This window comes from Caballeronia sp. ATUFL_F1_KS4A (assembly GCF_023630905.1).
GTDB lineage: Bacteria > Pseudomonadota > Gammaproteobacteria > Burkholderiales > Burkholderiaceae > Caballeronia > Caballeronia zhejiangensis.
Window position 1 is genome coordinate 1 of record NZ_JALQEB010000004.1, and the last position, 54,751, is coordinate 54,751.

Here is a 54,751-nt window from a genome sequence, read left to right on the forward strand (position 1 = left end):
AACACGGCGACCGACGCGCTCACAAGCGCCAAAGCGAGCGCAAGTTCGCTCTCGACGAGCGCCGGCGGGTTGCTTTCCGAATGACAATTTTCGGAGCGCCCCTCGGAAGAGTGATCCTTAACTCGTCAACTGCATGCTCAGGCAGACGAATTCGGCTGGCCCGCTGTAGCCCGCTACGCGCGAGCATTGCAACTTCATGAAGTGAGCGATGCCGGCGCTGATTTTGAGCGATGTCGAGCCGCTGTCGAAACGTGAGCCTGATCGCATTACCGTATAACCTGATTTCGTTGCCTTGCCTGGTGAGTTTGGGCCAACCGAAACTGAGAAATGGCTTCCAACCGAGATATGGAAGTCATGAAGAAGAGCCGATTCACGGAAGAACTGATGGTCACGATGCTGCGCGAGACAAACAAGGCGTCGGTCGTAGGTGGCTGAGAAACCCGCTGTGTCCGCAATGCTCGCAGACGACACATTCGCTGTAGCGCAGGCAGCGTCCGTCGCGTTCGGTTTCTGGGGTCGCAATCAGCCTGGTCAGTCAGGCTTTTCGCATCAACGTCGTCCTCGACTTCCAAATCCCAAGTCGCATTTCCACTCCTTCACGACCAACGCAGACATCGCGCCTTCCCCCAAGCGTGCGAAAATCTCCTCCACACCCACCATCTTCGCTTCAAGCACGCCAAAGGACCCGTCCATGGACATTCCCCACGTTCTGCAAGCCATCGCGCATCAGGAGCACACGCTCGTGTTCCCGCAATTTCACTCGGAACACGCGTGGCAAATCGGTTCGCAATTGCGCGAGATGGCGCTGGCGCGCGATGCGGCCATCGTCATCGATGTGCGTACCTTCGGGCGCCAGCTTTTCTACGCAGCGCTCGACAACACCACACCCGACAACGCGCGCTGGGTCGAGCGCAAGTCGCACACCGTCGAGCATTTCCGCCGCAGTTCGTATGCGATCGGCCTCACGCTGCAACAGGCCGGCACGACGCTCGCGGACAAGTACACGCTCGATCCCAAAGCGTTCGCGACGCACGGCGGCGCATTCCCGCTGCGCGTGCAGGGCGCGGGCGTGATCGGTTCCGTCGCGGTGTCGGGACTTCCGCAGCGCGATGACCATCAGCTTGTGGTCGAAGCACTATGCGCCGTGCTCGGCCAGAACTTCGGCGACCTGTCTCTCGGACGCGACTAAAAGAGAGCCCCGACGCCGATGCGCTCAACCGCTTATGTGCTTCTCGCCATCGCGATCGTCGCCGAAGTCATCGCGACTTCCGCGCTGCGCGCCTCCGATGGCTTCACGCGCGCGCTGCCCGCCGCGATCGTCGTGGCCGGATACGGGTTGTCATTCTATCTGCTGTCGCTGACGCTGCGCGCGTTGCCGGTCGGCATCGTGTATGCGGTGTGGTCGGGCGCGGGCATCGTGCTCATCACGCTCGTCGCGGCGCTGCTCTTCAAACAGACGCCCGATCTGCCCGCGATGCTCGGCATGGGTCTCATCGTCGCCGGCGTGGTCGTGCTCAACGCCTTCTCGAAGATGAGCGCGCATTGATGCGCTCTACTTGCAACGCACGATCATCGAACGGTTCTTGACGTTCGCGGAGACCACGTTGCTGATGCCGCCGCCGGTCGGGCCGCCTTCCTCGTTGTCCTTCGACACGATGTCGTAACCGGTCGCGCCGCATTTCTTGCCGGCGAGCACGTAGCAGCTCGCCCAGCTCGATCCGGCGTCGGCGCCGCTGCAGTTGACCGCGTAGCCGGTCTGTCCATCGGGCAAGTTGATGAGCGATGCCTCGTTCGACGACGCGCAGGCGCCGAGACCCGAGATCGCGACGACAGCCGCGCCGAGCGTCGCGACGCGTGCGGAGATACGGCGCAAGCGCCGACCGGATTCCTTCATCTTTACCTCGTGAGTGCGAATTTCGATGCGCGCCGCAGTGCCTCGAGCTTCGCGGCGAGGGCGCTTTTTTTTGAGAGACGCATTGTCCCATACGCGCCTTACGCGACACGTAAGCGGTTGTTAGCGCAACCCGCGCGGGCGCGATGCTTGCGATCAAACCGTGAGAGCGCCCGTATGCGCGTCAAGCCGCCCGATGAACTATTTTCCGGATCGCGCGCCTTATTCATCTGGCGTTTCGGTTGAAATTGCCGCCGATATCGGCGAAAACCGGCGCATGCGCGGCCAATTGAACGGAGGCAAAACCATGGCAGAACGAGTCACGGGGCCATATCGTGGGTATTACATCAGCGCTTCGGCGCGGCTCGTGCAGTCGCACGGCGAAAACGACGGTGAAGCGCCGATCTATGTCGGCTCGGTGAGCCTCGCGCGCGGCGGCCCGGACGATGTCCATCGTTTCGAAGCGCTCGTCGATCTCGGTCCCGAGCGGCGCTTCGCAACCGAAGACGAGGCGCTCGCACACGTCGAGCAGGCCGCGCGCAAATACATCGACCGCTTGCTGCAATCGACGTAATGCGCCCCGTTCATCTTCGACATACCGTGCTGTACGACGTCGCGAACAGCCTGATCGATCTGTTTCCGAGCGGCGCGGACGTCGCGGAAATCGGCGCGGAGCCGACGCCGGCGCTTTTCGTGAGCTGGCGCACGGGCGGCGTGGCGAATCATCCGGGCAATGTCGCGTGGGGCGTGCATTACCGATTCGACGCGCAAGTGTTGCGCGACTATCCGCATCTGTCGCTGGATGCGCGTCAACGCGTGTGCGACCGCGTGCGCGAAATGAGCCGGCTGCTCGACTTCAACTATGCCGATCCGCTTGCAAGCTCGCTGCTCGTCGTCGATGTCGACGAATCCGTGCTCGCGGCATGAGCGGCGCGGCGCTGGACCGCCCGGCGCGAGCGCGAGTACCATAGTCGCCGAATCGATTCGTGCGATCGTTCGCGGCGCCGCGAGCGGACCCGCATCGAACGCAGCGATAGAAGTGATTCCAGCGCTTGAACGTCTTCAGCAACGAGACAATCATGAATATCCGATTCCTTCCGGACGCGCCCGATTACCGCGATTCCAACCTGACCGTCGAGTTCGCCGCAATCGTAGATGGCCGGCGCGTGCCGTGCGCCATTTCGGTCGAAGCGCTCGAAGATCACTTCGGCGCGCAGACCTATGACAGCGCCGGCTGGATCGACGCATTCGATGCGGGCCGCACGCGCATCGAAGCGGTCGCGCGGGAGCATCTGCGCGTGACCAACGGCATGCCCGTGCTCCTGAAAAGCGGACACTTTCCGCCGGGGCGCGTCACCGTCTGACGCACCTTCGTTCATCTCTTACACGGCGCGATGTAAGACCTGCATCGCGCCGCCTCTTTATTCGCGCGGGACACGCCGCGCCTCCTTCCGCGTGATCGCGCAACGGAGTACCATCCATCTATTCGCCGCACGCGATGCGATTCGCTCGGCACATTACTTGCTCAACGCCATGCGCTTGGGCGGTCAAATATAAAAATCGCGCGGGGTCGTCATGCTTCAATCCTTTCTTCACTCACTTGTCGAGTCCAATGCGCTATGGCTCATCTGGGCAGCCGTTGGTGTGCTGATTCTTGCGCTGTGCATCGTGTTCGCGTCGGTCGTGCTGCGCGACTCGGACGAGCCGCTTTATCGCGCGGCTTCGCGACGGGACGACGACGGCAAGATGACCGTCTGAGCGCGCGCCCGCGCGTCGCAATTTGACTTCGAAAGAGGCGGTGCCGACAATGCCTCGCATGGGTTCGCAAGAGCGCCGCACGGAGCAAAGACGCGAGCAGCGCGAGGCGCTGCGCGAGCGCATACTCGAGGTCTCGCGCGAGATCGTGAAGCGCGAGGGCTTTGCATCGCTATCGATGAGAAAGCTGGCCGAGGCGATCGATTATTCGCCCGCCGCGCTCTATCTTCACTTCAAGAGCCGTGGCGATATCGCGCGGGCGTTGCGCGTGGAAGGGCACGCGAGTCTGCGCGACGCGTTCCTCGCCCATACATCGATTGCAGATCCGGCCGCGCGCCTGAACGCGATGGGCCGCGCGTATGTCGAATTCGGGCTGGCCGAGCCCGAGACGTATCGGCTGATGTTCATGGAGCACACGGATTCCGCGCAGGCAGTCGCCGAGGCCCAGCGTAAAGGCGACGATCACGCGGCGGAGCAAGGCGCGGCGACGCTTTCGCTGATCGCGGACGCGTTCGCCGAATTGCGTGCCGCCGACCGGCTGCCCGCGCACGCCGCGCCGCTCGCGTGCGCGGAAGGCCTGTGGGCGAATCTGCATGGCATCGTCGCGCTGAAGCTGACCGGCGCGGCGCTGCCCGAGACGCCGGCCACGACGCTCGTCGAGTTGTCGCTCGACGCGTGGTTCGCGCCGGCCAACCGAACCGAACCTCGATTCATCTCAGCGAATCGACCCGACACTTCAACACGATGACCACCGAAGACATCCGTATCGACACCGCCAACGGCATCGGCTTCATTGCGCTCGATCGTCCGAAGGCACTCAACGCGTTGACCCCGCCGATGCTGCGCGCGATCAGCGAGGCTTTGCGCGCGTGGCGCCACGATCAGGCGATCCGCGCCGTCATCGTCTATAGCCCGCACGTGCGCGCGTTTTGCGCGGGCGGCGATATCCGCTTTCTGTACGAGTCCGCGCAGGCGGGCGACCGGGCGGCGATCGACGCGTTCTTCACCGACGAATACAAGCTCAATCACGCGATCTTCACGTTCCCGAAGCCGTATGTCGCGGTCGTGAACGGCGTCGTGATGGGCGGCGGCATGGGCATCTCGCAGGGCGCGCATCACACGGGCGGCCTGCGCGTCGTCACGCAATCGACGAAGATGGCGATGCCCGAGACGCGCATCGGTCTCTTTCCCGATGTCGGCGTGAGCTGGTTCCTCGCGCGCACGCCCGGGGCGATCGGCCGTTATCTCGCGGCGACGGGCGCGAGCCTTTCCGCCGCGGACGCGCTGTACGCCCGCATGGCGGACGCTTACCTCGACGACGGCGCGCTGCCGGGCCTCATCGAATCGCTCAGGCATCAGCGCTTTCTCGATGGCGTCGAGATCGTGCGCTTCGTGCAGAACGAAACGACGAAGTACAAGGTCGCGCCGATTCCCGAAAAGGGCGAGCTGGCCGCCGCGCGCACGATGATCGACAAGCACTTCGCGGCGGGCAACGGCGCGTCGATCCTCGCGTCGCTCGAACGCGAGGCGGACATCGGCAACGACTGGGCGAAACGCACGGCCGCCGAGCTGCGCGAGCGCTCGCCGCTGTCCGTCGATGTAGCGTTGCAGCAGGTCGATCGCGCGAAATTCTCGACGATGGCCGAGACGCTGCGCCGCGATCTCGATCTGACGCGCACGATGTTCGAGCGCGGCGATGTGCTGGAAGGCATCCGCGCGCGCATCGTGGACAAGGACAACGAGCCGCGCTGGAAGATCGCGCGCGCCGAGGATGTGAACGCCGCCGATGTCGATCGCATGTTCGAAAGCGCGTGGACGCCCGCGGCGCATCCGCTGCGGCTGTTGAAGGACTGACGCTGTGAAAAGCGGCCCGCGCGGGCCGCTTTCGTTTCCGGCGGCGCGTCAGTGCGGCTCGTGACCCGCCATGAACGCGCGCATGAAGACGAGCGCGCCCCAGCCCCAGATCGCATTGGCGATGAAGTTCGGCGCGAGACGCGGCAGCATGTTGCCGCTCGGCCAGATGCCGCGGGCCGGATCGATGACGAATACGCCGACGGCCGTCAGCACGATGCCGCCGAACACGAGTGCGCCGATCCAGGGCGCGCTGCGCTCGGGCGCGACGCGCAGCAGCCACGCCATCAGCACGCCGAAGATCGAACTCCACAGCGCATTCGCGATGAATTCGGGGATGCCGAGCGGAACAAACGGTGCGGTGGAAAAGCCGGCCGGATCGACGAGACCGGCTGCGTGCAACAGCGCCAGGGTCGATTCGCGAAAAAAGAGTGCGGCGAGAAAACCGGAAACGAACGGCAGGATGACTTTTTGCATTGGCTAGACCGCTTGGAGCATGAGCACGCGGTAGGCTCCGATTATCGTGACGAGCGCCATTATAGTGGCGTCGCGCGTGCTTCCAGCGCGGGTTCGGGGCCGTTGCGGGTTATTTCGCGATCGCGTCGCTCGCGGGGCTGTGATGCAGCATGCGATCGCTGTTCTGCGGTGGATTCGGGCGCTTCACCGGCATGTTGTCGGGATTGTCGGGGCGGGTGGCGCTCGCGGACGGCGCGCCGGGTGCGCCCGGCGGCTTGACCATTGAGGCACTCTCGTCGGGGCGCGCGGTCTGGGCTTGGGTCGCGAAGGTCGTGGCGAGGAGAAGAGCGGCTGTTGCGAGGTGATGTCGGGACATGATGAGTCTCCGCCAAGGGGAGACTTTCGATGTGCACGGCGCGTGCCCGAGGGGCGTCCGAATCAGAAGCCGCAAAGCAAAAAGCCCAGTCATTCGACTGGGCTTTTTGCATGAATTCTCGGTGGGGTGGCTGATGGGACTCGAACCCACGACGACAGGAATCACAATCCTGGACTCTACCAACTGAGCTACAGCCACCACTGTTACCGCGATCTCGACTGCTTCAAAACCGCTGCAGCAATCAAGAAGCGAGATTATACGAACAATGATTGCGCTTGCCTAGTCCCTTTTAGCATCTTTTTCCGACGGCCACGCATCATGTATCGAGCGCTTCCACCGCCTCGCGTAGGTGAGCCCGCGCTTCATCGAAAATCGTCAGATCGCCCTTCGCGAGACGGCGATTGTCGGACAGTACGCGACGCCATCCGCGCGCGCCGGCCACGCCGCGATACAGCCCGAGCGCATGCCGCGTCACCGCGCCGAGATACGTGCCGCGCGTCAGTTCGCCGCGTGCATAGTCGATGAGTCCCGCCTCGATTTCTTCGCGCGACGGAACCGGCGTATTCGCACCGTAAAAGCGCGTGTCGACGCCGGCGAGCACGTACGGATTGTGATAAGCCTCGCGCCCGAGCATCACGCCGTCGACGTGCTTGAGATGCTCCTCGACTTCATCGAGCGTCTTGATGCCGCCGTTGATCGAAATCTCAAGTTGCGGAAAGTCGCGCTTCAACCGATACGCATATTCGTACTTGAGCGGCGGAATCTCGCGATTCTCCTTCGGGCTCAAGCCTTTGAGGATCGCGTTGCGCGCGTGCACGATGAACACTTCGCAGCCGGCATCGGCGATCGTGCCGACGAAATCGCGCACGAACTCATATTCCTCGACGGTGTCGACGCCGATGCGATGCTTGACCGTTACCGGAATCGACACCGCGTCGCGCATCGCTTTCACGCAATCCGCGACGAGCTGCGGCTCCTTCATCAGACAAGCGCCGAACGCGCCGCGCTGCACGCGCTCGGAAGGGCAGCCGCAATTCAGGTTGATCTCGTCGTAGCCCCATTGCTCGCCGAGCTTCGCGCTTTTCGCGAGATCGGCCGGCTCGCTGCCGCCGAGCTGCAGCGCAACGGGCGCTTCGGCGGGTGTGAACGCGAGATGCCGCGCGACATCGCCGTAGAGCAGCGCGCCCGTCGTCACCATCTCCGTGTAGAGCCACGTATGACGCGATACCAGCCGATGCAGGGACCGGCAATGGCGGTCGGTCCAATCCATCATAGGAGCGACGGAGACGCGGCGGGGACTGATCTTCGATACGGCTGACATGGGCGACGGCGGCCGCACCTTCATGCGAACCGCTTGAATTTCAAGGGGAATCCGCGATTTTACCGCAGCGCGGCAGTTTGTTCGCGCCGGCTGACCGTTTCGCCCGCGCAAACGTCAGCCGCCTTCGTCCAACAATGCTAGGATTTCGAGATCACCCCAACGACGGCATCGGAGGCAGACATGGCTACTTTGGCGATCGACGGTGTGCGCTGGGTCAACGACCGCGTGACCAGCGTGCGCTGGGGCAGTTTCGATCCGGCCACGAACGACTGGGCCGCGCCCACCACCATCGTGGATGTCCAGCAGGTCGTGGACGCCATCAAGAGCGGCAAGGAAGTCCGCACGCTCTTCAAGCTCGGCGGCCGCGCCTTCCTCGGCCCGAAAGTCAGCGCGCTGCCTTACACGAACGGACACATCGGCATCGAAGCGCGCGTGCAGGACGGTCAGATCGAGAAATCGCTCGAAGACTTGCCCGCCGTCTGACGATGCCGTTGATGCAGTCGAGCGCTCGCGGAGAAGCCCGTTGAACCGGCAACAGGCGCTCCGGTTCGAAACCGAATTCATGCCGCGCATCGTGGAACGTGTGACGCGCGTCGTCGATCACGGCGTGCGCGTCGACATCCTCGGCTACGAAAGCCCGGCCGTGCCGACACGTCTGCATGTCAGCGCCGAACGTGCACCGCGACAGGGCGATGAACATCGGCGCGTTTATCCGTATCCGCTGAACGTATTTCTGACCTGGGACGACGACGAGATCGAACGGCTGATGGGCGCGGGCGGCGAGGCTCGATTCCTGCGTTATCTCGACGCCATCGGCGCGAAGCTCGACGCGTGGCAGGGCGCGCGCGAGGTCGATCTCGCGACGCGCTCGCAGGCGGAACCGTCGGTGCTCTTCGGCGGTCTCGATTTCGAAGCCTGAAGGCGGCCGGCTGCCGCCCGTTAGCGCCCGTTCAGCCGACGCATCGCATCGCCGGTCGATACGCGTCTCGCGCGGCCGGCAGGGCGCATCAACTTGAACGAGGAGGTCGGTATGGCATCGTCGAATGAAGGCGATCTGCGCGCATTCGTGCAGACCGCGGAGCAGGCGGGCGGTTTCGTCTGGGTCATCACGCTCGTCGATTTCGCGGCGCGCGAGGTCAAGCGCGCGCTGGTTTCCGAAGAGAATTTCTCCACCGCCGACGCCGCCCGCGACGCCGGCAACGATCGCCTGAAAGGCATGTCGAACGACCGCTGACGAAGCGTTCAGGCGCGCGGCCCGCTCACTTCGTCGCGATCACCATCGACTCCGCGCCGACGAGCGGTTCGACGCGCGCCGTCGCGAATCCCGCTTGCCGCATCCACGCGCAGCATTGCGCGCCGGTGTAGTCGAAGCCGCCGGGCGTTTCGATCAGCATGTTGAGGCTCATCAGAAGCCCGAAGGCATTCTGACGGCGCTCATCGTCGATGATCGCGTCGTACACGATCAACGCGCCGCCCGCCGGCAGCGCCGCATGACACTTCTCGAGCAGTTCGAGCTTCTGCGGCAGATCCCAGTCGTGCAGGATGTGCCCCATCACGAGCACATCCGCCGACGGGCACGGCTCCTTGAAGAAATCGCCGGGATAAAAGCGCAGCCGGTCTTGGAGTCCGTGCGCGGCGACGTACGCGTCGAAGACCGGACCCACCACCGGCAGATCGAAGCCGCCGCCCGTCAGATGCGGATGCGCAAGCGCCACCTGCACCGGCAACGCGCCCTGCGCCGCGCCGATATCGATGAACGTGCGGTACTCGCTCCACGGGAACTGTCGCGCGATCGCGTGCGCCGCGCCCATGCTGACGCCGCTCATCGCCTGGAGAAAGCCGCGCAGACGTGCCGGGTCGCTATAGAGCGTCTCGAAGACGTTGCCGCCGTGCTTCGATTCGTTCTGCGGCAGGCCGGTGCGCAGCGCCTCCGTGAGCGAACCCCAGAACGGATAGAGGCGCGCGTTCGCCATTTCCAGCAATCCGCCGACATATGAAGGCTTGTTGCGATCGAGGAAGAAATCGGCGTCGTCGGCGTTCGCGTAGAAGCCGCCCTCGCGCGAGAGCAGGTTGAGCGCGACGAGCGTATCGAGGAAATCCAGCGCGCCCCGCGGATGCAGTGCCAGCGCCTGCACGAGATCGTCGGCCGTTCGCGGGCCGGTCGCCAGTTGCGTGAACACGCCGAGTTCGACCGCCGAAAGCAGCGTCTTCGACGCCCAGAACGCCATCCCCATTTGCAGCAGCCGCTCGGGATTGGGCTGTGCGCCGCGTTGCGCGTCTTGCATGATGCGCCTCCTGTCGGGAACGAACTGCGTAACTCTAGGAGGCAATCGCGTTCGCTTCAAGGCGCATCTGTGGGGCGCCTCACTCAGACAAAAAACTCGTTCGACGATATCGAACGAGTGCGCCGGCCGCGTCGTACGGAAAAGGGCGCACGCCCGACCATAATGCCTTCACACCCTGCAACGTTCACAAGGAGAACGTCATGAAACGCTTCGAAGGCAAGACAGTTCTGATCACTGGCGGCAACAGCGGCATCGGTCTCGCGGCAGCGCAGGCATTTGCTGCGGAAGGCGCGCGCGTCGTCGTCACCGGCCGCGATGAAAGCGCGCTCGCGACGGCACGCGAGTCGCTCGGCGCGAACGCCATCGCGATCCGCAACGTGGCGGGCACGGTAAGCGCTGCGCGCGAACTGGCGCAAGCATTGACCGATGCGAACATCCGGCTCGATGCGATCTTCGTGAACGCGGGCGTCGCCACCTTCGGGCCGTTCACGGGCATCGACGAAAAAGCGTGGGACGAAACCTTCGCGATCAACGTGAAAGGACCGTACTTCCAGATCCAGTCGCTCGTGCCCTTGCTGAACGAAGGCGCGTCGATCGTGCTGAACGGTTCGATCAACGCGCATATCGGCATGCCGATGTCATCGGTCTATGCGTCGAGCAAGGCGGCGCTCGTGTCGCTCGCAAAGACGCTGTCGGCGGAATTGCTGCCGCGCGGCGCGCGCGTGAACGTCGTGAGTCCCGGTCCGGTCTCGACGCCGCTCCACGACAAGCTCGGCCTCATCGATGAAGCCGCCGCGCAGCTTCAAAGCCAGATTCCGCTCGGCCGCTTCGGCAAGTCGAGCGAAGTGGCGGCGACGGTGCTGCATTTGGCGTCGCCGGAATCGGGTTTCATCGTCGGCACGGAGATCATCATCGACGGCGGCATGAGCCAGCTTTGAGCCGATGGCCGAGTTGCACCCTCAACGCATCTGGGGCTGCAACTCGCCCCAGTTGACGAGAATCTGCTGGATGCTGCGCGCGTAGGCGTCGCGATGTTTCGGCGATTCGGAGTGATACGCGCCGATCGCGCGCCATGTGTTGCCGTGCTTCACCATCTTCTGCTTGAGCAGCCAGGCGGCGACGAACACGTTGACGCACGGATCGGCGAGCGCGCGATGCGGAATGCCCTGACGCGCGAGATCGGGAAAATGGATCGAGTTGATCTGCAGTTGGCCGATATCGATCGAGCCGTTGGCGTTGCGGTTGAGCGCGGCGGCGTCGCCTTTCGATTCGCGCCAGGCGACCGCGCGCAGCACAAGCGGATTGACGCCCTGATAGGCGCCGGCCTGTTCGAAGCAATCGTCGGCGTGAGCGGCGCGCGGCGCGAGCGACGCGGCGAGCAGCGCGCAGGCGGCCAGCGCCGCGCAAAACGGACGGAACATGGAACGTGGCTCCTTCGATTACGGCGCGAGCGCGATGTCGATGCGGCGCTCGACGTCTTTCATATACGTGCGCGACTCGTCCGACACCACGAGACGCGGCTCGGGTCCGTTGCATTTGCAATCGGCGACGCGGCGCGTTTTCTTCGCTTTCTTGCTCGCGGATTTGGCAGGCGCATCGTCTTCTTCGCCGCTGGAAGGCGGAAGCATTGCGAGCGTCGGCAGCGGCGGATAGACCTTCTGCGCGGCAGGTCCGAGCGCCGCGAGCGTTTGCACGGACGCGGGCGCGCTCACGTCGAACGGACCGGCGGCGGCGTGCATCGAAAACAGCGCAGTCGCGAGGATGAGAAATGGGCGCATCGCGTCAGCCTCCCTGCGTCGGCTTGATGGACACGCTGTACGGCTGGCGCGCGCCGGCGGTCAGGTTTTCGAGACTGAGCTTGACCGCATGTCGCGCGGGAATGCCTTTCCAGATCGCCTGATTGAGATAGGGAAAGTCCTGCGCGAGCGCGGTGACGAGGATGGTCGTCGGCTGCTTTTGGGCGGCTGCGAGCGCGCCCGCTTTGGCGAGGATCGCGGTGAGTTGCGGGTCGCGGGCGCCGAGCGCGTCAGCGGGAATCTCGAAGCGGATGATCTCGGCGGAAGCCGCCGGTTTTTCGATCTGAGCCGTATTGGCGGCCGGCATCGGCGCGCAGCCGGTCACGACGAGCGCGACGGCGATGGCAAAAAGTGACGCTGCCCACTTCACTGGCATCTCCTGATTGGGTCATGGCGATATGCGAGTTGTCGGCGCGCACGGGCGCGACTTGATAGCCGCGCGCAAACGTTTCGCCAAATAGGAAGACTTGACTCAGAATTTGCCGATTCGGGGAATCGGATCGCGCGGACGTCGGTAATAGATGCCGCGACCTTGCCGTGGTGACGCTTCGATCAGATGCGCCACCACGCGCCGATGCTCGGCTCGGCATCGAGGGCGCGGAGAAAATCTTCGGCGAAGGCGTCGGCGGTGAGTTGCCGCTCGGGCGTGCCGTCGGGGAAATCGTGCGGATTCTTCAGGCCGCGCGCGTGGCGGAGGACGGCAACCGTTTCGGTCAGGGCGGAGAGGGCGTCGAGCGTGTGCGAGTTCATACCGCGGATTACGGCAGGCGCGGCGAAGGCTTGAGCCTTTCCGTCATAAAACCTTCACGCCTTCGGCTTGCGATGCCCGGAAACGAGCGCGCCGGCGTCCTTCGCGAGCCCGAACAGATCGACGACGCCGACGAGCCCCACGAACCCGACGATCAGAAACGCGACGCTGAAATCCTCCGGTCCGATGGAATGGGCATCGTGGCCGTGGATCCATTCGCCGATGCGCAGCGCGATTGCGCCGGCCGCCACGCCGATGCCCATCGTCATCTGGAAGAGCGTGCTCGATAGCGCCGACGCGCCGCTCATCTGCGCTTTCGGCACGTCGGCGAAGGAAAGCGTGTTGAGCGCCGTGAACTGCAGCGAACGCGACAGGCCGCTCGCGAACAGCACGGCGACGATCACGAACGTGGGCGTCGAGGGCGTCAGCAGGCTCATCGCGGCAAGCGAGAGCGCGGCGAGCACGCCGTTTACGATCAGCACCGGCCGGAAGCCGAACCGACGCATCACGGGCGTCGTGACGAGCTTCATCGACAGATTGCCCGCGAACACCGCGAGCGTGAGCAGGCCCGAATCGAACGCGTTCATGCCGAAGCCGACCTGGAACATCAGCGGCAGCAGGAACGGCGCGGCGCTGATCGCGATCCGAAAGAGCGAGCCGCCGCCCATCGCCACGGCGAAGGTCTTCACCTTCAGCGCCGACAGATCCACGACCGGATGCGCCGCGCGCCGCAGATGCCGCCACGACGCGATGCCCGCGACGACGCCTACCGCCACCAGCGCGCCGACGAAGCGCCAGTCCACGTCGCTGCGTCCGATCAGTTCCATCGCGTAGAGCAGCGTCGTGCACGCGATGCCGCACAGCGCGAAGCCCGGCAAGTCGAAGCGCCGCGTCGCATCCTCGCGTTCGTTGCCGATGTAGCGCAGCGTCAGCAGCAAGCCGATCAGCCCGAGGGGCACGTTGAGATAGAAGATCCAGCGCCACGAAGAATACGTCGTGATGAAGCCGCCGAGCGGCGGGCCGATCACCGGCGCGACGAGACCCGGCCACGTGATGATCGCGATGGCGCGCATCAGGCCCTCCTTGGGCGTCGCGCGCAAGACGGCCAGGCGCCCGACGGGCACCATCATCGCGCCGCCGATGCCCTGCAGCACGCGCGCGGCGGCGAACGCGGGCAACGTCGAGGTCGTCGCGCACAGCACGGACGCGGCCGTGAACACCGCGATCGCGCTCGCGAACACGGTGCGCAGGCCGAAGCGGTCGGCGGCCCAGCCGGAAATCGGGATGAACACGGCGAGCGTCAGCAGATACGCCGTGATGCCGAGGCTCATGTCGGCGGGATGCACGTTGAACGAGCGCGCCATCTGCGGCAAGGCGGTGGCGATGATCGTGCCGTCGAGGTTCTCCATGAAGAAGGTCGCCGCGACGAGCATGACGATGAGCGACGAGCCTTTTGTCTCGCGATCGCGTGCTAACGGCATCGGTTGCGTGCTCCTGCCTGACGGGTTGGAAGCTTGCCATTCTAGCCGCGAGAGCAGAGCTTTCGCGCCTATGGTAGGTTTTGCGATTGCCGGAAAATCAGCCAGGCAGCCTGTCCGACAAAGCGCCTACGGTCTCCCCACAGCGCGCAAACAACTCGTCAACAAGAGGAATGAGCAATGAAGTTTCGGAAACTCGGCGATTCGGGTATCGACGTCAGCCTGATCGGGCTCGGCACCATGACCTGGGGCGAGCAGAACACCGAAAGCGAAGCGCACGAGCAGATCGATTACGCGCTCGCCCAAGGCGTGAATCTCATCGACGCCGCCGAGATGTATCCGGTGCCGCCGCGCCCCGAGACGCAGGGCCGCACGGAGGAATACATCGGTACGTGGCTCGCGAAGCATCCGGCGAAGCGCGCCGATATCGTCCTCGCGACGAAAATCGCCGGGCCCGCGCGCCAGCCGCACAATCCGCGGCATATCCGCGGCGCGGGCAACCAGTTCGATCGCAAGAATCTGAACGAAGCCATCGACGGCAGCCTGAAGCGCCTGCAAACGGATTACGTCGATCTGTATCAGCTGCATTGGCCCGACCGCAGCACGATGACGTTCGGCCGATCCAGCTATCCCTATATCGACGATGAATACACGGTGCCGATCGAGGAAACGCTCGCGGCGCTCGCCGATCTCGTGAAGGCGGGCAAGATCCGTCATGTGGGCGTGTCGAACGAAACGCCGTGGGGTGTCGCGCAATTCCTGCGCGCGGCCGAAAAGGCGGGGCTGCCGAAAATCGTCAGCATTCAGAATCCGTACAGCCTCGTGAATCGCACTTACGAGCTCGGGCTGTCGGAGTTCACGCACAAGGAAGGCGTCGGGCTGCTCGCGTATTCGCCGCTCGCGTTCGGCTGGCTGTCGGGCAAGTACGAGGGCGGGGCGCGTCCGGCGGGCGCACGAATCACGCTATTCGAGCGTTTCCAGCGCTACAGCAAGCCGCAGGCGATCGCCGCGATCACGTCGTACGTCGAACTGGCGAAACGCCACGGACTCACGCCGACGCAACTCGCGCTCGCGTTCGTCAACACGCGCCCGTTCACGACGAGCACGCTGATCGGCGCGACGTCGATGCCGCAGTTGAAGGAGAACATCGGTAGCGTGAACATCGAACTGTCGGACGAAATCCTGGCCGAAATCGACGCGCTGCACGAGCGTCAGCCGAATCCGGCGCCCTGATTTCCTTCGCCGGCTCAAGCATTTGGCGAAGAATTGCATGCCTTTGCCGCGAATGTGTCAGCATTGACGTTCGCGTGCCCGTCGTTTATCGCTCTGTAATACCGGCCTAATTTTTGGCCCGTACTCTGCCGCAACGCCGCCCGAATCCCGCACCCGAGGATTCGCGGCGCGCTCCCGTGTCATTCGCGGTGCGGTGCTTTTCGTAAGGCACTGCACTTGCTCGATGGTCCTGGTTGCCCGCTGCGGCGCCCCTCGCCACAGCGCGCTCTTCGCAAAGGAGTCGTCGCTCATGTCTCAAGCAACACCTCAGGCCAAAGATCTCGATCGCCTCACGATCGACACCATCCGCACGCTCTCGATGGACGCCGTGCAGAAGGCCAATTCCGGCCACCCCGGCACGCCGATGGCGCTCGCGCCGGTCGCATTCCATCTGTGGCAGAACCATCTTCGTTACGATCCCGACGCGCCGCTATGGCCGAATCGCGACCGCTTCGTGCTGTCGGTCGGGCATGCGTCGATGCTGCTGTACTCGCTGTTGCATCTTGCCGGCGTGAAGGAGTTCGACGGCGACGGCAAGCCGACCGGCAAGCCCGCCGTCTCGATCGACGATATCAAGCAGTTCCGCCAGCTCGACAGCAAGACGCCGGGCCATCCGGAATACCGCATGACGACGGGCGTCGAGACGACGACCGGACCGCTCGGGCAGGGCCTCGGCAACAGCGTGGGCATGGCGATGGCCGCGCGCTGGAAGGAGAGCCGCTTCAACAAGGGCGACGACAAGCTCTTCGATTACCGCGTCTACGCGCTGTGCGGCGACGGCGACATGATGGAAGGCGTGTCGCACGAAGCGGCGTCGCTCGCGGGGCATCTGCGGCTGTCGAATCTCATCTGGATCTACGACAGCAACACCATCACCATCGAAGGCCATACGGAGCTCGCCTACAGCGACGACGTGGAAGCGCGCTTTCACGGCTACAACTGGCACACGCTGCACGTCGACGACGCCAACGACGCGGACGCGCTCGAAGCGGCCATCAACAAGGCGAAGTCGCACACCGACAAGCCGACGCTGATCGTCGTGAAAAGCATCATCGGCTGGGGCGCGCCGAACAAGCAGAACACCGCGAGCGCGCACGGCGAGGCGCTCGGGGAGGAAGAGGTCAAGCTCGCGAAGAAGTTCTACGGCTGGCCGGAGGACAAGCAGTTCTACGTGCCCGACGGCGTCATGCAGCACTTCGCCGACGGCATGGGCGCGCGCGGCAAGAAGCTGCACGCCGAGTGGAAGCAGCGCTTCGACGCCTACGAGAAGGCCAATCCGGAACTCGCGAAAGAAGCGTGGCAGATGCTCGAAGGCAAGCTTCCCGACAACTGGGACGCGGACATCCCGACCTTCGAGGCGGACGCCAAGGGCCTCGCGACGCGCGATTCGTCCGGCAAGGTGCTGAATGCGATTGCGCCGCGCGTGCCTTGGCTGATCGGCGGCGCGGCAGACCTGTCACCATCGACGAAGACGAATCTGAAGTTCGAAGGCGCGGGCAGCTTCGAGCACGACAGCTACGGCGGACGCAATCTGCACTTCGGCATTCGCGAGCACGGCATGGGCGCGGTCTGCAACGGCCTCGCGCTGGCGGGCTTGCGTCCCTACGGATCGACGTTCCTGATTTTCAGCGACTACATGAAGCCGCCGATCCGCCTGTCCGCGATCATGGAAGTGCCGGTGATCTACGTGTTCACGCACGATTCGATCGGCGTCGGCGAAGACGGTCCGACGCATCAGCCGATCGAGCAGCTCGCCTCGCTGCGCGGCGTGCCGGGCCTGTGCACGCTGCGTCCCGCCGACGCGAACGAAGTCGCAGAAGCGTGGCGCGTCGCGCTGACGCATCCGAAGGAGCCGTCGTGCATCGTGCTGACGCGCCAGCCGCTGCCGACGTTCGACCGCAAGAAATACGCGTCCGCCGAAGGCGTGAAGCGCGGCGCCTACGTGCTTGCCGATACCGAAGGCGGCAAGAAGCCCGAGGTGCTGCTGCTCGCGACGGGCAGCGAAGTGTCGCTTTGCGTCGAGGCGTACGAGAAGCTGACAAGCGAAGGCGTCGCGGCGCGCGTCGTGTCGATGCCGTCGTGGGACATCTTCGAGAAGCAGGATCTCGCGTACAAGGAATCGGTGCTGCCGCCGGACGTGCATGCGCGCGTGTGCGTCGAGCAAGCCGCGACGCTCGGCTGGGACCGCTACGTCGGCCGCCTCGGATCGCAGATCGTCATGCACACGTTCGGCGCATCCGCGCCATTGAAGGCGCTGAAGACGAAGTTCGGCTTCACGCCCGAAGCGGTCTACGACGCCGCGAAGAAGCAGATCGAACGCGTGAAATCCAACGGGAAGGAGTGACCATCATGCAGATCGGCATCGTGGGACTGGGGCGCATGGGCGGCAACATCGGGCGGCGGCTCATGCGCGGCGGACATACGTGCGTCGTGTACGACCACAATCCGGAGGCCACCGAAGCGCTCGCGAGCGAAGGCGCGACGGGCGCGAAGGATCTCGGCGATCTCGTCGCGAAACTGACCGCGCCGCGCGTCGTCTGGCTGATGCTGCCGGCGGGGAAAATCACCGAAGACACGCTCAACGATCTGCACAAGATCCTCGGCGCGGACGACGTGATCATCGACGGCGGCAACAGCTTCTACAAGGACGATATCCGCCGCGCCGCGCAGTTGCGCGAGCAGGGCATCCATTACGTCGACGTCGGCACGTCGGGCGGCGTGTGGGGCCTGACGCGCGGCTACTGCATGATGATCGGCGGCGACGAGCCGGTCGTGCGCCGCATCGATCCGATTCTCGCGACGCTCGCGCCGGGACGCGGCGACATTCCCGCGACGCCGGGCCGCGAAGGACGCGATGCGCGCGTCGAGAACGGCTACATGCACTGCGGGCCGGTCGGGTCGGGGCATTTCGTCAAGATGGTGCACAACGGCATCGAATACGGACTGATGCAGGCCTATGCCGAAGGCTTTCACGTGCTCGAGCGCAAGGACTCGACGGAACTGCCGGAGAACGAGCGTTACTCGCTCGATCTCGCCGATATCGCGGAAGTGTGGCGTCGCGGCAGCGTGGTGTCGTCGTGGCTGCTCGATTTGACCGCGGGCGCGCTCGCGGGCGACGGCTCGCTCGACCGCTATTCCACCGAAGTCGCGGACAGCGGCGAAGGACGATGGACGATCGAAGCGGCAATCGAGGAAGCGGTGCCGGCGCAAGTGCTGTCGGCGGCGCTGTACACGCGGTTCCGTTCGCGCGATGCCGAATCGTTCCCGGAACGCATGTTGTCCGCGATGCGCTTCGGCTTCGGCGGGCATCACGAGTTTCCGGTGAAGTAGCGCGCTTTCCTTTTCGGCGATGTCAAAACGGCGATCGGCTTTCGAAGTCCATCGCCGTTTTTCATTTCATCATGCGCCGCCTGAAAAGCCACGCGCACAGGAAGAACGGCACGACCGCATACGCGCAGAGCACGAGCGCATGCAGCGCGAAGCCGTCGAACGGGCGGCCGAGCATCGCCGGACGGATCAGCTCCACAGCGTGATACAGCGGCAAGACCTGCGTGACGTGTTGCGCGATCGCGGGCAGTTGCGCGATGGGAAAGAAGACGCCGGAGAGCAGGAGCATCGGCGTGAGCGCGAGCGTCTGATAGAACATGAAGAAGTCGTAGCTCGGCGCGAGCGCGGTGACGACCATCGCCGTGCTGGCGAACGCGAGTCCTGTCAGCACGATGACCGGCAACGCGATCAGCATCGACGGAAAGCTCGCATAGCCGAGCGCGCCCGCGACGATCATGATCGCCACGCCCGACAGCACCGACTTGCTCGCGGCCCAGACGATCTCGCCAAGCACGATATCGCCGAGCGTGAGCGGCGTGTGCATGATCGCTTCCCAGGTGCGCTGAACGTGCATGCGCGAGAAGCCCGAGTACATCGATTCGAAGCTCGCGGACATCATCACGCTCGACGCCGCCGTGCCCGCCGCGAGGAACGCGATATACGACACGCCGTCGACGTGCCCGACCATCAGGCCCAGACCGAGGCCGAGGCCGAAGAGGTAGATCATCGGATCGGCGAGATTGCCGATCATCGAGGCGATCGCGAGTTTCTTCCAGACGAGATAGTTGCGCCGCCACACGGACATCCAGTGCGTGGCGTTCGCGGGCAACGCGCTGGAAAGCGGCGTGAGGTTTTGTGCGCGCTTCGGCTCGCGCTGTTTGTCGATGCGGGATCGTTCGAGCGTATCCATTGGCTCAGTCCACCATCTCACGTCCGGTGAGACGCAGGAAAACATCTTCGAGATTCGCCGGACGATGCAGATAGCGCACGTCCGCGCGGCCCTTCACGCGCGCATGCACGGGCTGCGGATCGTCGACGTAGCAAAAGAGCGTCTCGCCGCTCACTTCCATGCGCGCGACGAGCGGCGCAAGCTCGGCGGCGAGCGCTTGCGGATCGGGTCCGTAGATTTCGATCACGTCCGAGCCGATCACCGATTCGATCAGCTCGCGCGGCCGTCCTTCGGCGATCTTGCGGCCCTCCTCGATCACGCACAGGCGATCGCAGAGACGCTCGGCTTCTTCCATGAAATGCGTCGTCAGCAGGATGGTCTTGCCGCGCGCAAGCAGCGAGCGCAGACGCTCCCAGATCAGATGCCGCGCTTGCGGATCGAGCCCGGTGGTCGGTTCGTCCATCACGAGCACATCGGGATCGTTGACGAGCGCGCGCGCGAGCGTGAGACGCCGCTTCATGCCGCCCGACAACTCGCCGACGCGCGCATCGGCCTTGCTCTCCAGCCGCGCGAACTCCAGGAGCGACGGTACGAGCGCATCCATGCGCGCGCCCGTCAGGCCGAAGTAGCGGCCGAACACCGTCAGATTTTCGCGGACAGTGAAATCGGGATCGAGATTGTCGAACTGCGGCACGACGCCCACGCGCTCGCGGGCGAATCGGGCGCGCGCGGGCACCGGCTCGCCGACGAGACGGATCGCGCCGCTATCGGGCGAAGTGATGCCGAGCAGCATCTTGAGCGTCGTCGTCTTGCCCGCGCCGTTCGGTCCGAGCAGTCCGAAGCATTCGCCGGGCCGCACATCGAACGACAGGCCGTCGACGACCGTGCGCTCGCCGTAGTGCTTCCTTACTTCGCTGAATTCGATGGCGGGTGCGCGGTTTCCATCGGCGTCGCGTGTAGCGCTTTGTTGCAAAGATTGATCAGTCATGCATCTGTGCGCAGGGAAAGCCGGATGAGGGAAATCCAGCGGGCTAGTGTAATCCATTGCACCAAGGCGGCGCTTGGCGTGCAACCGCATGCTGCGCGGGCGTGTCAAACCCGTGCGGGGCGCGTCGAACCGGTTCCGGCCGAAAGTGCCAGAGGCTTGTCCGTCGACGTTTTTGTGGTTCTGGCACGGTGCGAGCTAGCGTGTTCGCGCCGGTAAGCGTTTTCCAGCGTTGTCTCCCATGGGACGACGCACGATGATGAATCAACGCCGCGGGCAAGTCGCGCTCAACGGCACGTTGGCCAGGGAGGTCAAGATGGAGAGCTACCGAAAAATCCTGCTGTGCTACGACGGCTCCAGAGAAGGCCGCAAGGCACTGCGTCAGGGCGCCAATCTCGCGCTCGACCTGAATGCGGAGACGCATGTGCTCGCGGTGGTGGATATGCGCTCGAGCATCGCGCAGAGCGCCGGACTGCTAACCGACATGGCCTGCGGACGCTTCGAAGAGGCCGCGCGCGACATCCTGCAAGAGGGCGTCGAATGGCTGCGCGAGCGTGGCCTTCAGGCACAGGGACATTTCGCGTTCGGCCATCCGATCGACGAAATCGCGGCGCTCGCCGACAGCCTTCAGGTCGATCTCGTCGTCGTCGGGCATCGCTGCCGCAGCGGCCTCGCGCGCTGGTGGATGGGCGCGGGCAACACGCCGCTGCTGGATCGCGTGAAGTGCAGCATCCTGGTTGCCGTCTGTCAGGCCGGTGAATCGGCCGAAGCGGAAGACGAAGCGGCGTACGCGGCGAAGCCCGTCAAGGCCGAAGCCGGGGCGTGATGCGGTGCGAAGCGTGAACCGCGACGCTTGACGCGTCAACCGTTGAGATCGACCGCGACGAGCTTCCACGACACGAGCCCGTTGCGGTGGAAGATCGCGGAGTAGCGCGCATCGCCGGCGCCGTGTTGATACGTGACGACGAACGTGTTCAGGCTTCGATAACCCGCCGTCGTCTGCGGTGGTTCTTTCGGCGGCTGCCGTGCGGCCGTGACGCCGGACGCGGGCGCATTCCCCGCATTCGCTGGTGCGCCGTCGCCAGCTTGCGGCGGACGCTCGCCCGGATCGCCGCGCGGCGGGATGCCGTTCAGAATCGCCGCGACGCCGTCCGGTGTGGCATACGAATCCACCAGCGGACCGACGAGCGCCGCGCCGATCATCGCACCGATGATCGCGAGCGGATTCCCGCTCTTTTGAATATCCACGCGACGCGTGAGCAGCGCCGCGATCTGGTCCTTGAGGCTCGCGCGCAGCGCCGGAAAATCGACGTATTCGTTGACGGTTTGCGCGTCGCGCGCATCGGCCGCGCGCTTCACGCGATCGAGTGCGATGTAAGGCGATGCGTAAACGAAACCGAGCGCCGCGACGATAACCAGGACGACGAGCGTAACGACAATAGAACGGGTAGTGCGGGACATGCTTGGGCCAAGCCTCTTGCAAAACGTGAATTACCGATTGACCGCGCGGGCGCCGGTTAAATCCCGTGAATTCACGTCGTGCGTGCGATGGCGTTCCATTCAGGCGAGGATTCCGCCGGCCAGCCCGGCATTTTCCTCGGCGATGCAGCGGTCGATCATGCGCGAAACCTCGTCGATCTTGCCCACCATAATCACGCGCGATTGCCCGCGATACACGCGCACTGGCGCGCGCTGCTCGGCCTCGGCGTGCACCGTGCTGTTGAGGGAAACGCGAGCGAAGGCCGGCTGACGGGACGGCAACGCGGGCATTTCGTTGAAGAGATCGGGCGTGGCTTCGGCGCGCGGCATGCCGCAGGCGATCAGCGTGCGCAGATGGCGCAGGCGGCCGAATTGACGGAAGGGCAGCAGACGGGCAAAACGTTCCATGATGACTCTCCAGACGATAGGACGCACCGCGGCGCACCGCGCGCGGTGGCCGTCATGCTTGTTGTGTTGTGAGACGCCTGAATCAGGTGTCGAAAGCGGTTGGTGAGGCTATCTTGCGATGTCAATGAGACATTTCGTGTCTCGGTGCGAAAGTAATGTGCTTCGACTTTCGTGCCTTGCCCGTTCGCGGGCCAACATCAGAATTCGCCGGAGCGGATCAGCCCGACGGCAATGCCTTCAAGCGCGAAATCGCCGCTGCCGGCGCGCACGAAGATGTTTTCATACTCGGGGTTTTCGGCGATGAGTTCGACGCCGTCCGCGCGCCGTTTCCAGCGCTTGACCGTGACGTCGTCGCCAAGACGCGCGACGACGATCTGTCCGTCTTTCGCTTCGTTGCGCTTTTGCACGGCGAGAAGATCGCCGTCGAGAATGCCTGCGTCGCGCATCGAGAGGCCGCGCACCTTCAACAGATAGTCCGGCTTGCTGGAAAAGAGCGCGGGGTCGCACGCATAGTGCTGCGAGATGTGCTCTTGCGCGAGGATAGGACTCCCCGCCGCGACCCGGCCGACGAGCGGCAGAGACAATTGCATGATGCTCTGATGCGGCAGCGTGAACTGATGCGGCAGCTCCTCGGACCGATCGATGCGAGATGCATCGCCGAGCAGCCGAATGCCGCGCGACGAACCCGCCGCCAGCTCGATGACGCCCTTGCGGGCCAGCGCCCTGAGGTGCTCCTCGGCGGAATTGGCCGAACTGAAGCCGAGCTCCGCCGCGATCTCGGCGCGCGTGGGCGGAAAGCCCGTGCGGTCGATCGCGCGCTGGATGAGTTCGAACACCTGCTGCTGCCGCGCGGTAAGTTTTGATGTTTTGGTCACTGGCTCGAGCCCCTGATGCACTGTATGAATGGACAGGTGACTGTATTTTTATACAGTATTTGGCGCTTTTCAAGCTTTACTTTAAGTTCGCGGCCACGAAGCCTCCGCACCGTCGGATCGCGCCCGCCGGCGCTTCTTCCATCCAGGAATATCGTTCTTAGCAGTTTTACGTATAAAAAAGTGAATAACGATTATTTTCAATCATATAGAGGCCTCGTTAGACTGATTCCGTCAATTCGATAAGACGGAGAACGGGGAATGCAAAGCATCAACACGGGATTGCGACGGCTTCTTGCTGCGGCGACGCTTGGCGCGGCGGGTTTGATCATGACGGCGCCGGCGCAGGCGGATACGTCGTTTCTGAACGTTTCCTACGACCCGACTCGCGAGCTGTATCAGGACTTCAATCAGGCTTTCGCGAAAAAGTGGAAGGCGGAGACGGGCGAGACCGTAACCTTCAAGCAGTCGCATGGCGGGTCGGGCGGCCAGGCGCGCGCGGTCATCGACGGACTGCAGGCGGACGTCGTTACGCTCGCGCTCGCTTATGACATCGACGCGCTCGCGGGCAAGGGACTCGTCGGCGCGGACTGGCAGAAGCGCCTGCCGGACAACGCATCGCCGTACACGTCGACGATCGTGTTTCTCGTGCGCAAGGGCAATCCGAAGCACATCAAGGACTGGGACGATCTGACGAAGCCGGGCGTGTCGATCGTCACGCCGAATCCGAAGACATCCGGCGGCGCGCGCTGGAACTACCTCGCGGCGTGGGCGTACGCGCAGCACAAGCCGGGCGGCAACGAGCAGACCGCCAAGGAGTTCGTGACGAAGCTCTACAAGAACGCCGGCGTGCTGGATTCCGGCGCGCGCGGCGCGACGACGAGCTTCGTGCAGCGCGGTCAGGGCGACGTGCTCATCGCGTGGGAAAACGAGGCGTTCCTGTCCCTGAAGGAATTCGGTCCGGACAAGTTCGAGATCGTCGTGCCGTCGGTGAGCATTCTGGCGGAGCCGCCGGTCGCGGTGGTCGACAAGGTCGTCGACAAACACGGCACGCGCAAGCTCGCCGAAGCGTATCTCAAGTATCTGTATAGCGACGAAGGGCAGCAGATCGCCGCGCGCAATTTCTATCGGCCGCGTTCGGACAAGGTGCCCGCCGATCTGACGAAGCAGTTTCCGAAGCTGAAGCTCTATACCATCGACGACACCTTCGGCGGCTGGACCAAGGCGCAGAAGACGCATTTCGCGGATGGCGGCGTGTTCGATTCGATCTATCAGCCGCAATAAGCGTCAACCGGCGACGCGGCGCGTTCAAGACGCCGCGCGCCCGAAGCAGCAACGCGCGCCCACCCCGCGCGCAAAATGGATGATTCAAGGATGACGACTCTCACATTCAGGAAACCGAGCGCGCTACCCGGTTTCGGCCTGACACTCGGCATCACGGTGGCTTATCTGAGCCTCGTGGTGCTGATTCCGCTTGCCGCCACCTTCGCTAAGACGGCGACGCTCGACTGGGCGCAGTTCGTGCGCGCGGTGACGTCGCCGCGCGTGCTCGCATCGTATCGGCTGACGTTCGGCGCGGCGCTCGGCGGCGCGCTCATCAACGCGGTGTTCGGTTTTCTCGTCGCGTGGGTGCTCGTGCGCTACACGTTCCCGTTCAAGCGCATCGTCGATGCGATGGTCGATCTGCCGTTCGCGCTACCGACGTCGGTCGCCGGCATTTCGCTCGCCGCGGTCTACGCGGGCAATGGCTGGATCGGGCAATATCTCGCGCCGCTCGGCATCAAGGTCGCGTTCACGCCGCTCGGCGTGCTCGTCGCGCTGACGTTCATCGGCCTGCCGTTCGTCGTGCGTACCGTGCAGCCCGTGCTCGAAGACTTCGAGCGCGAGCAGGAAGAAGCCGCCGCGTGCCTCGGCGCGACGCGCTGGCTCACGTTCCGGCGCGTCGTGCTGCCGTCGCTCTTTCCGGCGCTGCTGACGGGCTTCGCACTCGCGTTCGCGCGCGCGTTGGGCGAATACGGCTCGGTGATTTTCATCGCGGGCAACGTGCCGATGAAGTCAGAGATCACGTCGCTGCTCATCATCACGAAGCTCGAACAGTACGACTATGCCGGCGCGACCGCGCTCGCCGTCGTGATGCTGTGCGTGTCGTTCCTCATGCTTCTGTTGATCAACACGCTGCAATGGTGGCTGCAGCGCCGCACGAGCAAGACGGGCGCGGCGCCGGTCAACGTCTCCCTGGCAGCGGGAGAAACGGCATGAGCAAGGTGCTTCCATTGCAGACGACGACACAGCGCGACGCGCACGGCCTCAATCCCGTCACCGAGCCGCGCGCCGTGCGATGGCTCCTGACCGGTATCGCACTCGCGTTTCTCGCGTTCTTTCTCGTCGTGCCGCTCGTCGCGGTGTTCGTGCAGGCGTTCGCCAAGGGCATCGACTATTACTTCGAGTCGCTGAAGGATCCCGACGCGTGGTCCGCGATCAAGCTCACGCTGATCACCGCCGCGATCGCCGTGCCGCTGAATGTCGTCTTCGGACTGGCGGCGTCGTGGGCGATCGCGAAGTTCGAGTTTCGCGGCAAGGCGCTCCTGACGACGCTCATCGACTTGCCGTTCTCGGTGTCGCCGGTCATCTCGGGTCTCGTCTATGTGCTGATGTTCGGCGCGCAAGGATGGTTCGGCCCGTGGCTCGCCGCGCACGACGTGCAGATCATCTTCGCGGTGCCGGGCATCGTGCTCGCGACGATCTTCGTCACGTTTCCGTTCGTCGCGCGCGAACTGATTCCGCTGATGCAGGCGCAAGGCAACGACGAAGAGGAAGCGGCGCACGTGCTCGGCGCCTCGGGATGGCAGATCTTCCGGCGCGTGACGCTGCCCAATGTGAAGTGGGGCCTGCTCTACGGCGTGATTCTCTGCAACGCGCGCGCGATGGGCGAGTTCGGCGCGGTGTCGGTGGTGTCCGGGCACATCCGCGGGCAGACGGACACGATGCCGCTGCACGTCGAAATACTCTACAACGAATACAACTTCTCGGCTGCGTTCGCGGTGGCGTCGCTGCTGGCGCTGCTCGCGCTCGTGACGCTCGCGCTGAAACTTCTCGCGGAGCGCCGCATGACGCAAGCATTGACCGCCGCAAAAGCCACCGCACAGAATTGAGAGGCCGATAAACATCATGAGCATCATCGTTCGCAATCTGCAAAAACGCTTCGGCGATTTCACCGCGCTCGACAACGTGTCGCTCGACTTTCCGGCGGGCGAACTCGTCGCGCTGCTCGGGCCTTCGGGCTGCGGCAAGACCACGCTCTTGCGCGTGATCGCGGGCCTCGAATTCGCCGATGCGGGACAGGTCGTGCTGCACGGCGAAGACGTCGCGGCGGTCGGCGCGCGCGAGCGTCAGGTCGGCTTCGTGTTCCAGCATTACGCGCTGTTCCGGCACATGACCGTGTTCGAGAACGTCGCGTTCGGCTTGCGCGTGAAGCCGCGCCGCGAGCGTCCGAGCGAAGCGAAAATTCGCGAGAAAGTGCATGAGCTGCTGAAGCTCGTGCAACTCGACTGGCTCGCGGAGCGTTTTCCGTCGGAACTGTCAGGCGGACAGCGGCAGCGTATTGCGCTGGCGCGGGCGCTTGCCGTCGAGCCGAAAGTGCTGCTGCTCGACGAGCCGTTCGGCGCGCTCGACGCCAAAGTGCGCAAGGAACTGCGCAGCTGGCTGCGCCGGCTGCACGACGATCTGCATATCTCGACGCTCTTCGTCACGCACGACCAGGAAGAGGCGCTCGAAGTGGCGGATCGCATTGTCGTGATGAATCATGGCCGCGTGGAGCAGGTGGGCAGTCCGCAAGACGTGTACGATCATCCGCAGACGTCCTTCGTCTACGAGTTTCTCGGCGCCGCGAACCGGCTGCAGGGCGAAGTGAACGCGAACGGCTTCATCGCCGATGGCGCCGCGAGCCCGATCGCGGCTCAGGCGCATTTCAGCGGGCGGGCGCTCGCGTACGTGCGTCCGCATGATCTCGCGCTGTATCCCGCCGACGGCACGCATCGCGACGGCATCGTGGTGGGCGTGCGGCGCGTCGTGACGCTGGGCGGCTCGGTGCGCGTCGAGCTCGAAGGCAACGCGGGCGGCGTGATCGAGGCAGAACTGGATCGCGAGGCGTGGCGCGCGCTCAGGCTCGATATCGGCGATGGCGTGACCGCCGTTCCACGCGCGTTGCGAGTGTTTCCCGCGCAGTGACATCATAAAAATCAAAGAGGCTGACATGAACTTCCAGCAGTTGCGCTTCGTGCGCGAGGCCGTGCGTCAGAACATGAATCTGACGGAGGTCGCCAACGTCCTTTACACGTCGCAGTCGGGCGTGTCGAAGCAGATCAAGGATCTCGAGGACGAACTCGGCGTCGATATCTTCATCCGCCGCGGCAAGCGTCTGACGGGACTGACCGAGCCGGGCAAGGAAGTGCATCAGCTGATCGAGCGCATGCTGCTCGATGCCGAGAATCTACGGCGCGTCGCGCGCCAGTTCGCGGATCAGGACAACGGCCATCTCGTCGTCGCGACGACGCACACGCAGGCGCGTTACGCGTTGCCGAAGGTCATCCGCCAGTTCACCGAGGTGTTTCCGAAGGTGCATCTCGCGCTGCGTCAGGGCAGCCCGCAGCAGATCGCGCAGATGATCATCAACGGCGAAGCGGATATCGGCATCTCGACCGAAGCGCTCGACCGTTATCCGGACATCGTCACGTTTGCGTGCTATTCGTGGCATCACACGGTCGTTGTGCCGAAGGATCATCCGCTCGTCGGGCGCGAGAACATCACGCTCGAGCAGATCGCCGAATATCCGATCGTCACGTACGACAACGATTTCACCGGGCGTTCGCACGTCGATCAGGCGTTCGCGAGCGCGGGCGCGATGCCCGATATCGTGCTGACCGCGATCGATGCCGACGTCATCAAGACGTATGTCGAACTGGGCATGGGCATCGGCATCGTCGCGGCGATGGCGTATGACGCGAAGCGCGACACCGAGCTCGTCGCGCTCGATACGCAGCATCTGTTCGAGGCGAGCACGACGCGTGTCGGCTTGCGAAAGGGCGCGTTCTTGCGCGCGTATGCGTATCGGCTGATCGAAATGTTCGCGCCGCAACTCGATGAAGCGCAGATCGCCGCGCAGCTTCGCGAAGCCGCTTAGAGTCGTGCCGGCTGTTTTACAATCGCCGGCATGAATACTTCCTCGCTTCCTCGTGTCGCCGTGCTTGCCACGGGCGGCACGATTGCCGGTCAGGCCGGCGATTCCTCCAAGACCGCGGGCTACAAGGCGGGCGTCGTCGGCGTCGACAAGCTGCTCGATGCCGTGCCCGCGCTCGGCTCGGTTGCGCGAATCCACGCGGAACAGATCGCGAGCATCGACAGCAAGGACATGAGCGCCGCGCTGTGGACGCAACTCGCGCGGCGTATCGATGAGCTGCTTGCGCAGGACGATATCGATGGCGTCGTCGTCACGCACGGCACCGATACGCTCGAAGAAACCGCGTATTTGCTGCATCTCACGGTGAAGAGCGCGAAGCCCGTCGTGCTGACGGCGGCGATGCGCCCATCGACCGCGCTTTCCGCCGATGGTCCGTTGAATTTGCTCAATGCGGTGACGGTCGCGGCGTCGAAGGATGCCGCGGGCAAGGGCGTGCTCGTCGCTTTCAACAATCAGATTCACAGCGCGCGCGATGTCACCAAGACGAGCACTTATGCCGTCGATGCGTTTCGCTCGCCTGAGACCGGTGTGCTCGGGTTCGTGCAGGACGGACGCGTCGAGTTTCAGCGCACGGTCGTGCGGGCGCATACCGTCGCGAGCGAGTTCGCTGTCGCCGATCGATGGCCGATGGTCGAGATCGTCGCGAGCTACGCGGATGTGTCTCGTGTGACGGTCGATGCGCTTGTTGCTGCGGGCGTGAGGGGTATCGTCGTCGCGGGCACGGGCAACGGCTCGATGCATGCGGTGCTCACGCAGGCGCTCGCTGATGCGGTGAAGCAGGGCGTTGCCGTGGTGCGCGCTTCGCGCGTGGGTTCGGGACATGTGATGCGCAACGGCGCCGCTAACGATGATGCGCTCGGGACAGTCAGCGCGGGGACGCTGAATCCTTATAAGGCGCGGGTGCTGCTTATGCTTGCAGTGGCTTCGAATGTGCAGGACGTGCAGCGCGTTTTTGATGTTTATTGAGGTGGGTGTTTGGGGTGTGGGGCGGGCGGGCGGCGGCGGGCTGCCGGTTGGTCTGGCGGTCGGTCGTGGAATCCTGTATTCGTGTCGGTCTATTAGCGTTGCCCCTGTGCGGGGCGGCACCTACTTTCTTTGCTGCTGCAAAGAAAGTAGGCAAAGAAAGCAGCTTTTCAGGCCCGCGGTCACACGCAATTTGGGTAGTTCTCTCGTCCCAGGCGGTACTCGCCTAAAGAGTGCCCTCAAACACCTAATCGGGCTTGGCTCGCGCACGGTCTGCCGCCCAATAAGTTCGAGGGCGCTGGTTCAGCACGAAATGGCTTCGGCACAGCGCTACGCGCTGCCGCCGGGTATGCAAGGGAAACCGACGTACGGCAAAGGCGGCGAGATGAAGACGTTAGTAGCGAAGCACGCGCATTCCCGATTGACCGGTCGGCCGCGAAGCGGGCTGGAGCTATTTGGTGCTGAACCAGTTTGGTGTGTGGTGCGATGTGACAGACCGTGCGCGAGCCAAGCCCGATGGGGCCTATGAGGGCACTCTTTAGGCAGCCCACGATGGACGAGAGGACTACCCAAATTGCGTGTGACCGCGGGCGTATCAGGAGCTGCTTTCTTTGCTTACTTTCTTTGCAGCAGCAAAGAAAGTGAGTGCCGCCCCGCACAGGGGCAACGCTAATAGACCGACACGATCACAGGATTGCCGAGAAGCGCAGGCAAACCAAGATCCACCTCAGCAGAAAGCAAAAACGCGAACCGAAGTCCGCGTTCTCGAGTAGAGCAGAGACAATCAGTTAACAGCAGGAATCCGCAACACTTGCCCCGGATAGATCTTATCCGGACTCTTCAACATCGGCTTATTCGCTTCGAAGATCACATCGTTCTTGGACCCATTGCCGTAATACTTCTCGGCGATCTTCCAAAGATTGTCCCCCGACACGACGGTGTAATACTGCGATTCAGGCTCGCTACTCGGCACGGTCAGCTTATCGTCGACCTTATCGACATGCTGCACATTGCCCGCGGCGACGAGAATCTTTTCCTTCGTGGCCTGATCCGGCGCCTGACCCGAAACGGTCACCGTATGCGAAGCGCCGTCGTATTTCACATCGAGATTGTCCGCATTGAGACCCTGCGAACGAATGTACGTCGCGATGGCTTCGCCTGCCTTCTGATTTAGCGCGGCGACATCCACGGGTGCCGCAGCGGGCGCCGCCTGCGCGCTCGGCGTGGCTGCGCCGAAGAGTTTCTCGCCTGCTTCCTTGATAAAGCTGAGGATTCCCATTGTTCACTCCTTGGTTGACGGTGGTGTTACGGCCCGCGAAGTCTAGGCAGATTAGTCGCGATGACCACCAGATAGTTCTGAGTTTCAACAAAAGGATTTGTAGCACCGCCTATGCATCGGCGTTAGGACGCAGTTTGCAACAATCCGACGCGGACACCCGACGACAAACCGTCTGACCGACCAAGGCTTACCCGGCGCACCGCCGGGTGCCGCTTCTCGGACCCCACTTTGCCGCCCTCAGCCCAGAGCGGCATTTGTCCCGCGTGCCCATACGCGGGACGCCCCACGGTTCAGGTGACGCGAATCACGCAGCGGCTTTGGCCTGCTGCGGCTCGTCGGCCACCTGGAAGTTCGACATGATTTCGAGTGCACGCACGAGCGCCGAGTGATCCCACGCCTTGCCGCCGTTCGCCGCGCATACGCTGAAAAGCTGCTGCGCACTCGCGGTGTGGGGCAGGGCGAGGCCCATCTTGCGCGCGCCGTCGAGCGCAAGATTTAGGTCCTTCTGATGCAGTTCGATACGGAAGCCCGGATTGAACGTGCGCTTCGTCATGCGCTCGCCGTGCACTTCGAGAATGCGCGACGACGCGAAGCCGCCCATCAGCGCTTTACGCACGCGCTCCGGGTCGGCGCCCGAGCGTGCCGCGAAGAGCAGCGCCTCGCCGACCGCCTCGATGTTCAGCGCGACGATGATCTGATTCGCGACCTTGCAAGTCTGACCCGCGCCGTTGTCGCCAATGAGCGAAATGTTCTTGCCCATTAGTTCGAACAGCGGCTTCGCGATATTGAACGACTTCTCCGGGCCGCCGACCATGATCGTGAGCGTCGCTTCGCGTGCGCCGACTTCGCCGCCGGACACCGGCGCGTCGAGATAGTCGCAGCCGAGCGCGTTGATCTTCTTCGCGAACTCCTGCGTTTCAAGCGGGGCGATCGAGCTCATGTCGATCACGAGCTTGCCCTTCGTGAGACCCTTCGCGACGCCGTCATCGGCGAACAGCACGGCGGCGACATCGGGCGTGTCGGGCACCATCGTGATGACGATTTCGCTCGCCTGTGCGACTTCGGTCGAGTCCGCGACGACCTGCGTCTGCGCGCGGATATCGTCCGGCACCGGAAACTTGCCGTTCACGACGAGCTTGTGGCCGCCCTTGATGAGATTGCGCGCCATGTGCGCGCCCATGATGCCGAGGCCGATGAAACCGATCGTTGCCATACTTCTAGCTCCTCCTATGTGTCTGGTTTAAGCGGTCGCGTGCTGCTTCACGCCGCCGATGTTCTGCAGCCAGCCGAGGCCCGCTTCCGTGCCGTTGAGCGGCTTGTACTCGCAGCCGATCCAGCCTTGATAGCCGATCTCGTCGAGCAGCCCGAACAGGAACGGGTAGTTGATCTCGCCCGTGCCGGGTTCGTTGCGGCCGGGGTTATCGGCGAGCTGGATATGCGCGATCTTCCGCAGGTTCTTCCTGATCGTCGCGGCGAGTTCGCCTTCCATCCGCTGCATGTGATAAATGTCGTACTGCAAGAACAGATTGTCCGAGCCGACGGCCTGGATCACGTCCAGTCCTTCCTTCGAGCGATTCAGCGCGAAGCCCGGAATGTCGTACGCGTTGCACGGCTCGACGAGCAAGCGGATGCCTTCCTTCTTCAGCGCTTCCGCTGCGAAGCGCAAGTTTTCGACGATGGTCGCGCGCGCCTGATCCGCCGATACACCCGCCGTCGGAATCCCGACGAGACAGTTCAGTTGCGGCACGTTCAGCGCCTTCGCGTATTCGATCGCGCGCGGCACGCCGTCGCGGAATTCCGCGACACGATCCGGCAGACACGCGATGCCGCGCTCGCCCGCTTCCCAGTTGCCGGCAGGCAGGTTGTGCAGCACGATCTGCAGGTCGTTGTCCTTCAGGCGCGTCTGGATGTCGCTGATCGAGAAGGCATAGGGGAACAGGAACTCGACCGCCTTGAAACCCGCGTTCGCGGCCGCGGCGAAGCGGTCGAGAAACGGGACTTCGTTGAACAGCATGGTCAAATTCGCGGCAAATTTCGGCATTGTTCTTTCCTGATGGTCGGTCAGTGGATGCACGCCGCGCGTTCCTGCATGAACGCGCGGCGGCGATGCTTTAGTCGAGCGGCGTAACGGCGGTCGGTGCATCCGCCTTCGTTTCGGCGAGCTCTTCGAACTCGTTGATCGCGTCGATCTCGGTGCCCATCGCGATGTTGGTCACGCGTTCGAGAATCATCTCGACGACGACCGGCACCTGATGCTCCACCGCCAACGCTTGCGCCTGCTTCAGCGCGCCCGCGATGTCTTCCGGCTTGAACACGCGCAGCGCCTTGCAGCCGAGACCCTCGGCGACCGCGACGTGATCGACCCCATAGCCTTCGAGCTCAGGTGCGTTGATGTTGTCGAACGCGAGCTGCACGCAGTAGTCCATGTCGAAGCCGCGCTGCGCCTGACGGATCAGGCCGAGATACGAGTTGTTCACGACGACGTGCACGTACGGCAGCTTGAATTGCGCGCCGACGGCGAGCTCTTCGATCATGAACTGGAAATCGTAGTCGCCCGAGAGCGCGACGATCTTGCGTTGCGGGTCCGCGGCACGCACGCCGAGCGCGGCCGGGATCGTCCAGCCGAGCGGGCCGGCCTGGCCGCAGTTGATCCAGTTGCGCGCCTTGAACACGTGCAGGAACTGCGCGCCGGCGATCTGCGACAGACCGATCGTCGTGACGAAGCAGGTGTCGCGGTCGAACGCGAGGTTCATCTCTTCGTAGACGCGCTGCGGCTTCATCGGCACATTGTCGAAGTGCGTCTTGCGCTGCATCGTGCGCTTGCGCTGCTGGCAGTCCGCGACCCACGCGCCGCGGTCCTTCAGCTTGCCCGCGGCCTTCCATTCCTTCGCCACTTCGACGAACAGTTCGAGCGCCGCCTTCGCATCCGAGACGATGCCGAGATCCGGTCCGAACACGCGGCCGATCTGCGTCGGCTCGATATCCACGTGCACGAACTTACGGCCCTTGGTGTAAACCTCGACGCTGCCCGTGTGGCGATTCGCCCAGCGATTGCCGATGCCGAGCACGAAATCGGAGGCGAGCATCGTCGCGTTGCCGTAGCGGTGCGACGTCTGCAAGCCGACCATGCCGGCCATCAGCGGATGATCGTCGGGAATCGCGCCCCACGACATGAGCGTCGGAATGACCGGCACGCCGAGCGTTTCCGCGAACTGCACGAGCAGATCTTCCGCCGCCGCGTTCAGCACGCCGCCGCCCGAGACGATCAACGGCTTTTCGGCGTCGTTGAGCATCGTCAGCGCTTTTTCGATCTGCGCGCGCGTCGCTTTCGGCTTGTAGACCGGCAGCGGCTCGTACGTGTCGATGTCGAATTCGATTTCGGCGAGCTGCACGTCGATCGGCAAATCGACGAGCACCGGACCCGGACGGCCCGAGCGCATCAGATGGAAAGCCTGCTGGAACACGCGCGGCACGAGCGCCGGCTCGCGCACGGTGACAGCCCACTTCGTGACGGGCTTGGCGATCGATTCGATATCGACGGCCTGGAAATCTTCCTTGTACAAACGCGCGCGCGGCGCCTGGCCGGTGATCGCGAGAATCGGAATCGAATCGGCCTGGGCGGAGTAGAGGCCGGTGATCATGTCCGTGCCCGCCGGGCCCGACGTGCCGATGCACACGCCGATGTTGCCCGGCGCCGCGCGGGTATAACCTTCGGCCATGTGCGATGCGCCTTCGACGTGACGCGCCAGCACGTGGCTGATGCCGCCCGACTTTTTCATCGCGGAGTAAAACGGGTTGATGGCCGCGCCCGGCACACCGAACGCGGTATCGATTCCTTCCTTTTCCAGCACGAGGACGGCTGCGTCGACGGCTCTCATTTTGGGCATGGTTGTCTCCTTCCTGGGGTCTCTATCCGAAATCGCTGTCTGCATTCAAGCAGGGTTCCGTTGCACTTTAAGTCTGTGAAAAAGGTTTGATAAGATCAGCGTCAGTCGCTTTTTTCCAAACAAAAAGTATCGAATGCCCGAGTGATGAGGCATCGGCGGGAGACGCAGATGGACCGCTTCAAGCAGATAGAAACGTTCGTGCGCGTGGCCGAGGCGGGCAGTCTCGCGGCGGCGGCGCTGGAAGAGGGCGTGTCGCCCGTGATTCTGGGACGGCGCATCGACGCGCTCGAAAAGCGCCTCGGCGTGAAGCTGATGTATCGCTCGACGCGACGGCTTGTCGTGAGCGAAGAGGGCGCGGCGTTCCTCGACCGCTGCAAGAACCTGCTCGCGGACTGGGATCAGGCTGAGAACGAACTGGCGGCGGGACGGCGCGCGGTGGGCGGGCATCTGATCGTGTCGGCGCCGGCGGCCTTCGGGCGCATGCACGTCGCGCCGCACGCGCCGCCGTTCCTGCGCGACAAACCGGAATTGCAGATGTCGTTCAATCTGACCGATCGCGTCGTCGATCTGGTGCGCGAGGGCTATGACCTGTCGATTCGCATCGGCGGCGCGGTCGATCCGAATTTCGTCGCGGTCAAGCTCGCGAGCAACCGGCGCGTCGTCTGCGGCACGCCCGCGTACTTCAAGAAGCACGGCCGGCCGAAAACGCTCGAAGACCTGCCGAATCACAATTGCCTCGCGTTCAATCTGCAGGGCGGGCAGAACCGCGGCTGGTATTTCCGCCGCAATGGCAAGGTCGTGACCGTGCGCGTGACCGGCAACCTCGACTGCAACGACGGCGAATTGCTGCATCGCTGGGCTTCGGAAGGGCTCGGGCTCGGCTGGCGCTCGACGTGGGAAATCCAGCGGCAACTGGAATCGGGCGAACTCGAAACCGTGCTCGACGACTTCGAACTTCCCGATTACGACATCCTCGCGGTCTATCCGCAGCAGCGCTACGTGCCTGCGCGCGTGCGCTACTTTATTGATTATCTTAAGGAAATCTACGCGCAACCCGGATATTGGAGCCGTCGGCTGACGCTTCCCGGCGAACCGCAGCGCGAGCACGCGCGCGGCCGCTAACTGCTTGAAAAGGCGTTCGAATTTGCATTTGCGCGAGCGCGCAAGAAAAGCTATAATCTTTGGCTTCTCACTTGCCGCACCGGTCCGACGCCCGGGTGGCTTTCATCCAAAAGTCAGCACAAGGAGTGAATATGCGTCATTACGAAATCGTCTTTATCGTGCACCCCGATCAAAGCGAGCAGGTGCCCGCGATGATCGAGCGCTACAAGAGCACGATCACGTCGCACGGTGGTCAGATCCACCGCATCGAGGACTGGGGCCGTCGTCAACTGGCCTACATGATCGAGAAACTCGCGAAGGCTCACTACGTCTGCATGAACATCGAATGCGATCAGGCTACGCTCGAAGAGCTGGAGCACGCATTCAAGTTCAACGACGCCGTTCTGCGTCACCTTATCGTCAAGATGAAGAAGGCTGAAACCAGCCCGTCGCCGATGATGAAGGAAGTGCAGCGCGAAGAAGCCAAGAAGGCGGCCAGCCAGCCGTCCGAAGCGCAGGCTTAAGGCGAATCTTTCGCCACAGCCACCAAGGTTTAAGTGAACCGGCTGCAACTGACAGCGAGCGTCGTGGAACGCGAACCGGTGCGGTACACGCCCGCCGGCATCCCGATCGCAAGCTGCACGTTGCAACACGCGGCAGAAGTCGTCGAGGCGGGCATCGCCCGGAAAGTCGAACTGACTCTGCAGGCGGTCGCGGCCGGCGAAGCGAGCGGCAAACTGGAAAGCTGTCCGATGGGCGTCGAAACACGCTTCACGGGCTTTCTGGCGAAGAGAAGCCGTAACGCGCGAACCTTGGTGTTTCACATCACAGAATTGCAGGACATTGGAAAGGACTAATCATGCCCCGCCCGACTGGTAAGAAATTCGACAAGCGTCGTCAGCAACAAAACCCGCTCTTCAAGCGCAAGAAGTTCTGCCGTTTCACGGCAGCCGGTGTCGAGTACATCGACTACAAGGACACGGAAACGCTGAAGGACTTCATCGGCGAAAACGGCAAGATCACGCCGGCTCGTCTGACTGGCACGAAGGCGCACTATCAACGCCAGCTCGACACGGCAATCAAGCGCGCGCGTTTCCTCGCGCTCCTGCCGTACACCGACCTGCACAAGGCCTAAATCAGACGACGCACTAAGGAAAGCCAAAAATGCAAATCATTCTTTTGGAAAAGGTCGTCAACCTGGGCAACCTCGGCGATATCGTCAAGGTCAAGGACGGCTACGCACGTAACTTCCTGATCCCCGGCAAGAAGGCACGCCGCGCGACCAAGGACGCCATCGCCGAATTCGAAGTTCGCCGCGCGGACCTCGAAAAGGTCGCCGCTGAAAAGCTGGCAGCCGCACAAGCTCAGGGCGAAAAGCTGAACGGCTTCACGGTTCAGATCGCCCAGAAGGCTGGCGTCGACGGCCGTCTGTTCGGTTCGGTCACGAATGCGGACATCGCTGACGCGCTGAAGAAGCAAGGCTTCGCGGAAGTGGAAAAGGCGCAAGTGCGTCTGCCGCAAGGCCCGATCAAGATGGTCGGCGACCATCCGGTTCAAGTGGCGCTGCACACGGACGTCCTCGTCGACGTCAACGTGTCGGTGCTCGGCGAGCACGCGTAAGTTTCAGGCGAGGCCTCGCGTCTCGCAACGCACGAAAGAAAGGCAGGAACCGTCGAGGTTCCTGCCTTTTTTATTTGTCTGAGCGTTGTTCCTACGCGCTGAATTCATCGATAATTCCACCCCATGAACGCACCGTCCAAAGACCCGCAACTCGACGCGCTGAAGGTCCCGCCGCACTCGATCGAAGCCGAGCAATCCGTGATCGGCGGCCTGCTGCTGGACAACGCCGCATGGGACCGCATCGCCGATGTGATGCATCAGGGCGATTTCTATCGCTACGACCATCGCATCATTTATGAGCATATCGGCAAGCTGATTGCTTCGACGCGTCCGGCGGACGTCATCACCGTCTACGAAGCGCTCACGATGGCCGGCAAGGCCGAGGAAGTGGGCGGGCTCGCGTATCTGAACGCGCTCGCGCAGAACACGCCGAGCGCGGCGAATATCCGCCGTTACGCGGAGATCGTGCGCGATCGTGCGGTGCTGCGCCGTCTGGTTTCCGTCGCCGATGAAATCTCCGCCGATGCGTTCAATCCGCAAGGCAAGGAAGTCCGCCAGATTCTCGACGAAGCCGAAGCGCGCGTGTTCTCGATCGCCGAAGAGGGCGCGCGCGGCACGCAGGGTTTTCTGGAGATCGGACCGCTCTTGACGCAAGTCGTCGAGCGCATCGACACGCTCTATCACACAGCCAATCCAAGCGATGTGACCGGCACGCCGACAGGCTTCGTCGACCTCGACCGCATGACGTCGGGCATGCACGGCGGCGAGCTGATCATCGTGGCGGGCCGCCCGTCGATGGGTAAGACGGCCTTTTCGATGAATATCGGCGAATACGTGGCCGTGGAATACGGCTTGCCCGTCGCCGTGTTCTCGATGGAAATGCCCGGCACGCAGCTCACCATGCGTATGCTCGGCTCGGTCGGCCGGCTGGACCAGCATCGCATGCGCACCGGGCGTCTCACCGACGAAGACTGGCCGAAGCTCACGCACGCCGTCCAGAAAATGAGCGAGGCGCAACTTTTCATCGACGAAACCGGCGGCCTGAACCCGATGGAACTGCGCTCGCGCGCGCGGCGTCTGTCGCGGCAGTGCGGCAAGCTCGGCCTCATCATCGTCGATTACTTGCAGCTCATGTCCGGCTCGGGCGGCGGCGAAAACCGCGCGACCGAAATCTCCGAGATATCGCGTTCGCTGAAGAGCCTCGCGAAGGAACTCGACGTGCCGGTCATCGCGCTGTCGCAGCTGAATCGCGGTCTCGAGCAGCGTCCGAATAAGCGGCCGATCATGTCGGACCTGCGCGAATCGGGCGCTATCGAACAGGACGCGGACGTGATCCTCTTCATCTATCGCGACGAAGTCTACAATCCCGACAGCCCCGACAAGGGCACGGCGGAAATCATCATCGGCAAGCAGCGTAACGGTCCGATCGGGCCGGTTCGCCTGACCTTCCACGGCCAATACACGAAGTTCGACAACTTCGCGGGCGCACAAAACTTCTACGGCGGCGAATAGGCCAGTTACCGCAACCGCTGTCAAGTCCGGGGCAATAGCGGCCGCGCGTCAGATGCGCGCGGTGCGTCGGGTAGTGCACACAGGTACAATATGTCAGTTTGATGTCTGACTCAGATTGACCCATTTATCGGGATTTTCATGTTCGGTCGTTTCATGCCCACCGAGGGCAAATTTTTCGAGATTTTCAACGCGCATGCGAAGTGCATGGTCGATGCGAGCCGCGAGCTCGAACTGCTGATCGACAACCTCGACGAAGCCGAGGTTCACAAGCAGAACGTGCAGGCGAACGAGAAGCGCGCCGACAAGCTCACGCACGAAACCATCGACCTGTTGCACAAGACGTTCATCACGCCGCTCGACCGCGACGAAATCCACAAGCTCATCACGACGATGGACGACATCCTCGACCTGATGGAGGACGTGGCCACCGCTATTTCCCTGTACGACGTGCGTTTCGTGACGTCGGAGGCGAGCCAGCTCGCGCATATCTGCACGAGCACGGTCACGCGCGTGCAGCAGGCCGTCGAATTGCTGGCGGACATGAAGCGCGCGAGCGAAATCCTGAAGATCTGCGAGGAAATCGACCGGCTCGAGTCGGACGCGGACCGCGTGTTGCGCTCGGCGATGTCGAAGCTCTTCCGCGAGGAAGACGACGTCAAGACGCTCATCAAGCTGAAGGCGATCTACGAACTGCTCGAGACGATTACCGACAAGTGCGAAGACGTCGCGAACATCATCGAAGGCATCGTGCTGGAAAACGCCTGATCATGCCGCCCGAGCCCGCGGCGCATCACGCAACGCGGGCAACGACGACACAATCCCGCGCCGTCTTCGAGCGCCGGTAAAAACAACACCAACCGATGCATTCGATTCAACTCGCCATCTGGGCAGTCGCCTTGCTCGTCATAGTCGCACTCGCGTTCGACTTCATGAACGGCTTTCACGACGCCGCCAACTCCATCGCCACGGTCGTTTCGACCGGCGTATTGAAGCCGCAGCAGGCGGTCGCCTTCGCCGCGGCGTTCAACGTCATCGCGTATTTCATCTTTCACCTCAAGGTCGCCGCAACCGTCGGAAAGGGCACGATCGATCCCGAAATCGTCGATCATTACGTCATTTTCGGCGCGCTCGTCGGCGCGATAGGCTGGAACATCGTCACCTGGATCTACGGCATTCCATCGAGTTCGTCGCACGCACTGATCGGCGGCCTCGTCGGCGCGGCGCTCGCCAAATCCGGCTGGGGGTCGCTCAACTGGGACGGGCTGCTCAAGACCGTCGCATTCATCTTCATCTCGCCGCTGCTCGGCTTCGTGCTCGGCTCGTTCTTCATGCTGCTCGTGTCGTGGCTGTATTTCCGCACGCCGCCTTCCAAGGTCGACCGGCGCTTCCGCCGCATGCAGCTCGTCTCGGCTGGCCTGTATTCGCTCGGCCATGGTGGCAACGATGCGCAAAAAACCATCGGCATCATCTGGATGTTGCTGATCGCGACCGGCTACGCCTCCGCAACCGCCGAAGCGCCGCCCGTCTGGGTAATCGGCCTGTGCTACCTGTCGATGGGTCTCGGCACGCTCTTCGGCGGCTGGCGCATCGTGCGGACCATGGGTCAGAAGATCACGAAGCTGAAGCCGGTCGGCGGATTCTGCGCGGAGACGGGCGGGGCGATCACGCTCTTCGTCGCGTCGTTCCTCGGCATTCCCGTATCGACGACCCATACGATCACCGGCGCGATCGTCGGCGTCGGCGCGACGCAGAAATTCAGCGCCGTGCGTTGGGGCGTCGCGGGCAATATCGTGTGGGCGTGGATTCTGACCATTCCCGCGTCCGCCGCGCTCGCGGCGGCCGGCTGGTGGATCGGCCACCGCTTCCTTTGATTCGTTCCGCCTGCGGGCTCTCATCGGGCCCGCAGCGCGTCAGATGATCGGCGACGACACTCCGTCCATCGGAATGATTGCGCCCGACACGTAACTCGCGCGGCGGCTCGCCAGAAAGAGCGCAACGTCGGCGATTTCCTCCGGCTTCGCATAGCGTCCGAGCGGCACTTTCGCCTGACTGTCGGCGAGCACCTGATCGCGCGTCACGCCTTGCCGCTTCGCCTCCAGATCGAGCGCTTCCTCGACGCGTTCCGTGAGCGTCGCGCCCGGATTGATCGCGTTGATGCGGATGCCGAGCTTCGCGTAGTGATGCGCGAGCCCGACGGTGTTGAGCATCAGCGCCGCATTGGCCGCGCCGCCTGCGATGTGGATGTCCGTCGCGATCTTGCCGCCCATTCCCACGATGTTGACGATCGCGCCAGGCTCGGCTTTCGGATCGTTACGCAGGCGCTCCGCCATGCGCTTGAGAACGACCTGCTGCGGATAAACATAGGAGAAGTATTTGGCGTCCATCGCCGCTCTGTAGGCCGCGGCGTCGAGCGTGTCCGGATCGTAGCGGCGCGCGGCGCCGGCGCTGTTGATAAGAATGTCGATCGGCCCGAGCGCGGTGCTCGCTTCTTCGACGACATCCTCGGCGCTGTGGGCCTCGTGCAGGTCGGCGCGCGCGAGATGCACGTGATACCCGTCGCTCGCGAGTTGCTCCCGGGCGCGGGCCAGATTCGCAGCGTCGCGCGAAACAATCGCGACCTTCGCGCCTTCGCTCGCGAACGCTCTGGCGCATGCAAATCCGATCCCCTTGCTGCCGCCCGTAATCAGGACAACCTTGCCCGCGAGTCCCAGGTCCATGGTGTTGCGCTCCGTCGACGAATGATCGGAACACGATAGCAGAGACGCGCAGCGCGCGTCAGTTCGTGCCGGTGGCGAAGCGGGCGATGGGATCGTCGTTCTGTGCGGGGCGGGGTGCGGCGAGCGAGCCGGTGGAGGCGCGCATCACGCGCACGGGCGGCTCGGCGGAATCGTAGGGATCGGCAGCGGCTTGTGCGGAGCGCGCCTGCTGACGCGCGGCGGTCGATGTCGGCGGCGGCGGTTCGAAGGCGTCGGCGGCGGCCTGAATCGGATCCGATGAAGCGTTGATCGTCGCGACGCCAGGCGTCGTAGCGCTAGCGGCGCGAGCCTGGCGTTGCGCCGCGTTGAGCGTCGAGGGCGGTGGCTCGAAAGCGTCGGCGGATGACGGAGCAGGCGCTTGCACGGGCGCAGGCGACGCGATGTAAGTCGGCGCATCGAACGGGGTAGGCGCGGTCTTCGGCGGCGCGACGCGGCGAATGCCGTCGAATCGTTTCGCCCAGTACGGGTTCGTCAGATAGTCGAGGCGCACCGTGCCGCCCGTCGATGGCGCATTCACGAAGCGCAGCTTGCCGACATAGATGCCCACGTGCGAATGCGGCCGTCCGGTCGTGTTGAAGAAGATCAGATCGCCCGGCGCGATCTCGTCGGGTTCGACCGATTCGCCGCGCGAACTCATGTCGGCGGTCGTGCGCGGCAGATTCACGGACGCCGCGCGGTCGACGACATACCGCACGAGCCCGCTGCAATCGAAGCCCGCATCGGGCGTGTTGCCGCCCCAGCGATACGGCACGCCGACGAGCGACATCGCCTGAATGGAGATTTCCTCGCGCCCGACACTGTGATCGACGAACTTCGGAAAACCAGGCGGCGGACTATAAGTGCGGTTGGCGCTCGTGCTGGCCGCAGGCTTGCGTGCCGTCTGCTGCGGCGCGGATCCACACGCGGCGAGCATGACGGTAACAAGTAGCGGCAGGCAGATTCGACGCATTGCAAAAGGCGAGCGACAACCCGCCAGGAAGGACAGTGTGCCGATACTAATCCGCCGCACGGCCGTGCGGCAAGATGTCTTGAGGATTTACATGAAGTCTGTGCCGTAAGTGTTGCAAGTGCGGAACGTTAGGACGAAAGGAAACGGCCCGGCAGGATCGCTCCGCCGGGCCGTTTCATCGCGTTGAAAGCCGCGCGCTTACAGAATGTCGGACGCGTAATCGGCGAGGCGCGAACGCTCGCCGCGCGCGAGGGTCACGTGACCGCTGTGCGTCCAGCCTTTGAAGCGATCGACGACATACGTGAGACCCGAACTGCCTTCGGTCAGGTACGGCGTGTCGATCTGCGCGATGTTGCCGAGGCACACGATCTTCGTGCCGGGGCCCGCGCGCGTGACGAGCGTTTTCATCTGCTTCGGCGTGAGATTCTGCGCCTCGTCGATGATCACGTACTTGTCGACGAACGTGCGTCCGCGCATGAAGTTCATGCTCTTCACCTTGAGACGCGAACGGATGAGCTCCTGCGTCGCGGCGCGGCCCCATTCGCCGGCGGCGTCATCCGTCTTCTGGAGGACTTCGAGGTTGTCGTCGAATGCGCCCATCCACGGCTGCATCTTCTCTTCCTCGGTGCCGGGCAGAAAGCCGATGTCCTCGCCGACCGGAACCGTCGCACGCGTCACGATGATCTCGTTGTAGCGCTTGTCGTCGAGCACTTGCGCAAGGCCCGCGGCGAGCGCCATCAGCGTCTTGCCGGTGCCGGCCTGACCCAGCAGCGTGACGAAATCGACTTCCGGGTTCATCAGCAGATTCAGCGCGAAGTTCTGCTCGCGGTTGCGCGCAGTGATGCCCCACACGTTGTTCTTGTGATGACCGTAGTCGCGCAGCGTCTGCAGGAGCGCGGTCTTGCCGTTGAGCTCGCGCACGACCGCATGGAACGACGGCTCGCCGTTCTGCGGCTCGAGATAGACGAACTCGTTGACGAGCATCGAAGGGCACAGCGGCCCGGTCACGCGGTAATACGTGGTGCCGGTCTTGGTGTCCTGCCAGCTCTCCATGCCCTTCGCGTGCTTGGTCCAGAAATCCTGCGGCAGTGCGCGCACGCCGGAGTAGAGCAGATCCTTGTCTTCGAGAACCTGATCGTTGAAGTAGTCTTCGGCAGGCAGACCGAGCGCGTGCGCCTTGATGCGCATGTTGATGTCTTTCGACACCAGCACGACCTGGCGATCCGGCCGCTCCTTCTGCAGCGCGCGCACGACGCCCAGAATCTGGTTGTCCGCCTTGCCGACGGGCAGGCCTTCGACCGGCTCGATGTCCGTGAGCGTCGTCTGGAAGTAGAGGCGGCCGAGCGCGTCGCGATTGCCTTGCGCAGCGAGCGGAAGCCCTTCGGCCATCTTGCTGGCGTTGCCCGCGTGCGCGACGAGCGCATCGAGCGTCCGGCTCACCTGACGCGCGTTGCGCGCCACTTCCGACATGCCCTTCTTGTGGTTGTCGAGTTCTTCCAACGTCATCATCGGCAGATAGACGTCGTGTTCCTCGAAGCGGAAGAGCGAACTCGGGTCGTGCATCAGCACGTTGGTGTCGAGCACGAAGAGCTTGCGCAATTCGGCTTCGGCAGCCGTGCCCTTGCGACGTTTGTTCTGCGCGCGCGTATCGCGCGTCGTGGCCGAGACAGGTGCTTCGGTCGCGACGGGCGTTTCGGCGCGCTCCGTGCGCGCTTCGACTGCATCCGGCGTGGCGCGGGCGCCGGGCGTCGGCTGCAGGAGCGCGGCGGTCTGCTTCGATTTTCGGGCGCGCGTAGGGACGGTGCCCGGTGCGGGCGGCGGCACGACGGCTTCGACGTGCGGCTCGGCCGGAATCTGGGTCAGCACTTCGTTCGCGATCGAGCGCAGCGTGTGCGCGGCATTCGTGGCGGGACGCTCGGCGGCGACGGTCTCGACCGCGCCATAGGCGTCGTCATCGCTCGCCGCGGCTTGTTTTTTCGACTGCTTCGAAGGCCGGGCTTTGGCCTTGTATTCTTCAGCCGGAAGGAGATGGCCGAGCTTGGCCGGGGCGGTAGGCAAAGGCATGATGTTCCCTCGAAAGGAATCGGGTCGTGTATCGTGCGCCGCCTGTCGCATCCTGCTCGTACGCCCTCGAAGCGATACGAATCCTGCAGTTTGCGCCCGGAGGCGCGCTTCGTTGTCGAAATCGCCGGTTCGCCTAAGTTTCGATCTGCTCCTTGGAGGTTGCGTGCAACACGCCGCGCCCGAGCCGATGAAGCGTGGCTTTCGTGCGACGCCAAATGAAAAAGCCGCCGTTCCGACTACCGGAACCAGCGGCTGACTTCAGCTTCAGAGCGCCTTTCCCTTGCCGGATCCACATAGCCCGGGTCCATGCCCACCGTACCCACAGGCACACGGCGGCTTGCACTGGAACGAAGGAAATGGGGAAGGCAGGCGCTCATTGCGAACCAATATAACGTGCCTCAAATCGCTTGTACAGCCTCGACGATCGCCTCTACGTGGCCCGGCACCTTGACACCGCGAAACTCGCGTCGCAGCACGCCGTTTGCGTCGACGAGGAAGGTCGAGCGCTCCACGCCGCGCACTTCCTTGCCATACATCTTCTTCATCTTGATGACATCGAAGAGCGTGCAGATCGCTTCGTCAGCGTCCGAAACCAGCGTGTAAGGCAGATCGAGCTTCGCCTTGAAGTTGTCGTGCGATTTCACGCTGTCGCGCGAGATGCCGATCACTTCCGCGCCGGCCGCCTTGAACTGATCGTAGTGGTCGCGAAATTGCAGGCTTTCGGTGGTGCAGCCGGGCGTGTTGTCCTTCGGATAGAAGAAGAGCACGACCTTTCTGCCGCGCAAGGAGGACAGGGTGAACTCGCCACCCGTCGCGGGTGCGGTGAAGTCGGGAACGGGCTGGTCGACTGCAACTGACACGTAGGTTTCTCCGGTCGTTCTGGTTTATCGGTGAGAAAAGCGAGGCGGGGAGAAAGCGGCCACGCGCCGCTTCAGCCCGGCTGGACGATCAGTTCGCCCGCGCGGCCCGGAATCTCGCCCCACGTCACAGGGTACGTGGGCAGCGACGCGCGGTCCAGCGCCGCATGGTAATCGCCCATCGTGGCAAAGCTGTGTCCCTGCGCGCGCCAGCCGGCGAGCAGTTGCTCGAACACCGGCGCGAGCTTCTGGCCTTCGAGTTCGGCGTGCAGCGTGAACACCTGATCGCGCGGATTGTTCGCCGTATGACGCAGCACGTGCGCCGCGACATTGCTTTCGTCGACGCCGTCGACGCCAAGCACTTCGTCGAGCGTCGGCAGCGTGGTCGGCATCTGGATGTGATTCAGCGTGCGCCCGTCGAGCACGGGAATATACGGCGTGTGGCCGCGCCCGTCGGATGCGTAGCGCATGCCCCACGCGTCGATCTGCTCGAACGCGTAGCCGTTCATCTGCCAGCCGGCGGCGCCGTGCGTGACGGGCGGTCCGCCGAAAATCTCGATGAAGCGCGCGTGGCTCTGCTGCATCTGCGCGACGGTCCAGTCGCGATCACGCCCGCGCACGTTGTCCTGCCAGTAGACGTGATCCCACGTATGGATGCCGCATTCGAAGCCGGCCTCGTGGATCGCACGCATTTCCGACACCGCTTCGCGGCCGATATCCGGCGCCGGCAGCAGCACGCCGTACATGAGCGTCTTCACGCCGTAATGCTCGACCACCGACGTGCGCGACACCTTCTTCAGAAAGCCGGGCCGGAAGACCCGCCGCAGCGCCCAGCCGGTGTGATCCGGGCCGAGACTGAAGAGGAACGTCGCGCGGGCGCTGTACTTGTCGAGGAGCCGCCCGAGGTTCGGCACGCCTTCGCGCGTGCCGCGCAGCGTATCGACGTCGATTTTCAGAACGATGCGAGCCACGCGCGCGCCTTACGCCTGTTCCACCAGCTTGCGGGCCTCGCCCACGTGGCCGCGGTACGCTTCGAAGATCTTGCGCAGCGCGTCGTCCATCGACGCTTGCGGCGCCCAGCCGAGTTCCTGCATCGTGTTGTCGATCTTCGGCACGCGGTTCTGCACGTCCTGATAGCCGTTGCCGTAGTACGCGCCCGACGACGTCTCGACCAGTTGCACCTGCTTCGCGCTGTCCGAGTACTCGGGGAATTCGTTTGCGAGCGCGAGCATCTTGTTCGCGAGTTCGCGGACCGAGAAGTTGTTCGTCGGATTGCCGATGTTGTAGATCTTGCCCGACGCCACGCCGCCCTTGTTTTCGATGATCTTCATCAGCGCGCCGATGCCGTCGTCGATGTCGGTGAACGCGCGTTTTTGCGCGCCGCCGTCGACGAGACTGATGTTCTCGCCGCGCACGATATGCCCGAGGAACTGCGTCACGACGCGCGACGAACCTTCCTTCGGCGTGTAGATCGAGTCGAGGCCCGGGCCGATCCAGTTGAACGGACGGAAGAGGGTGAAGTTGAGACCCTCCATGCCGTAGCCCCAGATCACGCGGTCCATGAGTTGCTTGGAGCACGCGTAGATCCAGCGCGGCTTGTTGATCGGGCCGTAGGAAAGCACGGAGTTTTCCGGGTCGAACTGCTCGTCGGTGCACATGCCGTACACCTCGGACGTCGACGGAAACACCAGATGCTTGCCGTACTTCACGGCCGAACGCACGATCGGCAGATTCGCCTCGAAGTCGAGCTCGAACACGCGCAGCGGCTGCTTCACGTACGTGGCGGGCGTGGCGATCGCGACGAGCGGCAGGATCACGTCGCACTTCTTCACGTGATACTCGACCCACTCCTTGTTGATCGTGATGTCGCCCTCGAAGAAATGCATCCGCTCGTGATTCGCGAGGTCGCCCAGGCGATCGGTTTGCATGTCCATCCCGAAGACTTCCCAGTCGGTGGTTTCGAGGATGCGCTTGGACAGGTGATGGCCGATGAAGCCATTGACACCCAGGATCAGAACTTTTTTCATGAATGACGAGAGGATTGAATGATTCGGCCGAATTCGGAAGGATCGACGGTGCGTTCTTCGCCCGACGGTTGCGCGTCGGCGTTCAGGGGCCGGTGACGCAATTCGTGGATGGCGATGACGCGGCCATCGCCGCAGACGCCAAACAGCGCATTATCCGCCACGGTCAGGCCCGGGGGCAAACCCCGCAGCTCACGGAGTCTTTCGGGTGAAACGCCCGGCGCGCCCGTTTCGGGCACGAGCCGCGCCCGCGCGACGATGAAACGATCGGCGCCGATATCCGTGAACGCGCCCGGATACGGCGGTGCGACCGCGCGGATCAGGTTGTAGACACGCTGCGCCGGCTGCGACCAGTCGATGCGGCCGTCTTCCGGCTTGCGTCCGCCGTAATAGCTGCCCGCCGCGAGATCGTTCGGCAGATGCGGCGCTTCGCCGGCGAGCAAGGCGGGCAGCACGCGCCAGAGCGTCTGTTCGGCGGCAACGACGGTCTTGTCGAAGACTTGCGCTGCTGTGTCGTCGGGCAGGATGGGCACCGGCGTTTGCGCGAGGATCGCGCCTGCATCGGGTTTCGCGAGCATTTCATGCAGCGTCGCGCCGGCCTCGGTTTCGCCGTTGATGACGGCCCAGTTCGTCGGCACGCGGCCGCGATACTTGGGCAGAAGCGAGCCGTGCATGTTGTACGCGCCGCGCTTTGCGAGCGAAAGCAGCGAGACGGGCAGCATGTGCCGGTAGTAGAACGAGAAGATGAAGTCCGGCGCGATTTTCTCCACCGCGCCGAAAAGCTCGGGCGACTTTGGATCGGCAGGCGTGATCGTGTCGATGCCGTGTTCCGCCGCGACCTGCGCGACGCTGCCGAACCAGATGTTCTCGCTTGCGCTGTCTTCGTGCGTGACGACGAGCGCAACATCGACGCCGCGCGCGAGCAGCACCTGCAGACAGCGCACGCCGACGTTGTGATACGCGAAGACGACTGCGCGCGGCTTCATCGGTCGTCTTCCTCGCGCGTGACGGCGACCACTTGCTGCACGGCGTCCTGCAACGGCTTGGCGGCGACCGATACGCCGTCGCGCTGTTCGAGAATCGTCTGCACGAGATAGCGCGGCCGCGCGCGCACCTGCTGATAGATGCGCCCGATGTACTCGCCGAGCAGCCCGAGCGCGAAGATGATGACGCCGAGCATGAAGAACGTGATGGCGAAGAGGGTGAACACACCCTGGACTTCCGCGCCGAACATGAAGCGGCGAATCAACAGCAGCAGGAACAGGCCCGCCGAGCCGACCGACAGAATCACGCCGATGAACGACAGCCATTGCAGCGGCACGACCGAAAAGCCGGTAACGAGATCGAAGTTCAGGCGGATGAGGCTATAGAGCGAATACTTCGACTCGCCCGCGAACCGCTCCTCGTGTGCGACATCGACTTCGATCGGGTTTTGCGCGAAGGTGTACGCGAGCGCCGGAATGAATGTGTTGATCTCGCCGCAGCGATTGATCGTATCGATGATATGGCGGCTGTACGCGCGCAGCATGCAGCCCTGGTCGGTCATCTTGATCTTCGTGATGCGCTCGCGCAGGCGGTTCATCGCGCGCGACGCCTTCTTGCGCCACAGGCTGTCCTGCCGCTGCTGGCGAATCGTGCCGACGTAATCGTAGCCCTCGCGCATCTTCGCGACGAGCTTGCCGATTTCCTCGGGCGGATTCTGCAGGTCGGCATCGAGCGTGACGACGATCTCGCCGCGCGACTGTTCGAAGCCCGCGAGGATCGCCATGTGCTGGCCGTAATTGCCGTTGAGCAGAATGACGCGCGTGGTGTCGGGCCGCACGTGGAACTGCTGCGCGAGCAGCGCGGCCGACTTGTCGCGGCTGCCGTCGTTGATGAAGATCACCTCGTACGACGTGCCGAGCGCATCGAGCGCCGGATAGAGGCGCTGGAAAAGCGCGGCGAGGCCGTCCGCTTCGTTGTACACCGGGATGATCACCGAAAGCTCGGGGGACGTCGCCGGAAAATCGAAATGACTCATGTTGCGCTGATTGTCCTTGATGGTCCGTGTTACCCGTTGTGTCCGAACTGCTCGCAGATTTCGTCGATGGACCGGACGACATGCGTCACGTCGTCGGCGGTCATGCCCGGGAAGAGCGGCAGCGTCACGTTCGACGCGCCGTAATGCTCCGAATGCGGGTACATGCCTTCCTTGTAGCCACGCGCGCGATACAGCGTGAACAAGTGCAGCGCCGGGTAATGCACGCCGCTTCCGACGTTGCGCTCCTTCAGTTGCGCCATGAATTCCGCGCGCGTGAGCTTGAGCCTTTCGAGCGGCAGCGCGATCTGGAACATGTGCCAGTTGTGGTCCGTGAAGTTCTCGACCGGCAGACCCACGCCGAGCTCGACCGCCGCGCCGCCTTTGAAGGCATCGAAATAGAGGCGCGCCAGTTCGCGGCGCTGCTGCGTGAGGCTCTCGACGCGCCTCAACGAGCCGAGGCCGACGCGCGCCGCCACGTCCGTCAGGTTGTACTTGCCGCCGAGCACGTCGCAATCCATGCCGTCGAAGCCCGTGCGCGTAATGCCTTGCAGACGGTACTTGCGCGCCAGTTCCGCTTCGTCCTCGTTATTCATTACTAGCGCGCCGCCTTCGATCGACGTCACATTCTTGTTCGCGTGGAAGCTGAACGACACGATGTCGCCGATCGCGCCGATGCGCTGGCCTTTCCACGTCGAACCGAACGCCTGCGCGGCGTCTTCGATCACGCGCAGCTTGTGGGCGCGCGCGATCTCGTAGAGCTTGTCCATGTCGACGGGCAGGCCGGCCAGATAGACGGGTATCAGCGCCTTGGTGCGCGGCGTGATTGCGCGTTCGAGCAGATTCAGGTCGATGTTGCGCGTGACCGGATCGATATCGACGAACACCGGCGTCGCGCCGACTTCGAGGATCACGTTCGCGGTCGACACCCAGGTCATCGGCGTGGTGATGACTTCGTCGCCGGGGCCGACGCCCGCGATGCGCAAGCCGATTTCCATCGTGCAGGTGCCCGAGTTGAAGGCGCGCACCGGGCGGCCGCCCACGTACGCCGACAACTCCGCCTCGAACTGCTGATTCTGCGGGCCGGTCGTGATCCAGCCCGAGCGCAGCACGTCGACGACGCCCTGAATGGTTTCTTCGTCGATATCGGGCTTCACGAAGGGCAGGAACGGCCGCGTTGTTTGAGTCATGGACTATGCGTTTAAAAAATGAATTGATCCGGCGGACGCTTCGGTCCGGCAACTAGCCGCGCGCGAGCACCACGACGCCGACCAGAATGATGCCGATGCCGATGAGCCGCTGCATCGACAGCACTTCGCCGAACAGGTACCACGCGGCGAACGCGTTGACGACGTAGCCGAGCGAGAGCATCGGATAGGCGATCGACACGTCCACGCGCGACAGCCCGACGATCCACACGACGACGCTCAGCACATAACAGGCAAGCCCGCCGATGATCGGCCACTGCGTCGCGATCTTGATGCCGACCGGCAGAATGTTGGCGGGCGTCATGTCGAAATGGCCCACCGCGTTCACGCCGGCTTTGAGCAGGAGCTGGGCGCATGCGTTCAACGATACGCCGATGACGATGCAAATAAAGGAGATCGGGTTCATCGCGCGTTTTTCAAATGCGGAACAAGGATACTCGGTTCATCGCGAAATGCCGAACGATCGTGCAGCGCAGCATCGCGACCGGGAGGAAAACGCGCGCTCACGGCTGCGGTTTCTCCACGATCACGCGGCGCTCGTCGCGGGCGATCACCTGCATGGGCACGTGGCGTGCCATGAGCTCGTCGTAGCGTGCGGGCGGCATCAGCGCGAACGCGTAGCGCTCCGAATCCCACAGCCTGACCCATTCGTCGACGCTCGGCACCCATTTTTGCGGCTCGGTCTGGACGCCGAAGGTCAGCTCGTCGGCTTCGCCGACCATGATCATCGTGTGGCCGAGGTAGAAGGGCATCGTGTGGTCGAGCTTCGCGATCGAGTAAAACGGCGTGTCGGGCGGGAGCTTGGCCATCGCGGCCTTCACGGCCGGCACGAGCCGCACGCCGGAACTCTGCGTGCCGAAGACATCGTGACCGGAGCCCGCGATCGTGCCCAGCAGCAGCCAGGCCGCGCCTAGTCCCGTCGCGCCCGCGAGCACGCTGCGCCGGTTCAGCCATAACGCGAATATCGTCACGACGAAAGCGACGGCGAGGCCCGCGTACACCCAGATCTGGAACTCGCGATAGAGCGCGTTAGGCGTGTTGGCGCTGCCCGCGCGGCCGAGGAAAATCGCTCCGAAGGCCGCGGCGATCAGAAATACCGCATAGCCGATCAGATGCATGCGGTACTGCGATTTCGTCAGCGAGGGCAAATACAGCCCGATGACGAGCGCGAGCGCCGGCGCGATCGGCAGCACGTACGAAATGAGCTTCGAATGCGACGCGCTGAAGAACAGGAAAATGAACGCGGACCAGATCAGCAGCATCGTGACCGGCGCGAAGCCGTTGGGCTGGCGTGGCGTCTTCAAGCCGTGGCGCACGCTCTGAAAGGCGATCGACAGCCACGGCAGAAAACCCACGATCAGAACCGGCACGAAGTAATAGAACGCGCCGGGGCGGTTCTGCTCGGGCGTCAGATAGCGCTTGAACTGCTGGACGATGAAGAAGAAGTCGAAGAACTCCGGGTTCTTCATCTGCACGAGCGCGAACCACGGGCCGGTCACGATCAGGAACACGATCAGCCCACTGCCGATATAGAGCCGCTTCCAGAGCGCCCAGTCGCGCGACACGAGTGAATACAGAACGAGCACGGCGCCCGGCAGGATCAGGCCGACGAGACCCTTCGACAGCACCGCGGCGCCCATGCCGGCCCAGCAGAGCCACATCCAGAGACGCACTTCGCGGGTCGGCAGTCCGGGGCGCTGGGCGAGCAGGAGCGCGCAGAGGGTCAGCTCCATCCAGAACGACAGGCCCATGTCGAGCGCGTTGAAGTGGCCCATCAGGTTCCAGTACGGGCACGTCGCGAGGATGACCGCGGCGGCGAAGCCCGTCATCGCGTTGAATACGCGCGTGCCGGTATAGCCGACGAGCAGCACGCCCAGAAAGCCCGTGAGCGCCGTATAAAGGCGCGCCTGCCATTCGCCGATGCCGAACCACGCAAAGGTAAGGGCATTCGCCCACGTTTGCAGGGGCGGCTTTTCGAAATACTTGTAGCCGTTGTAGCGCGGCGTGATCCAGTCGCCGGTCACGAACATCTCGCGCGCCATTTCGGCGTAACGGCCTTCGTCGCTGGGCACGAGATGACGATACCCGAGCGGCGCGAACCAGATGATCGCGAGTGCGAGTACCAGAAGAATGAGCGAAAGACGCGTGAGCGGTAGCCGGGTAGGCGTATCGTTCATGAAGTCGACCTGTCCGATGCCGCGATGCGCGGCGCTAATGAAACGAATTGAGCGATGAATGCGCGCCGCGCGAGGATGCAACTCGTGCATGCTCAGGCACGCATTGTCGATGCGAGTTCGCACGTTCGAGCGCGCGCTGCGCACTTGTCCGACGTCGAAACGCCCGGCGTAACGACGATGCCGGGCGGGAGTGTAGCGCACGGCCGACCGGCATCCGTCAAAATTGACGACTGGCAAGCGACGGCTGCTGCCGATATCGGACGGGCGGCGGGAGTCTGCCAACGCTTCCTTAGCGCCGCCTTAGCGATCCCCTCAGGCTTCGATCAGCAGTGCGGCGGCCACGCGCCGGCCTTCGGACATCAGTATGTTGTAGGTGCGGCAGGCCGCGCCGAAATCCATCGTTTCGACGCCGATGCGGTGTTTCGCCAGTTGCGCGGTGAGGCGCGGATGCGGAAAGCGCAGCCGCGACCCGCTGCCGAAAATGACGACTTCCGGCGCGGCCTCGACGAGCGCATCGAAATCCTCGGGCTTGAGCGCATCGAACGACGACACCGGCCACGCCGCGACGGGCGTCTGCGGCATGACGATCACGCTGCCTTCGTGCCTTTCGAGATTGATCGCCACGAAACCGTCTCCGTAGCTCGTGATGGTATTGAGCGCGCTGGTGGAATCCTGGTGCAGTTTCAAAACAATGATCCGGCAAGGAAAAGGAGAGAGGCCCGGCGGGCGCGCGTAGCGCCGTTTGCGCCGGTTCCGGCGCATTCGATTGGTGCATTGCGGAACTGGGCCATAATCAGTAAATTATAACTTTTTGGCTGCCGGGCTCGCTCGTGCGCCACCCGTTGCGCTCGCGTGCCGCCACAAGCCGCCTTCGACACGCAATCCGGTCCGCATCGCCCATGCCTTACCTGGCGCGGCGTCTAAAATGCATCGTTCGGCGCTCGGGAAAAGGGAGCCGTCCGGGCGAGCCGCCATCGGCTTTCACCTCGGTATTTATTGCAACGCCCGTCCGCCGCGCGCGAGGCTGGCTGCCCCGAATTCCGAGCCGCACGCGACCGACATCACCAGAACCCGTCCGCATTCACATCAGACCCAGAGCGCCAGCCGTGAAACCGATTCTCAAATCCAACAAGCTGCAAAACGTCTGCTACGACATTCGCGGGCCCGTGCTCGAACACGCGAAGCGCCTCGAAGAAGAAGGCCATCGCATCATCAAGCTGAATATCGGCAATCTGGCGCCGTTCGGCTTCGAGGCGCCGGACGAGATCATTCAGGACATGATCCGCAATCTGCCGGGTTCGTCGGGCTATTCGGATTCGAAGGGCGTGTTCGCCGCGCGCAAGGCGATCATGCATTACACGCAGCAAAAGGGTGTGACGGGCGTCGAACTGGACGATATCTACATCGGCAATGGCGCGTCGGAACTGATCGTCATGGCGATGCAGGCGCTTCTCAACGACGGCGACGAAGTGCTCCTTCCGGCGCCGGACTATCCGCTGTGGACGGCCGCGGTGAGCCTGTCGTCGGGCACGCCGCGCCACTACATGTGCGACGAGAGCAACGGCTGGATGCCCGATCTCGACGACATCCGCGCGAAAATCACGCCGAACACGAAGGCGCTCGTCGTCATCAACCCGAACAACCCCACAGGCGCGCTGTACTCCGACGAACTGCTGCGCGATCTGATCGCGATCGCGCGCGAGCACGGCCTCATCATTTTCGCGGACGAGGTCTACGACAAGATCGTCTACGACGGCAAGACGCACACGTCGATGGCCGCGCTCTCCGAAGACGTCGTCACGGTCACGTTCAACAGCCTTTCGAAAAGTTACCGCTCGTGCGGGTATCGCGCGGGCTGGATGGCGATCTCCGGGCTGATCGAAGAGAACCGCCGCCGCGCGAAGGATTATCT

62 protein-coding genes and 1 tRNA gene (1 of these 63 cut by a window edge) are annotated in these 54,751 nt (G+C 63.6%); 31 read left to right on the plus strand and 32 right to left on the minus strand.

The genetic code is table 11. The features are described from left to right. Positions 1 to 691: 691 nt before the first annotated feature. Together NCS03_RS06760 and NCS03_RS06765 are read left to right on the plus strand one after the other, a co-directional pair. Entirely contained in the window at positions 692 to 1,189 is a 498-nt protein-coding gene (locus NCS03_RS06760; RefSeq protein ID WP_008349957.1) for a heme-degrading domain-containing protein, read from the plus strand. An 18-nt stretch (positions 1,190 to 1,207) separates the two neighbouring features. Beyond that, positions 1,208 to 1,546, plus strand: a complete 339-nt coding sequence (locus NCS03_RS06765) for a DMT family transporter (RefSeq protein ID WP_008349954.1) — start codon at positions 1,208 to 1,210, stop codon at positions 1,544 to 1,546. Positions 1,547 to 1,552: 6 nt separating this feature from the next. On the opposite strand, the gene NCS03_RS06770 is transcribed toward NCS03_RS06765, so the two are convergent. After that, positions 1,553 to 1,894 carry a hypothetical protein gene (locus NCS03_RS06770; protein ID WP_034473619.1) on the minus strand — a complete coding sequence of 114 codons (342 nt, stop codon included), beginning with the start codon at positions 1,892 to 1,894 and terminating at the stop codon, positions 1,553 to 1,555. 304 nt (positions 1,895 to 2,198) lie between these two features. Between NCS03_RS06770 and NCS03_RS06775 the strand changes: the two genes are divergently transcribed. From NCS03_RS06775 to NCS03_RS06800, 6 genes are all read left to right on the plus strand, one after another. Continuing rightward, the gene (locus tag NCS03_RS06775; protein WP_250528965.1) at positions 2,199 to 2,465 is read left to right on the plus strand and encodes a hypothetical protein; all 267 of its coding nucleotides are present in this window, start codon (positions 2,199 to 2,201) and stop codon (positions 2,463 to 2,465) included. Then, positions 2,465 to 2,818 (plus strand): hypothetical protein, encoded by a 354-nt coding sequence (locus tag NCS03_RS06780; protein ID WP_008349948.1) that lies wholly within the window; start codon positions 2,465 to 2,467, stop codon positions 2,816 to 2,818. Before NCS03_RS06775 ends, NCS03_RS06780 begins: the two co-directional genes overlap by 1 nt. Before the next feature lie 152 nt (positions 2,819 to 2,970). Beyond that, positions 2,971 to 3,255, plus strand: coding sequence for a DUF1488 family protein (locus NCS03_RS06785; protein ID WP_008349946.1), 285 nt, complete (start codon positions 2,971 to 2,973; stop codon positions 3,253 to 3,255). A gap of 211 nt (positions 3,256 to 3,466) precedes the next feature. After that, on the plus strand, positions 3,467 to 3,649 hold the full coding sequence (locus NCS03_RS06790; protein WP_008349944.1) for a hypothetical protein: 183 nt from the start codon (positions 3,467 to 3,469) through the stop codon (positions 3,647 to 3,649). A gap of 49 nt (positions 3,650 to 3,698) precedes the next feature. Next, on the plus strand, positions 3,699 to 4,394 hold the full coding sequence (locus tag NCS03_RS06795; RefSeq protein ID WP_239294967.1) for a TetR/AcrR family transcriptional regulator: 696 nt from the start codon (positions 3,699 to 3,701) through the stop codon (positions 4,392 to 4,394). Then, a complete protein-coding gene (locus tag NCS03_RS06800; RefSeq protein WP_034473621.1) occupies positions 4,391 to 5,500 on the plus strand; it encodes an enoyl-CoA hydratase/isomerase family protein in 1,110 nt (369 codons plus the stop codon). Before NCS03_RS06795 ends, NCS03_RS06800 begins: the two co-directional genes overlap by 4 nt. A gap of 48 nt (positions 5,501 to 5,548) precedes the next feature. Here NCS03_RS06800 and NCS03_RS06805 read toward each other — a convergent pair whose 3' ends face one another. From NCS03_RS06805 to dusA, 4 genes are all read right to left on the minus strand, one after another. Continuing rightward, on the minus strand, positions 5,549 to 5,974 hold the full coding sequence (locus NCS03_RS06805; RefSeq protein WP_008349938.1) for a hypothetical protein: 426 nt from the start codon (positions 5,972 to 5,974) through the stop codon (positions 5,549 to 5,551). 109 nt (positions 5,975 to 6,083) lie between these two features. Beyond that, a complete protein-coding gene (locus tag NCS03_RS06810; protein ID WP_033535750.1) occupies positions 6,084 to 6,329 on the minus strand; it encodes a hypothetical protein in 246 nt (81 codons plus the stop codon). 122 nt (positions 6,330 to 6,451) lie between these two features. Next, positions 6,452 to 6,527: transfer RNA gene (locus NCS03_RS06815), tRNA-His, on the minus strand. Positions 6,528 to 6,645: 118 nt separating this feature from the next. Continuing rightward, positions 6,646 to 7,650, minus strand: coding sequence for a tRNA dihydrouridine(20/20a) synthase DusA (gene dusA / locus NCS03_RS06820; protein WP_250528966.1), 1,005 nt, complete (start codon positions 7,648 to 7,650; stop codon positions 6,646 to 6,648). A 180-nt stretch (positions 7,651 to 7,830) separates the two neighbouring features. On the opposite strand from dusA, the gene NCS03_RS06825 reads away from it, so the two are divergent. The 3 genes from NCS03_RS06825 to NCS03_RS06835 all read left to right on the plus strand — a co-directional run bounded on the left by NCS03_RS06825 (position 7,831) and on the right by NCS03_RS06835 (position 8,884). Continuing rightward, complete coding sequence (locus NCS03_RS06825; RefSeq protein ID WP_008349936.1) at positions 7,831 to 8,133, plus strand: hypothetical protein; 303 nt, start codon at positions 7,831 to 7,833, stop codon at positions 8,131 to 8,133. Between the two features lie 40 nt (positions 8,134 to 8,173). Further along, positions 8,174 to 8,569, plus strand: coding sequence for a DUF5594 family protein (locus NCS03_RS06830; RefSeq protein WP_008349935.1), 396 nt, complete (start codon positions 8,174 to 8,176; stop codon positions 8,567 to 8,569). Positions 8,570 to 8,680: 111 nt separating this feature from the next. Further along, positions 8,681 to 8,884, plus strand: coding sequence for a hypothetical protein (locus NCS03_RS06835; protein ID WP_008349934.1), 204 nt, complete (start codon positions 8,681 to 8,683; stop codon positions 8,882 to 8,884). 25 nt (positions 8,885 to 8,909) lie between these two features. On the opposite strand, the gene NCS03_RS06840 is transcribed toward NCS03_RS06835, so the two are convergent. Further along, positions 8,910 to 9,935: a methyltransferase gene (locus tag NCS03_RS06840; RefSeq protein WP_250528967.1), complete on the minus strand. Its 1,026-nt coding sequence runs from the start codon at positions 9,933 to 9,935 to the stop codon at positions 8,910 to 8,912. Positions 9,936 to 10,135: 200 nt separating this feature from the next. Here NCS03_RS06840 and NCS03_RS06845 point away from each other — a divergent pair, with 200 nt between their 5' ends. Continuing rightward, positions 10,136 to 10,873: an SDR family oxidoreductase gene (locus tag NCS03_RS06845; RefSeq protein WP_250528968.1), complete on the plus strand. Its 738-nt coding sequence runs from the start codon at positions 10,136 to 10,138 to the stop codon at positions 10,871 to 10,873. A gap of 21 nt (positions 10,874 to 10,894) precedes the next feature. Here NCS03_RS06845 and NCS03_RS06850 read toward each other — a convergent pair whose 3' ends face one another. From NCS03_RS06850 to NCS03_RS06870, 5 genes are all read right to left on the minus strand, one after another. After that, the gene (locus NCS03_RS06850) at positions 10,895 to 11,356 is read right to left on the minus strand and encodes a lytic transglycosylase domain-containing protein (RefSeq protein ID WP_250459671.1); all 462 of its coding nucleotides are present in this window, start codon (positions 11,354 to 11,356) and stop codon (positions 10,895 to 10,897) included. An 18-nt stretch (positions 11,357 to 11,374) separates the two neighbouring features. Next, positions 11,375 to 11,713, minus strand: coding sequence for a hypothetical protein (locus tag NCS03_RS06855; protein ID WP_175980088.1), 339 nt, complete (start codon positions 11,711 to 11,713; stop codon positions 11,375 to 11,377). 4 nt (positions 11,714 to 11,717) lie between these two features. Next, the gene (locus NCS03_RS06860; RefSeq protein WP_244808046.1) at positions 11,718 to 12,107 is read right to left on the minus strand and encodes a hypothetical protein; all 390 of its coding nucleotides are present in this window, start codon (positions 12,105 to 12,107) and stop codon (positions 11,718 to 11,720) included. A gap of 176 nt (positions 12,108 to 12,283) precedes the next feature. Further along, positions 12,284 to 12,481, minus strand: coding sequence for a hypothetical protein (locus NCS03_RS06865; RefSeq protein WP_008349923.1), 198 nt, complete (start codon positions 12,479 to 12,481; stop codon positions 12,284 to 12,286). Between the two features lie 54 nt (positions 12,482 to 12,535). After that, complete coding sequence (locus NCS03_RS06870) at positions 12,536 to 13,960, minus strand: MFS transporter (protein ID WP_008349921.1); 1,425 nt, start codon at positions 13,958 to 13,960, stop codon at positions 12,536 to 12,538. Between the two features lie 177 nt (positions 13,961 to 14,137). On the opposite strand from NCS03_RS06870, the gene NCS03_RS06875 reads away from it, so the two are divergent. From NCS03_RS06875 to gnd, 3 genes are all read left to right on the plus strand, one after another. Beyond that, complete coding sequence (locus NCS03_RS06875; protein WP_239294933.1) at positions 14,138 to 15,190, plus strand: NADP(H)-dependent aldo-keto reductase; 1,053 nt, start codon at positions 14,138 to 14,140, stop codon at positions 15,188 to 15,190. 289 nt (positions 15,191 to 15,479) lie between these two features. Beyond that, positions 15,480 to 17,573, plus strand: a complete 2,094-nt coding sequence (gene tkt / locus NCS03_RS06880) for a transketolase (protein WP_250528969.1) — start codon at positions 15,480 to 15,482, stop codon at positions 17,571 to 17,573. 5 nt (positions 17,574 to 17,578) lie between these two features. Further along, entirely contained in the window at positions 17,579 to 18,559 is a 981-nt protein-coding gene (gene gnd, locus NCS03_RS06885) for a phosphogluconate dehydrogenase (NAD(+)-dependent, decarboxylating) (RefSeq protein ID WP_244808049.1), read from the plus strand. Between the two features lie 61 nt (positions 18,560 to 18,620). Here the strand turns inward: gnd and NCS03_RS06890 are convergent, their stop codons facing one another. Further along, positions 18,621 to 19,466: an ABC transporter permease gene (locus tag NCS03_RS06890; protein WP_175980093.1), complete on the minus strand. Its 846-nt coding sequence runs from the start codon at positions 19,464 to 19,466 to the stop codon at positions 18,621 to 18,623. Between the two features lie 4 nt (positions 19,467 to 19,470). Continuing rightward, positions 19,471 to 20,433: a nodulation factor ABC transporter ATP-binding protein NodI gene (gene nodI, locus NCS03_RS06895; RefSeq protein ID WP_008349912.1), complete on the minus strand. Its 963-nt coding sequence runs from the start codon at positions 20,431 to 20,433 to the stop codon at positions 19,471 to 19,473. 313 nt (positions 20,434 to 20,746) lie between these two features. Between nodI and NCS03_RS06900 the strand changes: the two genes are divergently transcribed. After that, complete coding sequence (locus NCS03_RS06900; RefSeq protein ID WP_033535751.1) at positions 20,747 to 21,256, plus strand: universal stress protein; 510 nt, start codon at positions 20,747 to 20,749, stop codon at positions 21,254 to 21,256. A gap of 35 nt (positions 21,257 to 21,291) precedes the next feature. Here NCS03_RS06900 and NCS03_RS06905 read toward each other — a convergent pair whose 3' ends face one another. From NCS03_RS06905 to lexA, 3 genes are all read right to left on the minus strand, one after another. Then, entirely contained in the window at positions 21,292 to 21,891 is a 600-nt protein-coding gene (locus tag NCS03_RS06905) for a DUF2939 domain-containing protein (protein WP_008349909.1), read from the minus strand. A 99-nt stretch (positions 21,892 to 21,990) separates the two neighbouring features. Beyond that, positions 21,991 to 22,317, minus strand: a complete 327-nt coding sequence (locus NCS03_RS06910) for a hypothetical protein (RefSeq protein ID WP_250528970.1) — start codon at positions 22,315 to 22,317, stop codon at positions 21,991 to 21,993. Positions 22,318 to 22,514: 197 nt separating this feature from the next. Then, positions 22,515 to 23,192, minus strand: coding sequence for a transcriptional repressor LexA (lexA, locus tag NCS03_RS06915; RefSeq protein ID WP_008349903.1), 678 nt, complete (start codon positions 23,190 to 23,192; stop codon positions 22,515 to 22,517). Positions 23,193 to 23,450: 258 nt separating this feature from the next. Here lexA and NCS03_RS06920 point away from each other — a divergent pair, with 258 nt between their 5' ends. The 6 genes from NCS03_RS06920 to NCS03_RS06945 all read left to right on the plus strand — a co-directional run bounded on the left by NCS03_RS06920 (position 23,451) and on the right by NCS03_RS06945 (position 29,391). After that, the gene (locus NCS03_RS06920) at positions 23,451 to 24,473 is read left to right on the plus strand and encodes a sulfate ABC transporter substrate-binding protein (protein WP_280519315.1); all 1,023 of its coding nucleotides are present in this window, start codon (positions 23,451 to 23,453) and stop codon (positions 24,471 to 24,473) included. Positions 24,474 to 24,563: 90 nt separating this feature from the next. Next, positions 24,564 to 25,448, plus strand: coding sequence for a sulfate ABC transporter permease subunit CysT (gene cysT / locus NCS03_RS06925; protein ID WP_008349900.1), 885 nt, complete (start codon positions 24,564 to 24,566; stop codon positions 25,446 to 25,448). Next, positions 25,445 to 26,341, plus strand: a complete 897-nt coding sequence (gene cysW, locus NCS03_RS06930) for a sulfate ABC transporter permease subunit CysW (protein WP_250459681.1) — start codon at positions 25,445 to 25,447, stop codon at positions 26,339 to 26,341. Before cysT ends, cysW begins: the two co-directional genes overlap by 4 nt. Positions 26,342 to 26,357: 16 nt before the next feature. Then, entirely contained in the window at positions 26,358 to 27,416 is a 1,059-nt protein-coding gene (locus NCS03_RS06935) for a sulfate/molybdate ABC transporter ATP-binding protein (RefSeq protein WP_008349896.1), read from the plus strand. A gap of 25 nt (positions 27,417 to 27,441) precedes the next feature. Further along, positions 27,442 to 28,368, plus strand: a complete 927-nt coding sequence (locus tag NCS03_RS06940; protein ID WP_008349894.1) for a CysB family HTH-type transcriptional regulator — start codon at positions 27,442 to 27,444, stop codon at positions 28,366 to 28,368. Positions 28,369 to 28,389: 21 nt separating this feature from the next. Then, positions 28,390 to 29,391 (plus strand): asparaginase, encoded by a 1,002-nt coding sequence (locus tag NCS03_RS06945; protein WP_309779723.1) that lies wholly within the window; start codon positions 28,390 to 28,392, stop codon positions 29,389 to 29,391. Positions 29,392 to 30,172: 781 nt separating this feature from the next. Here the strand turns inward: NCS03_RS06945 and lysM are convergent. From lysM to gcl, 4 genes are all read right to left on the minus strand, one after another. After that, positions 30,173 to 30,667 (minus strand): peptidoglycan-binding protein LysM, encoded by a 495-nt coding sequence (gene lysM, locus NCS03_RS06950; RefSeq protein ID WP_244808052.1) that lies wholly within the window; start codon positions 30,665 to 30,667, stop codon positions 30,173 to 30,175. Between the two features lie 304 nt (positions 30,668 to 30,971). Continuing rightward, a complete protein-coding gene (locus NCS03_RS06955) occupies positions 30,972 to 31,880 on the minus strand; it encodes a 2-hydroxy-3-oxopropionate reductase (protein ID WP_175980099.1) in 909 nt (302 codons plus the stop codon). A 27-nt stretch (positions 31,881 to 31,907) separates the two neighbouring features. After that, a complete protein-coding gene (gene hyi / locus NCS03_RS06960) occupies positions 31,908 to 32,708 on the minus strand; it encodes a hydroxypyruvate isomerase (RefSeq protein ID WP_250528971.1) in 801 nt (266 codons plus the stop codon). A 70-nt stretch (positions 32,709 to 32,778) separates the two neighbouring features. Continuing rightward, positions 32,779 to 34,554 carry a glyoxylate carboligase gene (gcl, locus tag NCS03_RS06965; protein WP_175980101.1) on the minus strand — a complete coding sequence of 592 codons (1,776 nt, stop codon included), beginning with the start codon at positions 34,552 to 34,554 and terminating at the stop codon, positions 32,779 to 32,781. A gap of 168 nt (positions 34,555 to 34,722) precedes the next feature. Between gcl and NCS03_RS06970 the strand changes: the two genes are divergently transcribed. The 8 genes from NCS03_RS06970 to NCS03_RS07005 all read left to right on the plus strand — a co-directional run bounded on the left by NCS03_RS06970 (position 34,723) and on the right by NCS03_RS07005 (position 40,658). Beyond that, entirely contained in the window at positions 34,723 to 35,676 is a 954-nt protein-coding gene (locus tag NCS03_RS06970) for a LysR family transcriptional regulator (protein ID WP_008349850.1), read from the plus strand. A gap of 131 nt (positions 35,677 to 35,807) precedes the next feature. Next, positions 35,808 to 36,179 (plus strand): 30S ribosomal protein S6, encoded by a 372-nt coding sequence (rpsF, locus tag NCS03_RS06975; protein WP_008349848.1) that lies wholly within the window; start codon positions 35,808 to 35,810, stop codon positions 36,177 to 36,179. A 33-nt stretch (positions 36,180 to 36,212) separates the two neighbouring features. Further along, positions 36,213 to 36,512 carry a primosomal replication protein N gene (priB, locus tag NCS03_RS06980; protein WP_175980102.1) on the plus strand — a complete coding sequence of 100 codons (300 nt, stop codon included), beginning with the start codon at positions 36,213 to 36,215 and terminating at the stop codon, positions 36,510 to 36,512. A gap of 2 nt (positions 36,513 to 36,514) precedes the next feature. Beyond that, positions 36,515 to 36,790, plus strand: coding sequence for a 30S ribosomal protein S18 (gene rpsR, locus NCS03_RS06985; protein WP_007000150.1), 276 nt, complete (start codon positions 36,515 to 36,517; stop codon positions 36,788 to 36,790). Positions 36,791 to 36,819: 29 nt separating this feature from the next. After that, positions 36,820 to 37,275: a 50S ribosomal protein L9 gene (rplI, locus tag NCS03_RS06990; RefSeq protein ID WP_175980103.1), complete on the plus strand. Its 456-nt coding sequence runs from the start codon at positions 36,820 to 36,822 to the stop codon at positions 37,273 to 37,275. A gap of 123 nt (positions 37,276 to 37,398) precedes the next feature. Further along, positions 37,399 to 38,787: a replicative DNA helicase gene (locus tag NCS03_RS06995; protein ID WP_008349838.1), complete on the plus strand. Its 1,389-nt coding sequence runs from the start codon at positions 37,399 to 37,401 to the stop codon at positions 38,785 to 38,787. A 138-nt stretch (positions 38,788 to 38,925) separates the two neighbouring features. Then, positions 38,926 to 39,552, plus strand: a complete 627-nt coding sequence (locus NCS03_RS07000; protein WP_008349836.1) for a DUF47 domain-containing protein — start codon at positions 38,926 to 38,928, stop codon at positions 39,550 to 39,552. Between the two features lie 95 nt (positions 39,553 to 39,647). Continuing rightward, positions 39,648 to 40,658: an inorganic phosphate transporter gene (locus NCS03_RS07005; RefSeq protein ID WP_008349834.1), complete on the plus strand. Its 1,011-nt coding sequence runs from the start codon at positions 39,648 to 39,650 to the stop codon at positions 40,656 to 40,658. Positions 40,659 to 40,697: 39 nt separating this feature from the next. On the opposite strand, the gene NCS03_RS07010 is transcribed toward NCS03_RS07005, so the two are convergent. From NCS03_RS07010 to NCS03_RS07065, 12 genes are all read right to left on the minus strand, one after another. Next, the gene (locus tag NCS03_RS07010; RefSeq protein ID WP_175980104.1) at positions 40,698 to 41,504 is read right to left on the minus strand and encodes an SDR family oxidoreductase; all 807 of its coding nucleotides are present in this window, start codon (positions 41,502 to 41,504) and stop codon (positions 40,698 to 40,700) included. Positions 41,505 to 41,562: 58 nt separating this feature from the next. Beyond that, positions 41,563 to 42,492: a C40 family peptidase gene (locus NCS03_RS07015; protein WP_033536115.1), complete on the minus strand. Its 930-nt coding sequence runs from the start codon at positions 42,490 to 42,492 to the stop codon at positions 41,563 to 41,565. A 198-nt stretch (positions 42,493 to 42,690) separates the two neighbouring features. Then, on the minus strand, positions 42,691 to 44,556 hold the full coding sequence (locus NCS03_RS07020) for a PhoH family protein (protein ID WP_244808054.1): 1,866 nt from the start codon (positions 44,554 to 44,556) through the stop codon (positions 42,691 to 42,693). Positions 44,557 to 44,954: 398 nt separating this feature from the next. After that, complete coding sequence (locus NCS03_RS07025) at positions 44,955 to 45,416, minus strand: peroxiredoxin (RefSeq protein WP_250528972.1); 462 nt, start codon at positions 45,414 to 45,416, stop codon at positions 44,955 to 44,957. A 71-nt stretch (positions 45,417 to 45,487) separates the two neighbouring features. Continuing rightward, positions 45,488 to 46,384, minus strand: a complete 897-nt coding sequence (locus NCS03_RS07030; RefSeq protein ID WP_250528973.1) for a polysaccharide deacetylase family protein — start codon at positions 46,382 to 46,384, stop codon at positions 45,488 to 45,490. A gap of 9 nt (positions 46,385 to 46,393) precedes the next feature. Next, positions 46,394 to 47,440: a bifunctional UDP-4-keto-pentose/UDP-xylose synthase gene (locus NCS03_RS07035; protein ID WP_008349823.1), complete on the minus strand. Its 1,047-nt coding sequence runs from the start codon at positions 47,438 to 47,440 to the stop codon at positions 46,394 to 46,396. Further along, positions 47,437 to 48,423 carry a formyltransferase gene (locus NCS03_RS07040; protein ID WP_250459683.1) on the minus strand — a complete coding sequence of 329 codons (987 nt, stop codon included), beginning with the start codon at positions 48,421 to 48,423 and terminating at the stop codon, positions 47,437 to 47,439. Before NCS03_RS07040 ends, NCS03_RS07035 begins: the two co-directional genes overlap by 4 nt. Continuing rightward, entirely contained in the window at positions 48,420 to 49,457 is a 1,038-nt protein-coding gene (locus NCS03_RS07045; protein WP_008349819.1) for a glycosyltransferase, read from the minus strand. The genes NCS03_RS07040 and NCS03_RS07045 overlap by 4 nt, the downstream gene beginning before the upstream one ends. Before the next feature lie 29 nt (positions 49,458 to 49,486). Beyond that, the gene (locus NCS03_RS07050; protein ID WP_250528974.1) at positions 49,487 to 50,644 is read right to left on the minus strand and encodes a DegT/DnrJ/EryC1/StrS family aminotransferase; all 1,158 of its coding nucleotides are present in this window, start codon (positions 50,642 to 50,644) and stop codon (positions 49,487 to 49,489) included. Between the two features lie 52 nt (positions 50,645 to 50,696). Further along, positions 50,697 to 51,068: an SMR family transporter gene (locus tag NCS03_RS07055; protein WP_008349817.1), complete on the minus strand. Its 372-nt coding sequence runs from the start codon at positions 51,066 to 51,068 to the stop codon at positions 50,697 to 50,699. 97 nt (positions 51,069 to 51,165) lie between these two features. Continuing rightward, positions 51,166 to 52,839: a glycosyltransferase family 39 protein gene (locus NCS03_RS07060; protein ID WP_175980107.1), complete on the minus strand. Its 1,674-nt coding sequence runs from the start codon at positions 52,837 to 52,839 to the stop codon at positions 51,166 to 51,168. Positions 52,840 to 53,151: 312 nt separating this feature from the next. Beyond that, positions 53,152 to 53,526: an Mth938-like domain-containing protein gene (locus NCS03_RS07065; protein ID WP_008349815.1), complete on the minus strand. Its 375-nt coding sequence runs from the start codon at positions 53,524 to 53,526 to the stop codon at positions 53,152 to 53,154. 419 nt (positions 53,527 to 53,945) lie between these two features. Here NCS03_RS07065 and NCS03_RS07070 point away from each other — a divergent pair, with 419 nt between their 5' ends. Further along, positions 53,946 to 54,751 carry the 5' portion of a pyridoxal phosphate-dependent aminotransferase gene (locus NCS03_RS07070; RefSeq protein WP_175980108.1) on the plus strand. Its footprint extends 433 nt past the window's final position, so 806 of the gene's 1,239 nt are visible here — the first part of the coding sequence; its start codon is at positions 53,946 to 53,948; the stop codon falls past the right edge of the window.

Coding starts and splice junctions, on each gene's coding strand:
- NCS03_RS07055 (WP_008349817.1), bottom strand. CDS start 51,068: ATGAACCCGATCTCCTTTATTTGCATCGTCATCGGCGTATCGTTGAAC.
- NCS03_RS07010 (WP_175980104.1), bottom strand. CDS start 41,504: ATGGACCTGGGACTCGCGGGCAAGGTTGTCCTGATTACGGGCGGCAGC.
- NCS03_RS06890 (WP_175980093.1), bottom strand. CDS start 19,466: ATGGATACGCTCGAACGATCCCGCATCGACAAACAGCGCGAGCCGAAG.
- NCS03_RS07040 (WP_250459683.1), bottom strand. CDS start 48,423: ATGAAGCCGCGCGCAGTCGTCTTCGCGTATCACAACGTCGGCGTGCGC.
- NCS03_RS06765 (WP_008349954.1), top strand. CDS start 1,208: ATGCGCTCAACCGCTTATGTGCTTCTCGCCATCGCGATCGTCGCCGAA.
- rpsF (WP_008349848.1), top strand. CDS start 35,808: ATGCGTCATTACGAAATCGTCTTTATCGTGCACCCCGATCAAAGCGAG.
- hyi (WP_250528971.1), bottom strand. CDS start 32,708: ATGCCGAAATTTGCCGCGAATTTGACCATGCTGTTCAACGAAGTCCCG.
- NCS03_RS07020 (WP_244808054.1), bottom strand. CDS start 44,556: ATGCCTTTGCCTACCGCCCCGGCCAAGCTCGGCCATCTCCTTCCGGCT.
- NCS03_RS06805 (WP_008349938.1), bottom strand. CDS start 5,974: ATGCAAAAAGTCATCCTGCCGTTCGTTTCCGGTTTTCTCGCCGCACTC.
- NCS03_RS06940 (WP_008349894.1), top strand. CDS start 27,442: ATGAACTTCCAGCAGTTGCGCTTCGTGCGCGAGGCCGTGCGTCAGAAC.
- NCS03_RS06920 (WP_280519315.1), top strand. CDS start 23,451: ATGCAAAGCATCAACACGGGATTGCGACGGCTTCTTGCTGCGGCGACG.
- gnd (WP_244808049.1), top strand. CDS start 17,579: ATGCAGATCGGCATCGTGGGACTGGGGCGCATGGGCGGCAACATCGGG.
- NCS03_RS06825 (WP_008349936.1), top strand. CDS start 7,831: ATGGCTACTTTGGCGATCGACGGTGTGCGCTGGGTCAACGACCGCGTG.
- cysT (WP_008349900.1), top strand. CDS start 24,564: ATGACGACTCTCACATTCAGGAAACCGAGCGCGCTACCCGGTTTCGGC.
- NCS03_RS07005 (WP_008349834.1), top strand. CDS start 39,648: ATGCATTCGATTCAACTCGCCATCTGGGCAGTCGCCTTGCTCGTCATA.
- NCS03_RS06840 (WP_250528967.1), bottom strand. CDS start 9,935: ATGCAAGACGCGCAACGCGGCGCACAGCCCAATCCCGAGCGGCTGCTG.
- NCS03_RS07060 (WP_175980107.1), bottom strand. CDS start 52,839: ATGAACGATACGCCTACCCGGCTACCGCTCACGCGTCTTTCGCTCATT.
- NCS03_RS06875 (WP_239294933.1), top strand. CDS start 14,138: ATGAAGTTTCGGAAACTCGGCGATTCGGGTATCGACGTCAGCCTGATC.
- NCS03_RS06850 (WP_250459671.1), bottom strand. CDS start 11,356: ATGTTCCGTCCGTTTTGCGCGGCGCTGGCCGCCTGCGCGCTGCTCGCC.
- NCS03_RS07045 (WP_008349819.1), bottom strand. CDS start 49,457: ATGAGTCATTTCGATTTTCCGGCGACGTCCCCCGAGCTTTCGGTGATC.
- NCS03_RS06800 (WP_034473621.1), top strand. CDS start 4,391: ATGACCACCGAAGACATCCGTATCGACACCGCCAACGGCATCGGCTTC.
- NCS03_RS06870 (WP_008349921.1), bottom strand. CDS start 13,960: ATGCCGTTAGCACGCGATCGCGAGACAAAAGGCTCGTCGCTCATCGTC.
- NCS03_RS06995 (WP_008349838.1), top strand. CDS start 37,399: ATGAACGCACCGTCCAAAGACCCGCAACTCGACGCGCTGAAGGTCCCG.
- rpsR (WP_007000150.1), top strand. CDS start 36,515: ATGCCCCGCCCGACTGGTAAGAAATTCGACAAGCGTCGTCAGCAACAA.
- rplI (WP_175980103.1), top strand. CDS start 36,820: ATGCAAATCATTCTTTTGGAAAAGGTCGTCAACCTGGGCAACCTCGGC.
- NCS03_RS06790 (WP_008349944.1), top strand. CDS start 3,467: ATGCTTCAATCCTTTCTTCACTCACTTGTCGAGTCCAATGCGCTATGG.
- NCS03_RS07050 (WP_250528974.1), bottom strand. CDS start 50,644: ATGACTCAAACAACGCGGCCGTTCCTGCCCTTCGTGAAGCCCGATATC.
- NCS03_RS06955 (WP_175980099.1), bottom strand. CDS start 31,880: ATGGCAACGATCGGTTTCATCGGCCTCGGCATCATGGGCGCGCACATG.
- NCS03_RS06780 (WP_008349948.1), top strand. CDS start 2,465: ATGCGCCCCGTTCATCTTCGACATACCGTGCTGTACGACGTCGCGAAC.
- NCS03_RS06795 (WP_239294967.1), top strand. CDS start 3,699: ATGCCTCGCATGGGTTCGCAAGAGCGCCGCACGGAGCAAAGACGCGAG.
- NCS03_RS06845 (WP_250528968.1), top strand. CDS start 10,136: ATGAAACGCTTCGAAGGCAAGACAGTTCTGATCACTGGCGGCAACAGC.
- NCS03_RS06775 (WP_250528965.1), top strand. CDS start 2,199: ATGGCAGAACGAGTCACGGGGCCATATCGTGGGTATTACATCAGCGCT.
- NCS03_RS06785 (WP_008349946.1), top strand. CDS start 2,971: ATGAATATCCGATTCCTTCCGGACGCGCCCGATTACCGCGATTCCAAC.
- cysW (WP_250459681.1), top strand. CDS start 25,445: ATGAGCAAGGTGCTTCCATTGCAGACGACGACACAGCGCGACGCGCAC.
- nodI (WP_008349912.1), bottom strand. CDS start 20,433: ATGACTGATCAATCTTTGCAACAAAGCGCTACACGCGACGCCGATGGA.
- NCS03_RS06865 (WP_008349923.1), bottom strand. CDS start 12,481: ATGAACTCGCACACGCTCGACGCCCTCTCCGCCCTGACCGAAACGGTT.
- dusA (WP_250528966.1), bottom strand. CDS start 7,650: ATGTCAGCCGTATCGAAGATCAGTCCCCGCCGCGTCTCCGTCGCTCCT.
- NCS03_RS06770 (WP_034473619.1), bottom strand. CDS start 1,894: ATGAAGGAATCCGGTCGGCGCTTGCGCCGTATCTCCGCACGCGTCGCG.
- NCS03_RS07015 (WP_033536115.1), bottom strand. CDS start 42,492: ATGCGTCGAATCTGCCTGCCGCTACTTGTTACCGTCATGCTCGCCGCG.
- NCS03_RS06860 (WP_244808046.1), bottom strand. CDS start 12,107: ATGCCAGTGAAGTGGGCAGCGTCACTTTTTGCCATCGCCGTCGCGCTC.
- NCS03_RS06835 (WP_008349934.1), top strand. CDS start 8,681: ATGGCATCGTCGAATGAAGGCGATCTGCGCGCATTCGTGCAGACCGCG.
- NCS03_RS06900 (WP_033535751.1), top strand. CDS start 20,747: ATGGAGAGCTACCGAAAAATCCTGCTGTGCTACGACGGCTCCAGAGAA.
- lysM (WP_244808052.1), bottom strand. CDS start 30,667: ATGGGAATCCTCAGCTTTATCAAGGAAGCAGGCGAGAAACTCTTCGGC.
- NCS03_RS07000 (WP_008349836.1), top strand. CDS start 38,926: ATGTTCGGTCGTTTCATGCCCACCGAGGGCAAATTTTTCGAGATTTTC.
- NCS03_RS06910 (WP_250528970.1), bottom strand. CDS start 22,317: ATGGAACGTTTTGCCCGTCTGCTGCCCTTCCGTCAATTCGGCCGCCTG.
- tkt (WP_250528969.1), top strand. CDS start 15,480: ATGTCTCAAGCAACACCTCAGGCCAAAGATCTCGATCGCCTCACGATC.
- NCS03_RS06935 (WP_008349896.1), top strand. CDS start 26,358: ATGAGCATCATCGTTCGCAATCTGCAAAAACGCTTCGGCGATTTCACC.
- NCS03_RS06855 (WP_175980088.1), bottom strand. CDS start 11,713: ATGCGCCCATTTCTCATCCTCGCGACTGCGCTGTTTTCGATGCACGCC.
- NCS03_RS07035 (WP_008349823.1), bottom strand. CDS start 47,440: ATGAAAAAAGTTCTGATCCTGGGTGTCAATGGCTTCATCGGCCATCAC.
- NCS03_RS06810 (WP_033535750.1), bottom strand. CDS start 6,329: ATGTCCCGACATCACCTCGCAACAGCCGCTCTTCTCCTCGCCACGACC.
- NCS03_RS06760 (WP_008349957.1), top strand. CDS start 692: ATGGACATTCCCCACGTTCTGCAAGCCATCGCGCATCAGGAGCACACG.
- gcl (WP_175980101.1), bottom strand. CDS start 34,554: ATGCCCAAAATGAGAGCCGTCGACGCAGCCGTCCTCGTGCTGGAAAAG.
- NCS03_RS06905 (WP_008349909.1), bottom strand. CDS start 21,891: ATGTCCCGCACTACCCGTTCTATTGTCGTTACGCTCGTCGTCCTGGTT.
- NCS03_RS06970 (WP_008349850.1), top strand. CDS start 34,723: ATGGACCGCTTCAAGCAGATAGAAACGTTCGTGCGCGTGGCCGAGGCG.